Origin of the sequence: Paraburkholderia sp. J10-1 (assembly GCF_905220165.1) — a bacterium.
Taxonomy (GTDB): domain Bacteria; phylum Pseudomonadota; class Gammaproteobacteria; order Burkholderiales; family Burkholderiaceae; genus Paraburkholderia.
The window spans coordinates 1-50422 of sequence record NZ_CAJMYW010000032.1 but is presented as its reverse complement, the minus strand read 5'-3'; the positions used below and the strand labels follow the sequence as shown (position 1 = coordinate 50422).

Annotated in this window: 48 protein-coding genes and 3 pseudogenes; 21 read left to right on the top strand and 30 right to left on the bottom strand. The window is 63.3% G+C overall.

Going from position 1 to position 50422, the window contains the following annotated elements:
- Positions 1 to 117 precede the first annotated feature (117 nt).
- Together U5A65_RS39565 and U5A65_RS39560 are read right to left on the bottom strand one after the other, a co-directional pair.
- The gene (locus U5A65_RS39565; protein ID WP_321939615.1) at positions 118 to 1122 is read right to left on the bottom strand and encodes a 3-hydroxybutyryl-CoA dehydrogenase; all 1005 of its coding nucleotides are present in this window, start codon (positions 1120 to 1122) and stop codon (positions 118 to 120) included.
- The gene (locus tag U5A65_RS39560; protein WP_321939617.1) at positions 1119 to 2222 is read right to left on the bottom strand and encodes an NAD/NADP-dependent octopine/nopaline dehydrogenase family protein; all 1104 of its coding nucleotides are present in this window, start codon (positions 2220 to 2222) and stop codon (positions 1119 to 1121) included. Before U5A65_RS39560 ends, U5A65_RS39565 begins: the two co-directional genes overlap by 4 nt.
- Positions 2223 to 2432: 210 nt before the next feature.
- Here U5A65_RS39560 and U5A65_RS39555 point away from each other — a divergent pair, with 210 nt between their 5' ends.
- Together U5A65_RS39555 and U5A65_RS39550 are read left to right on the top strand one after the other, a co-directional pair.
- Positions 2433 to 3410 carry an AraC family transcriptional regulator gene (locus tag U5A65_RS39555; RefSeq protein ID WP_321949592.1) on the top strand — a complete coding sequence of 326 codons (978 nt, stop codon included), beginning with the start codon at positions 2433 to 2435 and terminating at the stop codon, positions 3408 to 3410.
- An 11-nt stretch (positions 3411 to 3421) separates the two neighbouring features.
- Positions 3422 to 4462 carry a LysR family transcriptional regulator gene (locus U5A65_RS39550; protein WP_321939621.1) on the top strand — a complete coding sequence of 347 codons (1041 nt, stop codon included), beginning with the start codon at positions 3422 to 3424 and terminating at the stop codon, positions 4460 to 4462.
- Here U5A65_RS39550 and U5A65_RS39545 read toward each other — a convergent pair.
- Complete coding sequence (locus tag U5A65_RS39545; RefSeq protein ID WP_321917465.1) at positions 4459 to 5553, bottom strand: porin; 1095 nt, start codon at positions 5551 to 5553, stop codon at positions 4459 to 4461. The two genes, U5A65_RS39550 and U5A65_RS39545, sit on opposite strands and share 4 nt — an antisense overlap.
- 311 nt (positions 5554 to 5864) lie before the next feature.
- Between U5A65_RS39545 and U5A65_RS39540 the strand changes: the two genes are divergently transcribed.
- Together U5A65_RS39540 and U5A65_RS39535 are read left to right on the top strand one after the other, a co-directional pair.
- On the top strand, positions 5865 to 7271 hold the full coding sequence (locus tag U5A65_RS39540; RefSeq protein ID WP_321917466.1) for an MFS transporter: 1407 nt from the start codon (positions 5865 to 5867) through the stop codon (positions 7269 to 7271).
- Positions 7272 to 7453: 182 nt separating this feature from the next.
- Positions 7454 to 8425: a PDR/VanB family oxidoreductase gene (locus tag U5A65_RS39535; protein ID WP_321917467.1), complete on the top strand. Its 972-nt coding sequence runs from the start codon at positions 7454 to 7456 to the stop codon at positions 8423 to 8425.
- A 12-nt stretch (positions 8426 to 8437) separates the two neighbouring features.
- Here the strand turns inward: U5A65_RS39535 and U5A65_RS39530 are convergent, their stop codons facing one another.
- Entirely contained in the window at positions 8438 to 9364 is a 927-nt protein-coding gene (locus U5A65_RS39530) for a LysR family transcriptional regulator (protein ID WP_321917468.1), read from the bottom strand.
- Between the two features lie 153 nt (positions 9365 to 9517).
- Here U5A65_RS39530 and U5A65_RS39525 point away from each other — a divergent pair, with 153 nt between their 5' ends.
- The 3 genes from U5A65_RS39525 to U5A65_RS39515 are packed head-to-tail and all read left to right on the top strand — an operon-like array spanning position 9518 to position 11728.
- Complete coding sequence (locus tag U5A65_RS39525) at positions 9518 to 10795, top strand: aromatic ring-hydroxylating dioxygenase subunit alpha (protein ID WP_321917469.1); 1278 nt, start codon at positions 9518 to 9520, stop codon at positions 10793 to 10795.
- Entirely contained in the window at positions 10792 to 11292 is a 501-nt protein-coding gene (locus U5A65_RS39520) for an aromatic-ring-hydroxylating dioxygenase subunit beta (protein WP_321917470.1), read from the top strand. Before U5A65_RS39525 ends, U5A65_RS39520 begins: the two co-directional genes overlap by 4 nt.
- Positions 11293 to 11341: 49 nt before the next feature.
- A complete protein-coding gene (locus tag U5A65_RS39515) occupies positions 11342 to 11728 on the top strand; it encodes a tautomerase family protein (RefSeq protein ID WP_321949591.1) in 387 nt (128 codons plus the stop codon).
- Here the strand turns inward: U5A65_RS39515 and U5A65_RS39510 are convergent.
- The gene (locus tag U5A65_RS39510) at positions 11725 to 13200 is read right to left on the bottom strand and encodes an ATP-binding protein (RefSeq protein ID WP_321949590.1); all 1476 of its coding nucleotides are present in this window, start codon (positions 13198 to 13200) and stop codon (positions 11725 to 11727) included. The genes U5A65_RS39515 and U5A65_RS39510 overlap by 4 nt on opposite strands.
- 248 nt (positions 13201 to 13448) lie before the next feature.
- Between U5A65_RS39510 and U5A65_RS39505 the strand changes: the two genes are divergently transcribed.
- Genes U5A65_RS39505 through U5A65_RS39485 form a run of 5 tightly spaced genes read left to right on the top strand, consistent with a single transcriptional unit; the run spans position 13449 to position 17495 of the window.
- Positions 13449 to 14645 (top strand): acyl-CoA dehydrogenase family protein, encoded by a 1197-nt coding sequence (locus tag U5A65_RS39505; protein WP_321939625.1) that lies wholly within the window; start codon positions 13449 to 13451, stop codon positions 14643 to 14645.
- 34 nt (positions 14646 to 14679) lie between these two features.
- Entirely contained in the window at positions 14680 to 15054 is a 375-nt protein-coding gene (locus U5A65_RS39500; protein WP_321917475.1) for a hypothetical protein, read from the top strand.
- A 4-nt stretch (positions 15055 to 15058) separates the two neighbouring features.
- Positions 15059 to 15583 carry a nuclear transport factor 2 family protein gene (locus U5A65_RS39495; RefSeq protein WP_321917476.1) on the top strand — a complete coding sequence of 175 codons (525 nt, stop codon included), beginning with the start codon at positions 15059 to 15061 and terminating at the stop codon, positions 15581 to 15583.
- Between the two features lie 21 nt (positions 15584 to 15604).
- Positions 15605 to 16729, top strand: a complete 1125-nt coding sequence (locus tag U5A65_RS39490; protein ID WP_321949589.1) for an amidase — start codon at positions 15605 to 15607, stop codon at positions 16727 to 16729.
- Between the two features lie 22 nt (positions 16730 to 16751).
- Positions 16752 to 17495 carry an SDR family NAD(P)-dependent oxidoreductase gene (locus U5A65_RS39485; protein WP_321917478.1) on the top strand — a complete coding sequence of 248 codons (744 nt, stop codon included), beginning with the start codon at positions 16752 to 16754 and terminating at the stop codon, positions 17493 to 17495.
- A 46-nt stretch (positions 17496 to 17541) separates the two neighbouring features.
- On the opposite strand, the gene U5A65_RS39480 is transcribed toward U5A65_RS39485, so the two are convergent.
- Positions 17542 to 18177: a response regulator transcription factor gene (locus U5A65_RS39480; RefSeq protein WP_321917479.1), complete on the bottom strand. Its 636-nt coding sequence runs from the start codon at positions 18175 to 18177 to the stop codon at positions 17542 to 17544.
- Between the two features lie 323 nt (positions 18178 to 18500).
- On the opposite strand from U5A65_RS39480, the gene hpaC reads away from it, so the two are divergent.
- Complete coding sequence (gene hpaC, locus U5A65_RS39475; protein WP_321917480.1) at positions 18501 to 19031, top strand: 4-hydroxyphenylacetate 3-monooxygenase, reductase component; 531 nt, start codon at positions 18501 to 18503, stop codon at positions 19029 to 19031.
- Between the two features lie 392 nt (positions 19032 to 19423).
- Positions 19424 to 20362: a helix-turn-helix domain-containing protein gene (locus U5A65_RS39470; protein ID WP_321917482.1), complete on the top strand. Its 939-nt coding sequence runs from the start codon at positions 19424 to 19426 to the stop codon at positions 20360 to 20362.
- 30 nt (positions 20363 to 20392) lie between these two features.
- Here the strand turns inward: U5A65_RS39470 and U5A65_RS39465 are convergent, their stop codons facing one another.
- The 16 genes from U5A65_RS39465 to U5A65_RS39390 all read right to left on the bottom strand — a co-directional run bounded on the left by U5A65_RS39465 (position 20393) and on the right by U5A65_RS39390 (position 37146).
- Complete coding sequence (locus U5A65_RS39465; RefSeq protein WP_321939632.1) at positions 20393 to 21415, bottom strand: phosphotransferase enzyme family protein; 1023 nt, start codon at positions 21413 to 21415, stop codon at positions 20393 to 20395.
- Between the two features lie 10 nt (positions 21416 to 21425).
- A complete protein-coding gene (locus U5A65_RS39460; RefSeq protein ID WP_321939634.1) occupies positions 21426 to 22709 on the bottom strand; it encodes an aminotransferase class III-fold pyridoxal phosphate-dependent enzyme in 1284 nt (427 codons plus the stop codon).
- Positions 22702 to 23919, bottom strand: coding sequence for an MFS transporter (locus tag U5A65_RS39455; RefSeq protein WP_321917488.1), 1218 nt, complete (start codon positions 23917 to 23919; stop codon positions 22702 to 22704). Before U5A65_RS39455 ends, U5A65_RS39460 begins: the two co-directional genes overlap by 8 nt.
- A 24-nt stretch (positions 23920 to 23943) precedes the next feature.
- Positions 23944 to 25422 carry a phenylacetaldehyde dehydrogenase StyD gene (gene styD / locus U5A65_RS39450; RefSeq protein ID WP_321917490.1) on the bottom strand — a complete coding sequence of 493 codons (1479 nt, stop codon included), beginning with the start codon at positions 25420 to 25422 and terminating at the stop codon, positions 23944 to 23946.
- 41 nt (positions 25423 to 25463) lie between these two features.
- A complete protein-coding gene (locus U5A65_RS39445; protein ID WP_321917491.1) occupies positions 25464 to 26450 on the bottom strand; it encodes a WD40/YVTN/BNR-like repeat-containing protein in 987 nt (328 codons plus the stop codon).
- 22 nt (positions 26451 to 26472) lie between these two features.
- Positions 26473 to 28836, bottom strand: coding sequence for an efflux RND transporter permease subunit (locus tag U5A65_RS39440; protein ID WP_321949588.1), 2364 nt, complete (start codon positions 28834 to 28836; stop codon positions 26473 to 26475).
- 64 nt (positions 28837 to 28900) lie between these two features.
- Complete coding sequence (locus tag U5A65_RS39435; RefSeq protein ID WP_415766448.1) at positions 28901 to 30724, bottom strand: DUF1302 domain-containing protein; 1824 nt, start codon at positions 30722 to 30724, stop codon at positions 28901 to 28903.
- Between the two features lie 89 nt (positions 30725 to 30813).
- Positions 30814 to 32175 (bottom strand): DUF1329 domain-containing protein, encoded by a 1362-nt coding sequence (locus tag U5A65_RS39430; RefSeq protein ID WP_321917493.1) that lies wholly within the window; start codon positions 32173 to 32175, stop codon positions 30814 to 30816.
- Between the two features lie 65 nt (positions 32176 to 32240).
- Positions 32241 to 32705 carry a cytochrome c gene (locus U5A65_RS39425; RefSeq protein ID WP_321917494.1) on the bottom strand — a complete coding sequence of 155 codons (465 nt, stop codon included), beginning with the start codon at positions 32703 to 32705 and terminating at the stop codon, positions 32241 to 32243.
- Complete coding sequence (locus U5A65_RS39420) at positions 32702 to 33208, bottom strand: cytochrome c (protein WP_321939638.1); 507 nt, start codon at positions 33206 to 33208, stop codon at positions 32702 to 32704. Before U5A65_RS39420 ends, U5A65_RS39425 begins: the two co-directional genes overlap by 4 nt.
- Positions 33205 to 33744 (bottom strand): methylamine dehydrogenase light chain, encoded by a 540-nt coding sequence (locus U5A65_RS39415; RefSeq protein ID WP_233885774.1) that lies wholly within the window; start codon positions 33742 to 33744, stop codon positions 33205 to 33207. The genes U5A65_RS39420 and U5A65_RS39415 overlap by 4 nt, the downstream gene beginning before the upstream one ends.
- A gap of 37 nt (positions 33745 to 33781) precedes the next feature.
- Entirely contained in the window at positions 33782 to 34408 is a 627-nt protein-coding gene (gene mauD, locus U5A65_RS39410) for a methylamine dehydrogenase accessory protein MauD (RefSeq protein WP_321917499.1), read from the bottom strand.
- Positions 34408 to 34974, bottom strand: a complete 567-nt coding sequence (locus U5A65_RS39405) for a MauE/DoxX family redox-associated membrane protein (RefSeq protein WP_321949587.1) — start codon at positions 34972 to 34974, stop codon at positions 34408 to 34410. The genes mauD and U5A65_RS39405 overlap by 1 nt, the downstream gene beginning before the upstream one ends.
- 13 nt (positions 34975 to 34987) lie before the next feature.
- Positions 34988 to 36145 (bottom strand): amine dehydrogenase large subunit, encoded by a 1158-nt coding sequence (locus tag U5A65_RS39400; RefSeq protein ID WP_415766444.1) that lies wholly within the window; start codon positions 36143 to 36145, stop codon positions 34988 to 34990.
- 199 nt (positions 36146 to 36344) lie between these two features.
- On the bottom strand, positions 36345 to 36767 hold the full coding sequence (locus tag U5A65_RS39395; protein ID WP_321917503.1) for a hypothetical protein: 423 nt from the start codon (positions 36765 to 36767) through the stop codon (positions 36345 to 36347).
- A gap of 193 nt (positions 36768 to 36960) precedes the next feature.
- Positions 36961 to 37146, bottom strand: coding sequence for a hypothetical protein (locus tag U5A65_RS39390; RefSeq protein WP_321949586.1), 186 nt, complete (start codon positions 37144 to 37146; stop codon positions 36961 to 36963).
- A 15-nt stretch (positions 37147 to 37161) separates the two neighbouring features.
- Between U5A65_RS39390 and U5A65_RS39385 the strand changes: the two are divergent.
- From U5A65_RS39385 to U5A65_RS39370, 4 genes and pseudogenes are all read left to right on the top strand, one after another.
- A pseudogene (locus U5A65_RS39385) lies at positions 37162 to 37644 on the top strand (IS6 family transposase); the annotation flags it as partial.
- A 62-nt stretch (positions 37645 to 37706) separates the two neighbouring features.
- Positions 37707 to 38149, top strand: a pseudogene (locus tag U5A65_RS39380) (polyhydroxyalkanoate depolymerase); the annotation flags it as partial.
- Between the two features lie 61 nt (positions 38150 to 38210).
- Complete coding sequence (locus tag U5A65_RS39375) at positions 38211 to 38813, top strand: rhomboid family intramembrane serine protease (RefSeq protein ID WP_321917507.1); 603 nt, start codon at positions 38211 to 38213, stop codon at positions 38811 to 38813.
- Positions 38814 to 38998: 185 nt separating this feature from the next.
- Positions 38999 to 39733, top strand: coding sequence for a lytic transglycosylase domain-containing protein (locus tag U5A65_RS39370; RefSeq protein ID WP_321949585.1), 735 nt, complete (start codon positions 38999 to 39001; stop codon positions 39731 to 39733).
- Positions 39734 to 40195: 462 nt separating this feature from the next.
- Here U5A65_RS39370 and U5A65_RS39365 read toward each other — a convergent pair whose 3' ends face one another.
- Positions 40196 to 41281 carry a zinc-binding dehydrogenase gene (locus U5A65_RS39365; protein WP_321949584.1) on the bottom strand — a complete coding sequence of 362 codons (1086 nt, stop codon included), beginning with the start codon at positions 41279 to 41281 and terminating at the stop codon, positions 40196 to 40198.
- Positions 41282 to 41403: 122 nt separating this feature from the next.
- Here U5A65_RS39365 and U5A65_RS39360 point away from each other — a divergent pair, with 122 nt between their 5' ends.
- On the top strand, positions 41404 to 42192 hold the full coding sequence (locus U5A65_RS39360; protein ID WP_321917512.1) for a helix-turn-helix transcriptional regulator: 789 nt from the start codon (positions 41404 to 41406) through the stop codon (positions 42190 to 42192).
- A 1-nt stretch (position 42193) separates the two neighbouring features.
- On the opposite strand, the gene U5A65_RS39355 is transcribed toward U5A65_RS39360, so the two are convergent.
- From U5A65_RS39355 to U5A65_RS39330, 6 genes are all read right to left on the bottom strand, one after another.
- Positions 42194 to 42400 (bottom strand): hypothetical protein, encoded by a 207-nt coding sequence (locus tag U5A65_RS39355; protein ID WP_321939653.1) that lies wholly within the window; start codon positions 42398 to 42400, stop codon positions 42194 to 42196.
- Positions 42364 to 43260, bottom strand: coding sequence for an MBL fold metallo-hydrolase (locus U5A65_RS39350; protein WP_321949583.1), 897 nt, complete (start codon positions 43258 to 43260; stop codon positions 42364 to 42366). The genes U5A65_RS39355 and U5A65_RS39350 overlap by 37 nt, the downstream gene beginning before the upstream one ends.
- A 22-nt stretch (positions 43261 to 43282) precedes the next feature.
- Positions 43283 to 44659, bottom strand: a complete 1377-nt coding sequence (locus U5A65_RS39345; protein ID WP_321949582.1) for an MFS transporter — start codon at positions 44657 to 44659, stop codon at positions 43283 to 43285.
- Positions 44660 to 44721: 62 nt separating this feature from the next.
- Complete coding sequence (locus U5A65_RS39340) at positions 44722 to 45738, bottom strand: succinylglutamate desuccinylase/aspartoacylase family protein (RefSeq protein ID WP_321917518.1); 1017 nt, start codon at positions 45736 to 45738, stop codon at positions 44722 to 44724.
- Positions 45739 to 45891: 153 nt separating this feature from the next.
- Complete coding sequence (locus U5A65_RS39335; RefSeq protein ID WP_321949581.1) at positions 45892 to 46767, bottom strand: LysR family transcriptional regulator; 876 nt, start codon at positions 46765 to 46767, stop codon at positions 45892 to 45894.
- 102 nt (positions 46768 to 46869) lie between these two features.
- Complete coding sequence (locus U5A65_RS39330) at positions 46870 to 47859, bottom strand: NADPH:quinone reductase (protein WP_321949580.1); 990 nt, start codon at positions 47857 to 47859, stop codon at positions 46870 to 46872.
- 143 nt (positions 47860 to 48002) lie between these two features.
- Between U5A65_RS39330 and U5A65_RS39325 the strand changes: the two genes are divergently transcribed.
- A complete protein-coding gene (locus U5A65_RS39325; RefSeq protein ID WP_321917522.1) occupies positions 48003 to 48344 on the top strand; it encodes a helix-turn-helix domain-containing protein in 342 nt (113 codons plus the stop codon).
- Positions 48345 to 48819: 475 nt separating this feature from the next.
- Positions 48820 to 49217 (top strand): annotated as a pseudogene (locus U5A65_RS39315) (winged helix-turn-helix transcriptional regulator).
- A gap of 259 nt (positions 49218 to 49476) precedes the next feature.
- Here U5A65_RS39315 and U5A65_RS39310 read toward each other — a convergent pair.
- On the bottom strand, positions 49477 to 49707 hold the full coding sequence (locus U5A65_RS39310; RefSeq protein ID WP_415766460.1) for an amidase family protein: 231 nt from the start codon (positions 49705 to 49707) through the stop codon (positions 49477 to 49479).
- Between the last annotated feature and the right edge of the window lie 715 nt (positions 49708 to 50422).

The window sequence follows — 50422 nt, the reverse complement described above, 5'->3', positions numbered from 1 at the left end:
TGAAGTCATTAGGATGTCGTATTAACTACCCGTGGGAATGCAGACCAGAAGTTAAAGACCGGTGCCACATCTGTCAAATCAATCATATATGGCGAGTATCATCCATGACATGGATTTTCATGGCGCAATTGCCGAGTTGTAGTGCGGCGCAAGCTCGAGATGCTCGAGCAATCGCCCAAACTCGCCGAGTCGATGCTTCACGTACTCGGGCACTTCAACATCCGTGTAGTCGTAGAAGCCCTTGCCGTCGCGGATGCCGTCGCGCCCTTCTTCCATATGCCGCGTGACGATGGCGGCCGGTTCGAAGCGCTGACCGATCTCCTTCGCGAGGTAATGCGACGCGTAATAAAGTATGTCGCAGCCGCCCCAGTCGATGAACTCGAGCAACCCGAGGATCGAAAAGCGCAGGCCAAAGCCCGTACGCACGGCCATGTCGATGTCGTGCGCGCTGGCCACGCCCTCTTCCACCATGCGCGCCGCCTCGTTCATCACAAGCGCCTGGAGGCGCGGCACGATATAGCCGGCAGACGGCGCACATTCCACAGGCACCTTGCCCACGCGCAGCAGCAGGCCCTTCATCCGCGCGACGACCGCGTCGTGCGTGAGGCTGCTTCGGCTGATCTCGACGAGCGGCATCAGGTGCGCAGGGTTGAGCCAGTGAGCGTTGACGAGCCGCTGCGGTTGCGTGACCACCTTTTGCAGATCGGTGACGAGAAACGTCGATGTCGTGGATGCGATCGTTGCCGCATCATCGACATGCGCGCAGAGCCATGCGAACGCCGCCTCCTTAGCCGCCATCACTTCGGGTACCGCCTCGAACACGACCTCGCAGCCAGCAAGCGTGGCCTCGGCGCCGACGCGATCGAGCACTTCGACACGCGCGAGCGCTTCATCGGCCCCGCTGGCGTCGATACGTCCAGACTCGACCAGCGTCAGCAATTGCCGCGCGATTTCGGCACGCGCGGCCGCCGCAAATGCGGCACGCGATTGTTCGTTGCGCTCCTTGAAATCGATGAGCGTCACGTGCAATCCGGCAAATGCGAACGCGAGCGCGATGCCCTGCCCCATGCGTCCCGCGCCGAGCACGTGGACGCGCTTCACGTCGACGGCACTGTGCGTCATGCGAGCCCCCGCGCCAGCAGGCCGCGCATCGATTCGCGCGAAAGCGAGGCCAGCCCGAGGTTTTCGAGCGTGCGGCCCTCGCTGTACAGGTCGCGTCCCGAAACCGCGCTCGCTATGCTCAGCAATCCCTGGCCGACTGGTGTCGGCACCCCGGCCCAGCGCCCCACCGAAACGATGAACGAGAGGCCGAGCCGCGTGTCTTCCAGCATGTAGCGGTGCGCCTTCAGGTCGATGCGCTCGCGCCAGTCGCCGCTGTCCGTGAGCTTGCCGTGCGCGCCGCGCCCATACATCCATTCGTCGCCCTCGCTCGCATAGTGGTCGGCGAGCGGAAAATGCGGCGCGCCGTATCCGAGCGCTTCGCGCACCGCCATGCGCTCGGCGTCGAGCGCATCCGTCACGCGGCGAATCGACGGCTTCGTGCCTTCATTGTGAATATCCCACGCCTCGAAATGCTCGAGCGGCCCCGCGTTCATCATGATGAGCGGCGGGTGGATCACGGGCCCCGCGTTCATCAGCGCACCGCTTAGCGCGTCCTCGATCGGCTCGACGCTCGGGTAGCCCTCCTTGAGCACGGGGAGCGCCCATTCGGCCGCGTTGGCGGGGAACACGCCGGTCGGCAGGCGTGTGGCGTAGGCGCTGATGACCACGTCGTTTTCGCCGTGGCGCCGCACGAGATACGGCAGCGTGCCCGTTTCCGTGAACGCCACGCGCGCGCGGTTGCCCGCATCGGCCATCGCCTTCGCGAACACGTAGCTGCCGAACGTGCCTGGCGGCAGAAAGACTACCTGATCATCGGCCAGGTGAGGCGCAAGCTGGCTTGCCAGCGATTCGTGCGTGGTGGACGGCAGCGGGATCACGATGAGCCGCGCCTCGCGCACTGCGCTGCCGAGATCGTCGGCAAGGCGTATCGCGCCACGCGCCTCGCCAACGGGTACCCGCCGCTTGCCGCGCCAGTCCTTCACGTTCAGTTCGCCCAGCTCGCGCAAACGCGCGCATGCGGCCGTATCGCGCCGCCACCACGTCACGTCGTGGCCCTTTTCGAGCATGTCGATTGCAGCCGCAAAGCACCCATGCCCGCCACCCAGTACGCTAACCTTCATGTCCTGCCTCCTTGTGCAATCCCTTGCTTCATTGGTCAGTGTCGAGATTAAAGGGGCGGCTCGCGCGCTGCGCGTCAACACGCGCAAACGCTATTCAACTCCGGCAACGGATTCGCGCGACGTATGCGGGTGAATCCGTTCTTGCGCAGACTTATTGACCATCGGATCATAGGCGCAGAGGCTCTGCTGTCACTTCGAGGCCATTAAACGATGGAAATAGCGATTCCCCGCACACACAGCAACCGGCTCGGCGCTTCCCGCGCGCGCGAGGATGTCGAACGCGAAGTGGCGAAGCTGCTTTGCGAGCACCGCATGGAGGTGTCGGGCCGCGAGCCGTTGAACGCGGAACTCTATGGCGTCGCGATGCATCGCGCGAGCCTGCTCGAGTTGTGCTACGGCCGCGAGACGCATATCGACGCGGGCGAACTCGACCATCATTACCTCTTTCGCGCGACGCTTGCGGGCCGTTGCGAGCTGGAATCGGGCAGTGAGCGTGCCTCGCTTTCGGCGGGCAGCCTCAGTGTGTCGTCGCCGTCACGCAAAAGCCGCATCAGCACCGACACCGCATGCCGCAGCCTGCTGCTGCGCGTCGATCGCGCCGCGCTCGAAATCAAGCTCGCGGAGATGCTGCAAAACTCACTGCGACGTCCGCTCGTGTTCGAACTGGACATTAGCCGCACGCACAGCGGCGCCGCCGTGTTTCATTCCACACTGCGGTATTTGTGCACCTTGTGTGAACAGATCGAGCCGAGCGCGCGCGACAGCCTGCTCGGTCCCGAACTCACGCAGTGGCTCGCCACACTGTTGCTCATGCAACTACCTCATTCGTACAGTGAAATGCTCGCGCGCGGCGCGAAGCCGCCGCTGCCCGCGCACGTGAAGCGCGCACGCGAGTATATTGAGGCGCATCTCGGCGAAACGCTTTCCATTGCGACGCTCGCCCAGGTGGCGGGCGTGTCGCCGCGTACGCTGCAAAATGGTTTCAGCCAGTTTCTCGACCAGTCACCCGCCGACTTTATCCGTGAGCGGCGTATCGAAGCCGTGCATCGCGCGCTGAAAGCCGATCCCGAGCGCAGCGTGACCGACGTGTTGCTCGAGCACGGCGTGCACAGTTTCGGCCACTTCGCGAAGGCGTATGCGCGGCGCTACGGTTATCCGCCTTCTGCGACCGCGAAGCGCGGCCAGTAAAGCACACACCCATGCCGAACCCCAGCGACTTCATTGCGCCCCCGGGCGACGAGCCCACCGACGCGCTGCGCGTGCAGGATCTCGACCTGAACCTGCTCAAGACCTTCAATGCGGTCTACGCGGAGAAGCATGTCGGGCGCGCGGCGTTGCGCCTGGGTATCACGCAGCCCTCCGTGAGCCATGCGCTCGGCCGGCTGCGGCTCCTGTTTCATGATGCCCTCTTCGTGCGCACGGGCGGCGGCGTCGAACCCACGCCGCGCGCGCAGCGTCTCGCGGCCTCAATCGACCGCGCGCTCGCCATCCTCCAGGCCGTGCTCGACGAGGGCGCCCAGTTCTCGCCCGCCACGTCGCGCCGCACCTTTCGGCTCCACATGAGCGATTTCGCGGAGACTGCGTTCCTGCCCACCTTGATGCGTGAACTCGACGAGCGCGCGCCCGGCGTCGTCATCGAGACGCTGCATATCGAGGAAAGCCAGTTCAACGTAGCGGTGGAGTCGGGCCGCATCGACTTTGCGATGGGCCACTTCCCCCATGCATTCACGCATTTCCATCGCAGCGAACTGCTGCAGGAGCGCTATGTCCTGATGATGGCCCGCCGTGTGGCCGAGCGTTGCGGACTCGACGAGCATTTCGTGCTTGATACAACCGTGCCGCCTGCATTGCAGTTCATTTCGGTGAGCTCGCACCCGCAGTCGATGGCGCTGCTCGAACAACACGGGCTCACTTCGCGCGTCCGGGTAGCCGTGCCGAACTTCATGGTCGTGCCGGCCATACTCTATCGCTGCGACTACGCGCTCATCCTGCCGCGAACCGTTGCGCGCGCCTTCGCTCCGCTCGGCGAGATGGCCGCGTTCGAGATCGCCAATGCGTCGGTGTGGCCCGTCAACGCATACTGGCATCGTCGCTTCGACGCCGATCCGGGCCACCGCTGGCTGCGCGCGCTATTGATGGAGCTATTTCGCATCGGCACGCGCGAGCCGTACGACAGCTGGCTCGCGATTCCGCCCAGTCTCCGGCCGCCCTCAACGCATGAAGGCGAGCGGCTCGTTTAGAACGACGTGAGAATGCCCGCCACGATCGAGCTTGCGGTGGCGCCCGGCTTGCCCACCGGCACCGCGCCGCCGCCCGCGCCGTTGATCGAGAACGCGGCATGCTCGCCGTTGTGGACCATCGCCGCGCCCGTGTAGAGCACGGTGCGCTTCGAGAGCGGATAGTCGAAGCGCAGGCCATATGAATCGGCATTGCCTTCGCTGTCCGCGATCTTGTGATAGTGACCGTAGCTCACGAGCAGCGACGCGCGGCCGATCGGCACCGTCGCGTTCAATTCGAAAAAGTCGTTGTGCGGGTTCGAATACGCGCTCGCCACCGCCGTCGTCACGTCGGGGCCGCCGCGGTGCCGCAAATAGATGAACGCCGGCTTCACGAAGCCGAAATCGTACGAGATCGCGCCGAGCGCGTAGTTGCCGGTGCCGGTGGGACTCGTCGGCGAGAGCGTCGCGGCCGTTGCCGTGCTGAACTTCTGCTGCATGTAATCGACGTCGATCGAAAGCGGCCCGTTCGCGTAGTTGATTCCGGCGCCATAGGTGTCGCCGAGTGTCGAAGGCACGTTGCTCGCGCCATTCGCGCCGCGCGAAGCCGTGGCGCGCAGTAGCAACCCGCCAAAGCGTGGCGACGTGTAGCGCAGCGTGTTGCTCGTGCGCAGGAACCAGGGCTGGACGAAGTTGTTCGACGCGTTGCCCCATGCGAGACCCGCGCCATATCCCGGCAAACTGTAGGTCACGAACGACGTATGGAGAATCGTATACGTCTCGCCGGCCTGCAGGCCGCCAAAAGGTCCGGTGAGCCCGACCCACGCTTCGCGGCCAAACAGGGAGCCGTTGCCGCTGATCGCGCCCGTCGCCGAATTGAAGCCGTTTTCGAGCTTGAAGATCGTGGCATAGCCGCCGCCGAGATCCTCCACGCCCTTCAAACCCCATTGCGTCGCGAAGAGATTGCCAGTGCCCATGCGCACCACGTGGTTCGGCCCGAAGTTCGCATATTCGATCGACGTGTCGATACGGCCGTAAAGCGTGAGGCTCGATTGCGCGAGCGCGGGCACCGCCGCCATGCCCACGATTGAAATACACCACTTCCAGTTGGTCATTGTTGTCGTCCCGCGAGTCGTGAGGAATCGGGGCGAGTCTAGAAAGGCCAATATCCGGCGTCGATCAAGCGGGCCATATATCACTTATAGATCTCGTTCATGAACGCGGCGGCACGCGCAAAGTACAGCCTCCAGCCCCCGTCAGTACGCGATTTCCCGGGGACGCCCCTGGTGATTTCTTTAGAGCGCTCGGTAGTTGCGAGCAGGCGTTTGGGAAACTTGCGCCTATATCTGCGAAATTTGTTTGCGTACGCTGGTCCACCAGAGTGCATGCACCTGAGACCACACGACCGACACATCGGAGATACGCCATGACCCCCACCCCCGCCAGCGCGCCAGCCGGCGCAAAAAGCGCCAGACGCTACACGTATGAGTGGTACGTAGTGCTGATCTGCATGCTTGCCTATGTCTTTTCCTTCGTCGACCGCCAGGTGCTGGCGCTCATGATCGAGCCGATCAAGCGCGACCTGCACCTCACGGATACGCAGTTCAGCCTCGTGCACGGCTTCGCGTTCTCGCTCTTCTATGCCGTGATGGGCATTCCTCTCGCGTATCTCGCCGACCGTTTCGCGCGGCCTCGCATCATCGCTACCGGCATCGCGCTCTGGAGCGTCGCTACGGCGGCTTGCGGCATCAGCCAGAACTTTCTGCACATGTTTCTTGCGCGCATGAGCGTGGGCGTGGGCGAAGCTTCGCTCTCGCCGGGCACCTACTCCATGCTTGCCGACTACTTCCCCAAGGAGAAACTCGGCCGGGCGGCAGGTGTCTATTCGCTCGGCTCGTTCATTGGCGGCGGCATTGCATTTTTGATTGGCGGCTATGTGATCGCGCTGCTCAAGCAGGCTTCGATGGTCACGCTGCCCTTCGTCGGTTCGGTGCATGGCTGGCAGGTCACGTTCTTTATTGTGGGACTGCCCGGCCTTCTCGTGGGCCTCGTCTTCATCCTCACGGTGCGCGACCCGCAGCGCAAGGGGCTCGTGCAGGACGTGAGCGGCAAAGCGCGGCGCGTTTCGCTTGCCGATTCCGCGCGCTTCATCCGCTCGCATGGCAAAACGTTTTTCTGCCACTACGTCGGCTTCTCGTTTTACGCGATGACGCTGTTCTGCCTCATGAGCTGGACCCCGGCGTTCTACATCCGCCGCTTCGGCATGTCGCCGGTGGAGGCGGGCTATACGCTCGGCACGATCCTGCTCGTGGCCAACACGACCGGCGTGTTCTGCGGCGGCTGGCTCAACGACTGGCTCCTGCGCCGCGGCCGCAGCGACGGCCCCATGCTTGCGGGCTGTATCGGCGCGGCGGCAATGGCCCTGCCCGCCGCCGCTTTTACACAGGTGAACAGCCTTGGCGGCTCGCTGACGCTGCTCGTGATCGCGATGTTCTTCGCCTCGTTCCCGATGCCGACTTCGACCGCCGCGATGCAAACGCTCGCGCCGAACCAGATGCGCGCGCAGATCTCCGCCGTGTTCCTGCTCGTGTCGAACCTGATCGGCCTTGGCATTGGCACGACGCTCGTCGCGTTGTTGACCGACAAGGTGTTCGGTTCGCCGCTTGCAGTTGGGCAATCGATGTCGATCGTGAGCCTTGTCGCGGCGTTGCTCGCGACCGTGCTGCTGGGCTTCGGCTGCCGGCAGTTCCGCCTGAGCCTCGCGCGCGAGGACGCGCACGCGCAGCGCGCAGACGCAGGCATCGAGGCGACGTTGAGCGCCACGCGCGCCTGAGATGAACATGCGCCTCCCGCGCCAGTATTATCAATGGCATTGATGCGGTCGGCCATTTTTTATCGATTTGCCCGATCTTCCGGGCGGCCGTATGCTCGGTTCAACGCCTCGCGCCTCGCGCGCGAATGGTCCATTCAGTCCAGCATCCAGAAACTACCGCTATTTCAGCGATCGGCCTCATCATGCAAGCCACTTCATTCAAGGTTCGCGTCGACGCCTTGTGCGACGAAGCACAAGGCATTCGCTCGTTCAGCATTTCGCGCCTCGACGGCAAGCCGTTCGACGCTTACGAACCGGGCGCGCATATCGACGTCACGGCACCGTCCGGCATCACGCGCCAGTACTCGCTCTGTGGCGACCCGGACCAGCGCGACGTACAGCTCTTCGCAGTGAAGCGCGAGAGTGCATCGCGAGGCGGCTCCAGTTCGTTGCACGACGACGTGGCAGTCGGTAGCGAGCTAGCGGTCGGCGCGCCGCGCAACCTGTTCCAGCTTGCGCCCGGAGCGCAGCGGCACGTGCTGATTGGAGCCGGCATCGGCATCACGCCGCTTTTGTCAATGGCGTATCACCTCATCAAGCAGAATGCGCCCTTTGAATTGCACTACTTCGCGCGCAGTGCGGAACACGCGGCGTTCCTGCCGCTGCTCGCGCGCGCGCCATTTGCGCCCTACGCGAAGCTGCACTACGGCGTGGAGCCCGACGCGCTGGACGGTGCACTCGCGTGGTGTCTCGCTACGGCCGAGACGGGCACGCACGTTTATACGTGCGGGCCTTCCGCGTTCATGGAGCGCGTGGTCGCGGTGGCCGAACAGCGCTTGCCCGACGACGCCATCCATCTCGAACGTTTCGCGGCAGAGCCCGCGTCGCCCGCAAGCGATGCAGCGCTCGATGCATTCGACGTGCAGGTGGCCAGCACGGGACAAACCGTGCGCGTGGAAAAGAACACTTCGATAGTCGATGCGCTCGCAACCATCGGCATCGAGGTCGATACGTCGTGCGGGGAAGGCGTATGCGGCACTTGCATGGTCGACGTCGTGACGGGCGAGCCCGAACATCGCGACCACTGTCTGAGCAAGGCCGAGCGGGCGAGCAACAAGGTCATCTGTTGCTGCATTTCGCGCTCACGCTCGCCGGTTCTCGTGCTCGATCTCTGAGCATCGCCGTGTTCAGCGCTTCTCCTTGTCGAACCGCTGCATGATGGCCTGAATCAGCTCGCGCATCCACGCAATGCCTTCGTCGTCGTGGAAGTGCTCATGCCAGTGCATGGTCACGGCTGCGACCGGCATGGTCACGGGCAGCGCGTAGATCTGGAAGCGTCCGTCCGCGTTGAAGATGTGCGCGAGACGGCGCGGCAGCGTCGCGTACAGGTCGGTCACGGCGAGCACGCCTGGCAGTGCGACGAAGTGCGGCAATTCCAGCGCGATATTTCTGCCCACGCCCTGCGAGCGCAGCGCGTCGTCCAACGCGTGATGGCTGTGCTCGACGGACCTCACCTGCACATGCGAGGCCTCGACGAACTGCGCGAGGCTCAGCGTCTCGCCGCGCGGCAAGCCGCGCCTGCGGCGCGTCATACACACGTAGGTCTCTTCGAATAGCAATTGATGGCGTGTGCGCGAGGTCAGCTCGGGCAGATTGCCGATCGCGAAATCGAGGCGGCTCGAACGTAGGGCGTCCTCGATCTCGTCCACCGGCAGTGGCTCGACGCATACGCGCATCCGCGGTGCCTCGCGATGGAGCGCTTCGCAAATCGGCGGCAAATAAGCCATTTCTCCCGCGTCCGAGAGCGAGAGCCTGAACGTGCGCGTGCTCACCGCCGGATCGAAGCGCTCGGCGTAGCGCAGCGCCTCGCGCACCGTGTCGAGGGCACGGCCGACGATCGCGGCGAGTTCCAGCGCGACCGGCGTTGGCTGCATGCCGGCACGCGTGCGGATGAAGAGCGGATCGTCGAACAGCGAGCGCAGGCGCGAAAGCGAATAGCTGATGGCGGGCTGCGAGAGCGCGAGCCGCTCGCCAGCCTTCGTCAGGCTGCGCTCCTCGACGATGGCCTGAAAGACCCGCAGCAAGTTCAGATCGACGTTGTCGAGTGATGGCATGGTTTTATCAGCCGCGTTTATGTGAGGTTCAATTTTAGATCGATTTGACGCATGAAGCACCAGGCGTGAGACTTCAATCAACGCACAGGCGGCGCACGACCTGCGCTTTAACCTCCTCGCGAGACATCGCGATCACCCCGATACTCCGACATCATGAGCGATAACTGGCAGACCATCGACACGAGTACGCTGCGCGGCCGCGTAGAGACGGACCGCATCGCGCCTTCGCTGTACTACGATCCGGCGCTGTTCGAAGCGGAACTCGAGCGCATTTTCTACAAGACGTGGATCTGGGTTGCGCACGAAAGCGAGCTGCCCAACGCGGGCGACTTCCGCACCACGACCATCGGCCGGCAGCCGGTTATCGTCGTGCGCGACAAGACGGGCACGGTGAACGTGCTGCAAAATCGCTGCCGCCATCGCGGTGCGACCGTGTGCGAAGAACACAAGGGCAACGCCAAGGGCTTCACGTGCCCGTACCATAGCTGGTCGTATGCGCTCGACGGCACGCTGCGCGCACTGCCCTATGGCGACGGCTACGAAGGGGTGTGCGAAAAGGGAGACTTGCCGCTTGAAAAGCTGCGCGTCGGCATCTATCAGGGGCTCATCTTCGCGAGCTTCAACAAGGATATCGAACCCCTCGAAGACTTCCTCGGCGGCGCGAAGCCCTGGATCGACCTCTTCATGAAGCAGGGCGCGGGATACCCCGTGAAAGCCAACGGCGAACACAAGTTCAAGTTCAAGGGCAACTGGAAGATCCAGCTCGAGAACACCACGGACCTCTATCACTTTCCTGTGGTGCACAAGTCGTGGATGAAGTCGATCGACGACGAAACGGCTGCGGCGATCACGAGCTTCATGACGAGCGATCAGGCCTTCTGCCGCTCGCTCGGCAATGGCCACAGCCTGGCCGTGCTCGTGCCCGAACTCGTCGACCTCGACCAGGACGATGGCGCGCCGCTGCCCGAGCGTTTTCAGGAACTGGCCGCGCAACTGGCCGGGCGCCACACGCCCGAAGAAGTGCGCCGCATCGTACGCTCGCTCATGGGTGTGGGCTTCAACCTGAACCTCTTCCCGAACCTCGCGCTCTCGATGGCGTTCTTCCGCGTGCTGCGGCCCATTTCGGCAGAGGAAACGGAAATCCGCCACGTGGCGCTCGCCATGGATGGCGGCCCCGAGGAGGCCAACCGCGTGCGCCTGCGCATTCACGAACACTTCCAGGGCCCGTTCGGCTTTGGCAGCCCCGACGACGCCGAAGCCTGGGAGCGCGTGCAGCGCGGCTCCCACGCCGGCCCCGGCACGCCGATCCTCGTGAATCGCGGCCTGAACCGCGAAACCACGGCACCGAACGGAGAAAAGACCGCGCACGCCACCGACGAAACCGGCATGCGCGAAGCGTATGCACAGTGGCGCGCCATGATGGAGGCATGATGGACGATCGAAACGTACTCAACTCGCAAGAGACCTTTACGCGCGCCGTGCAGTTCATCTGGCGCGAAGCAGAAATGCTGGACCGCCGCGAATACAGCGCCTGGCTCGAACTGTGGGACCCGAAGGGCCATTACGTCGTGCCGATCGACCCGAACACAATCGACTTCGCCGCCACGCTGAACTACGCCTACGACGACCAGCACATGCGCGAAATGCGTGTACAGCGTATGACGTCGGGCTATTCGGCATCGGCGAGCGATGCGGCACGCACGGTGCGCACGGTTTCGCGCTTCACGCTCTCGAGCGATGCGGCCGATACCGTGGAAGTGAAGTCGGCGCAGATCATCGTGGCGTACAAGCGCGGCGCGAATACGATCTTCGCGGCGGACCTCACGCACCGCATCAGCTTCGCGAGCGGCGAGCCGAAGCTTCTGCAAAAGGTGGTCCGCCTGATCGATTCGACCGAAGCGCTGAGCGCGATCGGATTCCTGCTCTAAAAACAGGGGCGCGCGGCTCGGCTTGCGCGCCCTTCTGCCATTCGACTCCATGCCTACACTCGAAGTCTATTTGCCCGCTGGCCACGCGCAAGCACGCAAGGCGCAGTTGATCGCGCGTCTGACCGAAGCCACCGTCGAAGCGATCGGCGCGGCCGCCGAATCCGTGCGCATATTGCTGAGCGAACTGGCTGACACGCACTATGGTATCGGCGGCAAGCGTGCCGCCGATGGCGCGCCACCTTCGCTGCCGGTGATCGTCGCGATCCTGATTGCAGGGCGCACGTTAGAACAGAAAGCCGCGTTGATCGATGCGCTCGCAACGACAAGCGCCGAGGTGCTCGACTCTGCGCTCGATGCCACGCGTGTAATCATCAAGGACATCCCGAATACCGACTTTGGCCTTGGCGGCAAAACGGCCCGTTCGCTCGGGCGCTAACCTGCGGGGATGAGCGGCAGCGCGAAGCAGCATTCGAGCCCGCCGCCCGGCGCGGGCTGCGCCCAGATTGCGCCGTGGTGCCGCGTAACGATGTTCTTGCACAGCGAGAGGCCGATGCCGTTGCCGCCCGCCTTCGACGACGAAAAGCCGTCGAAGAGGCGGCCATGCGCACCGGCGGGCACGCCCGGTCCGTTGTCGATCACGCTCACGAGCGCCCTGCCGTCTTTCTCCTCGCAAGCGAGCGTGAGATCGCGCCGGTCCGCATCGACATCGGCCAGCGCGTCGATCGCGTTGAACGCGAGATTGAGCACGACCTGCCCGATCAACACGCGCTCGCACATCACAGGTAGCGCGGCGATGGGCTGCACGATATGCATCCGCACGCTCGCGTCGCGCGCGCGCAGTTCGATGAAGTAAGCGACCTCGCTGAGAATGTCGCGCAGGTCCGAGCGCGTTTCGGTTGGCTCGCGCTTCACGACGTATTCGCGCACACTCTTGATGATGAGTGCGGCGTGCTCCGCCTGGCGGTCAGCGCTGCGCAGACCCCAAATCGCATCTTCAACGGGCCCCGCCTGTTCGAGCCGCCTTATCGCACCTTCGATGAAATTGCGCACCGCCGCGAGCGGCTGGCTCAACTCGTGCGCAATCGCCGTGGCCATTTCTCCCATCGCGTTGTAACGCCCGGCGTATTCGAGCATGCGTGCTTCGGTGCGGCGTGCGTCTTCGATACTCACCTCGTCGGAGATGTCACGGAAGTGGATCAACAGACCGTCGAGATCGTCTTCGATCACGAGCCGCCGGCAGGTAATGCGCAGCCAGCACGCGCTGCCGTCGCGGCGCGTCATGCGATAGCGCTGGGGCTCGGACGGGCCCTGCAGCGGCGCGTCGTCGAGTTGCTCGGCAAGGCGTTCGCGGTTGCGCTCGCTGCAGTAGTCGAACACGGAACCCGGCGCCTGTTCAGCGGCGAGGCCGAGCACGCGACGCCCGGAGTCGCTAATGAAGTCGACCGTGCCGTCGAGCCTGAGCACCGCCACGCCTTCGCTGAGGTCCTGCATGAATTCGCGCAGCCGCGTTTCGTGGCGCCGCAATGCCTGGCGCATCGCCTCTTCCGCACTGATGTCGCGAAACTGCACCATTACGACCGCGCGCTCCTTGAGCGGCACATACGTCGCAATCGCTTCCGAAAGCATGTCCTGCCCGGTGCGCGAGCGATAGCACCATTCATAGCCCTGCGGCCCTTCGGTGATCGAGCGGTCCATCGCCGCCACGGCGATTTCGCGCGCGTATTTCGGCGCGGGGCGCGTCATGTCGTGCGCCTTCAGCGGCAGCAGTTCTTCGACAGAAAAGCCCAGCGCGATGCAGGCCGCGCGATTGGCCCAGACGATCGCCTTCGTGCTGGCGTCGTGCAGCAGCACGCACAGGGTCAAGGCGTCGAGCAGGCGGCTGAAATCGTCTTCGGTGGGGTACGTCATGATCGTGAACCGGATATGGCGGCACGCCCCGCCTGGTGGTTCCAAACGATAACATCCGCGCGCGGAGCGGGGAACCTGAAGATTTCTTTAGGCGCGCGGGGAACGCTACTTAAAAATGCGTGCGGCGTCCCAATTGATGACCCCTTTTTGCCTTTTTAGACTGAGTTCCAGACTGTGCGCACGCGTTCGCGCTGCGCCCGATACACATGGCCTTCAACCTTGCGGCTCAGGAACTCAGGAGAAACACCATGGCATTAGTTGCGACCGCCGTCGCGTCCCATAGCGACATCAATGCAGAGGCCTGCGCCACGCAGTCGGGCGGCCGCCTCTCGCTCGACGAGGTCATCGACGTCGTGGCCGCGCGCCGCGACGAATTCGACCGGCTTTCGCACGTCCCACGCGACGTCATCGATCTCTTCAAGCGCGCTGGCATCTTTCGCGCGGGCACGCCCAGGCGCTTTGGCGGCGACGCGCGCGCGCCTGGCGAATTCCTGGAGATGATCGAGCGGATTGCAGTTGCCGACGGCTCCGCGGCATGGGTTGCGAGCTTCGGCTCGGCCAATGTCTACCTCGCCGCGCTGCCGCTCGAAACGCAGGCGCACATCTACGCGAGCGGCCCCGACCAGGCCTTCGCGGGCGGCCTCTTTCCCGTGCAGACCGTACAGCCGGTTGAAGGCGGCTGGCGCGTGAACGGTACGTGGAAGTTCGCGAGCGGCTGCAAGGGCGCCGACTGGCTCGGCGTGGGCATCAGCACTGGCAACGGCGCGGGCAACGCCCCGAACAAGCCGCGCACGGCCGTGTTCCGCCCCGAGCAGGTCGAGATCGTCGAAAACTGGAACGTGGTCGGCATGCAGGGCACGGGCAGCCACGACCTGCGCGTGACCGACCAGATCATCACCGACGACTGGACCTTCGTGCGCGGCGGGACGCCTTGCGTGGACGAGCCGCTCTATCGCTATCCGACCGTCGCTTACGCGGCCCAGGTGCTCGCGGTCGTCAACCTCGGTCTCGCGCGCGCGGCGCTCGACGTGGCGAACCATATGTCCGGCGGCCGCCGCACGACGACCGGCGCGCCGCAGCTCGCGGACCGTGCTTACTACCGCATCGAGCTTGCAAAGGCCGAGGCACAGCTGCGCTCGGCACGCGCATTCTTCTACGAGTCGACCGATAGCGTCTGGCGATCCATTCTCGCCGGCAACCCCGTGACCCCCGATCAGGTCAGCCTGCTGCGTCTTTCCGCTACGCAGATCGCGCGCGAAGGCGCCGACGTGGTGCATCGCGCGTATCGCCTTGGCGGCACGATGGCGATCTACAAAACGCACCCGTTGCAGCGTTTGCTGCGCGACGCAATGGTAGTGACGCAGCACGCGTTCCTCGGCGAGGGCAATTTCGACGGCGCGGGCGCCGTGTTCGTCGGCGTGCCGCCGATTCCCGGCTATCTGTAACCGTATCCATCACATATCACAAGGAATCGATCAAATGTCCGAAACTTCCCGCCCCCTTCCGCTGCGCGTCCTGTTCTGCTGCGGCGTGACGCAAAACTTCTTCGACCTGCCGCGCGAGAAGATCGGCGAAGTCTGGCAGGCGTACGGCAAGATGCTCGCCGCGGTAGAAGCGATGGAAGGCGTCAAGGTGCTCGGCATCATGGACGACGACCGCCTCGTGGTCGGCCAGGCCGGCGGCGCGCCGTGGACCTTCTACATCATGGCCGACGTTGCCGACTTCGATACGGCCGTGGCCGTTTGCAATCTTTATCGCACGACGCCGGTGGGCGAATACAACCTGTGGCGCTACGGCAAGATCGAGGCGCGTGTGGGGCGTGCGCTCGCCGTGCCGCCCGCAGCGACCGCTTGATCCTATGGCAACGATCACTGACGCTGCACGCACGATTGCGGCGCTGGAAGCGCGCCTTGCCGCACTCGAAGGCGCTAGCGCCGCACGAAAAACCATGGCGCGCTACATGGCGCTGTGCGACGTGCCGAGCGGCGCGCTCGACGGCGAATCGCTCGCCAGCCTTTTCACGGCCGATGCGGTGTGGGAAGGCATCGGCCCGCAATATACGAGCAAGTTCGGCCGTATCAAAGGCCGCGAGGCCATCGTTGCGATGCTCGCGCGCTATCTGCCACCCGCGCCGTACTTCGCGACCAACGTGCACTTTCTCACGTCCGAGAGCATCGAAATGGTGACGCCCGCGCGCGCGACGGGCCGCTGGATCATGCTGCAGGCTTCGGGCTACGTGGACGAGCGCGCGGAGCTGATCGGCGCGCGGCTCGAAGTGGACTTCGTGCCTGCGCCCGATGCATCTACGTGGCTCATCGCGCACTTTCGCACCGAGCGGCTTTTCGACGCGCCATGGCGCGTGTCGCCGCGTCCGGCTGCCTGACCCCCAAAGGAAATCGAATCGATGAGCGCATTGATCAGTGCCTTCACTCGTGGAGGCGACGGACCCACCATCGTCATCAAGGACACCATCGACATTGCGGGCATGCGCACGACGGGCGCGAGCCGCGCGCTCGCAGAAACCGCGCACGCGCAAAAGCATGCAGACGTGGTGCAGTTTCTGCTCGGCGCGAAGTGGAAAATTGTCGGCAAAGCCAACATGCACGAACTGGCGTTCGGCATGACGGGCATAAACGATTACACGGGCACGCCCGTCAATCCGCAAGACGCGACGCGCATTCCGGGCGGCTCGTCGAGCGGCTCTGCGAGCGCGGTCGGCCAGGGGCTCGCGGAAGCTGCGCTAGGCACCGACACGGGCGGCTCGATTCGCGGTCCCGCCGCATGTTGCGGCGTAGTCGGCCTCAAGCCCACATTCGCGCGCGTTTCACGGCGCGGCGTCGCGCCCGCCGAATCGACGCTCGATTGCGTGGGCCCGTTTGCCCGCGACGTGCGCATGATCGTCGAGGCGATGGGCGTCATCGCGCCCGCATTTGACAAGGCAGCCGCGCGAGAAGAACTCACCGCGTGCAGTATCGGTATTGCGCAAGTCGATGCGCGAGCAGACCTGCTTGCCGCCGTCACGCGCGCGCCGCAGCGTGCGGGGTTTTCGTCTCGGGCCATCGAGCTTGCGGGCCTCGCCGACGCGTTCCATGCGGGCCTTGCGATCATCAACGCGGAAACGTGGGCGGCATTCGGCCATCTCGTGGATAGCGGCAAGCTCGGCGCGGATCTGGAAACACGCCTGCGCGCCGCTGCGTCCACTACGTCCGACCAGGTGAGCGCAGCGGAACGCGTGCGCCGCAGCTTTACCGATGCCGTGGATCGCGCGCTAGACAGCGTCGATGTGATCGTGATGCCGACGCTTCCCGCCCTGCCGATCACGGTCGACGATGCGCGGCGCGGTGTGTCGGTGATCGCGATGTCGTCGCTGATCCGCCCGTTCAATCTCAGCGGTCATCCGGCGCTGAGTCTGCCGCTGCCCATTGAAGGCTCACCGCTGAAGGCCGGCCTGCAGATCATAGGACGCCATGGCGCCGACGAACGGGTTTGCGCCGTTGCTGCAGCGTTCGAAGCAGCGCTCGCCAGCTGAAATTTTCAAGGAATAGAAACCCATGTCCAGCAGAGTCGTCCTCGTTACCGGTGCGGCGCGCGGCCTCGGCGCCGTGATTGCCGCGCGTTTTCATGCGGCGGGCTACCGCGTCGTCCTCGGCGACGTGGCATTCGATGCCGCCGCTGCCACCGCGCGCGCGTTGAGCGCCGATGCGTCGAGCGCATTCGCGTTGAAGCTAGACGTCACGCGCAAAGAGGATTTCGAGAGTGCGCGCGATGCGATCGTCGCGCGCTGGGGCCACGTCGATGCGATCGTGAACAATGCGGGTGCATCGAAGGTCGTGCCTGTCATGGAGATCACGGCCGAACAGTTCGATCAGGTCATCGACGTCAATCTGCGCAGCGTGCTGTTCGGCTGCCAGGTGTTCGGGCAGCACTTCGCGAACCAGGGCGAAGGACGCATTGTGAATATTGCTTCGCTGGCCGGCCAGAATGGCGGTTCGGCAACGGGCGCGCACTATGCGGCGGCCAAGGGCGGCGCCATCACGCTCACCAAAGTGTTCGCGCGTGATCTCGCCGCCTCTGGCGTGACCGTGAATGCCATTTCGCCGGGGCCGCTCGATTTGCCTATCGTGCACGAGAGCGTGCCCGCGGACAAACTCGACAAAGTGATTGCGAGCATTCCCGTGGGGCGCCTGGGCGCCGCCGACTACGTCGCCGACGCCGCCGTGCTGCTCGCCTCGGGCAACGCGTACTTCGCCAACGGAGCGTGCTGGGACATCAACGGCGGTCTTTACATGCGCTAACCAGTGCGCCAATTCTCGCGCCAAAACGCGCGACGCACACGCCGCCTCACGACGTGTGCGTCTGCGCGTCCTGGTCCCATACCGCCATCACATCGCGCACGAGCGTCGCAATGGACGCGGCACCGAGTTTGTCCTTGATGCTCGCGCGATGCACGTCGACCGTCTTTACGCTGATGTCGAGTTCCGACGCGATGCGCTTACTGCCCTTGCCATCGATCACACCGCGTAGCACTTCCCGCTCGCGCCCCGTGAGCGATTCGAGGCGTTTGCGCAGATCGCGCCGCTTCTGGTCGGCGGCATGACGCTGCGTGGCAAGCTTCATCGCACGTTGCACGCGATCGAGCATTTGCTGCGAGTTGTACGGCTTTTCCACGAAATCAATCGCGCCGTTTTGCAGCGCGCGCACGGACATCGGTATGTCGCCGTGTCCGCTCACGAAAATGATAGGTAACGTCGCACCTCGTCGGTTCAATTCCGCCTGTACATCAAAACCGCTGGTCTCTGGCATGCGCACGTCGAGCACCAGACATGCTGGGACGTCCGGATCGAATGCACGCAGAAAATCGGCTGCGTTGGCGAAACCTTCCGATTTCACGCCAACCGATTCCAGCAGCCACGCGAGCGAGGTGCGCATGCCGTTGTCGTCGTCGACGATATAGATGACCGGAGCAGGTAAAGTCATCTGCTCTCTCCGATATTGTTCGTTGCGAAGCGCCGCGAGACGTGCCCTGTGCCGTCCCATTTCATTTGCGCGCTCCCGCAGTTGCATGACCCATCATAACCAGCCAATAAAGCCCTGAAAATGCGCATTACCCCGTAATTCCGGCGCGTAATTTCAAAGCGCACATTCCGGTTTCCGCGATACCTGGTGAAATCTTTAGAAGGATCGGGAGCGACGCCATCACTCAGGCCAATCGTGACAGTATTTTTCGCGCGGTGCTTGCCGTACGCTGTTAATCACAGACTCGAATCACAAGATCAGCAATTGCACGGAAAACACACATCATGTCCGACACATCCAGCACGCTCCCGACGCATGACACCCGCAAGGATTTTCGCCACGCGATGGCCCACTTGTCCGCCGCTGTCAGCGTGATCACCACGGCCGGTCCGTTCGGCCGCTGCGGCATTACCGCGAGCGCCGTGTGCTCCGTCACGGACGCGCCGCCTACGCTGCTCGTCTGCCTGAACCGCTCGAGCGCGATGCACGCCGCCTTCGCGGGCAACGGCCGCGTATGCGTGAATGTGCTGCCCGGCGAGCACGAGCTGCTGGCAAAACACTTCGCGGGTCTCACGCAACTGTCGATGGACGCGCGCTTTAGCCTGCCGTTCTGGGATGAAGGCGAGCATGGCGTGCCCGTGCTGCGCGATGCGCTCGCGAGCCTGCAAGGCGAGATCGTCGAACTCAAGGACGTCGGCTCTCATTCGGTCATGTTCGTGAAGGCGACCCATATTCGCGTGCGCTGCGACGGCGACGGTCTCGTCTACTTCGACCGCAATTTCCACCGCGTGGCTCGCCCTTGCGCCGCGGCGTAAATCGCACCCTGGTAAAACCTTTAGATCGGTGAGGAAACCCACCAGGCGCCCTGCCGCACGCACGCATTTTTTTCTCGCGCGGCGGCGGGTACGCTGCATGCATACCACTAGCCAACCCGCGCCGCCTCACGAAGAAGGTGCGAGCGCATACATCAGACAAAACGATCGGCGAGCACGGGATCGATCGTGGCGCGCCACGACACAGCCGAAGCGAAGAAAGGAGACAAGTCAACCAACGCAAGCCAGGGGCATCCCGGAGAGGGCCATCCCGGACTTGCGAGAAAGCATTCCGCCCGTCATCCTCACACCGGCATTAACCGACCAGGCGGTCAGTGAATGGTGACCAGGATGGCCGCCACCCCGATCGGTACCGCGTTTTATTCGCAATCAGCATGCAGCTCGAGAATCACACCTTTACCGACGCCGGCGAACACGCGGCGCTGCTTTCTGGCTGGGAACAGCAATACTTCCAGCTCGATTGTGGACAATTCCACGGTCGCCTACAGCAAATCGGCAGCGACGGCATACACGTGTTCTACGAGTCCGTGAACCGCCGCATCGTGCAGCAGGGCAGCACGCCCAGCGACATGCTCGTGTTCGGCATCGTGCTCGACGCGAGTTCTCCGGTGACTTTCGCTGACCGCGCCGTTACGGCTGATTCCCTGATCTGCGCGCGGGCGAACCGCGAGTTCGTGCTGCATTTCCCGGGCGAGACCGCCATACTCGGCATTGGCGTGAAGGTGCCGTTCCTGCGCGAGCGCCCGGAGCTGGCCGCACGCCTCGAAAGCCGCTTTTTCACCAAGACTTCCGTCATTCCGCTCGAACCCGGCGTGCGCGAGCAGTTCATCGCCTTGTGGCGTTACGTAACCGACGAGGCATTTGCGCTGAACGCGTTCGCAGAGTCGGAGCTGGCCCAACGCACCGTGACCGCGCAGATCTTCGAGATGCTCGATGCCGTGGTCGAGAGCGGCACTCCGGACGATAAGACCGATATCACCTGGATGTCGCATAGCGACGTAGTCGCACGCGCGCACGACATGATCATTGCGCGCCCGCTGGAACCCGTGACCGTGCACGAGCTTTGCGAATCGCTGCGTATCAGCCGCCGCACGGTGCAGACGAGCTTTCGCCTCGTGACGGGCAAATCGCCCGTGGAATATATGCGCGCGATACGCCTGAATTACGTGCACCAGTTGCTTCGCAAAGCGCCGTCGGCCGAGCTCACCGTGCGCGACGCGGCGCAGCGCTGGGGCTTTTTCCATTCGGGTCATTTCACGCAGGACTATCGCGAGCTTTTCGACGCCATGCCTTCGGACAATCGTCCGAAATAACGCGCGCCGGAGCATGCCCCGGCGCTGCCCTCACCTGCCGCGCAGATATTCCTCGACCGCCGAAGTCGCGTAATCGATCAGTACCGGCGTGAGTGTCCTGGCCGTTTCCGTGTGCTTTTTCTCATGCACCCAGCCGAGGTAGGTCGTGCTGCGCGCCGCCATGAACAGCGGCAATTGCCGCAGCTGCTCATCGACTAGCGGACGATGCGCGCGGTAGCCCGTGACGAAGGCTTCCATCGCGGTATCGAAGTACGGCTCGCCGCGGATGAAGTAGAGCGACGTCGCAACGTCGAACAAATGCCAGCCGAAGCCCGCATCGTCGAAATCGATCACGCGCACGCGCTCGCCGTCCACGAGCACGTTCTCGGGCACGAGATCCGCGTGGATCAGGCCGAACTGCCCGGCATCCTTGCCATAGGCGCTCAGGTCAGCCCAGAGCGCCTCGCGCGCCCGCTCGAAGAACCGCCGTTGCGGCGCACTCAGTTGCTCCAGTTCCCAGAAACGGCCCCAGAGCGGCTCGCTGCCCGCGAGCCCTTCCTCACACCAGCTATGCCGCTTGAAGCCCGCAGGGGCCCGCCACGCGCTCGTATGGTTGTGCATGCGCGCCGCCATGCCGCCAAGCGTGTAATAGCGGCCCGCGACGTCCTCCTCGCCGCCATCGAGACCCGATTCGAGCGCGCCGAGTTGGCGCCCGTCGACCCATTCGAGCACGTCGATCTGGCGGCCTGCCGGCAGTTCATCGCTGTGCACGCGCTCGAACGGGCGCCCCGCGCGCGATTTCACCACGCGCGGCACCTCGACGCCCGCGCTCGCGAGCGCTTGCATCCACTCGAATTCCGAGTGCAGCGCTGCGTCATCGTGATAGCCGAGGCGGTGAATGCGCAGCACCGCGCGCCGACCGTCGCGGCCATCCACACGAAACACAGCGTTCTCGCGGATCTTGATCGGCGCGATCACGCAGTCGCCGAGGTCCCACATCTCAAGCGCCTGGGCGGCAAGATGCTGCAGCGCAAACGCGTTCTCCGACGCGCGCGCGTCTTCTGTATGGGTCATCGCGATCCTCTCAAAGGTCGTTGAGCACGGCGTCGAGTGTGTCGATCAACTGGTCGGCGTGGACCGTCGTGAACGGCATGGGCGGCCGGATCTTGAGGATGTTGTCGTGCACGCCGATACGGCTGATGAGCACGCCACGCTCGCGCATGGCGTTGACGACGCGGCGCGCCACGCTGCCGGCAGGCGACTTGTCCGCGCGGTCTTCGACCATTTCCACGGCGAAGAAGAGTCCGCTGCCGCGCACGTCGCCGATCGCCGCGTGCTTTTGCGCCAGCGCACGCAGACGTTCGAGCACGTATTGCCCCATGGTCTGCGCGTTCTGCTGAAGGCCTTCATCTGCGATCACGTCGAGCACCGCCATGCCCGCGGCGCACGAAACGGGGTTGCCCGCGAACGTGTTGAAGTACATCGGATTGCGCTCGGCGAAGTCTTCGATCAATTCCCGGCGCGCCACCACGCCCGCGAGCGGGTGACCGTTGCCCATGGGCTTGCCCATCGTGACGATGTCCGGCGTGACGCCAAGCTTCTGATGTCCCCAGAAATGCGAGCCGAAACGGCCAAAGCCGCCCTGCACTTCGTCGGAGATATACACGCCGCCCGCGCGCCGCACCTTCTCCACGGCGCGCGCGAGATAACCCGCGGGCACGTCCGGCAAGCCCTCGCACGAGAGGCCTGAGCACATCAGCAGGCCTGCTACACGCACGCCGTCGGCCTCGAACGCGTCGATGGCGGCCTGCACGTCCTCGGCGTAGCGACTCGCGAGTTCGTCTTCGCTCATGCCTGCGCGCTCGCGATACGGGTCGATCACGGGAATCGTGCGCACATAGCGGCCGCGCTGCTGCTGCGTGGAAAGAAACGAGCTGACCTGCACCACCGCCGCCGTATTGCCGTGATACGAGTGCGCGGTGCAGATAATGCCCATGTTGCCGGTGCACTCCCGCGCCATGCGCAGCGCCAGTTCATTGGCCTCGCTGCCTGTGCAGCAGAACATCACCATCGGCAAGGAAGCGTCGAAGGTCGAAACGAGGCGCTCGCCGTACTCCACGATGTTCTCGTGCAGATAGCGCGTGCTCGTGTTCAGCATCGACGCCTGCTTCGCGATGGCCTCGCTCACGCGCGGATGGCAATGGCCTACGTGCGGCACGTTGTTATAGGCGTCGAGATAGCGCTTGCCTTCGGCGTCGTAAAGCCATACGCCTTCCCCGCGCACGATATGCAAAGGCGTGTCGTAGAAGAGCGGCGCGCGCTTGCCGAGCACGCGGTAGCGCCGCTGCAACAGTTCTTGATCAGGCATCGGAAGTCTCCGTATCGGTGGCGGCGCGGCGCAGCATGCGCGCATGCGAGCGCACCGGGTAATAGATGAGGAACCAGCTCGCGACGAACAACGCAACGCCGGACCCGATCACCTGAGAATAAGCGCCGGACGTCATGATCCAGGCGGCGAGCGCGGGACCAGTCGCGAGACCGATCATCTGCATGGCGGTGGCAGCCAGCACCATGCGCCCGCTACGGTCGAACACGGCCATCGACGAGAGCAACGCGGGCTGGGCAACGTTCCAGAAGAAGTTGTAAATGCAAACAACCAGCGCGAAGACGGCGAAGGTCGTGTGCGTGGTGAGAAAGAGCAGACACAGCGAGCCGCCGAGCACGCTCACCGTAAGCGCGCGCGAGCGGCCGATGCGCGTGCCGCACACGCCGAACGCCCACGCACCGAGCACGCCCATGAACTGCGAAAGCGTGAGCGCGTTGGCCACCTGCTGCTCGCTCAGACCGTCAACGGTGCCGATGAGGAACAGATAGGCCCAGACGATGCCCTGCGCCACGAAGTACAGCAGCATGGCGAGCAAGGCGGACGCCTTCGCGGGCCTTGGCAGCTCGATCGCGTTCGCATCGGATTGCGGCGCGCTTTCGCCGCCGCGCGGCAGGTAGCGCACGAATGGCAGCACGACGAGCGGAAACGCGGCGAAGAAGAACAGCAGCAGCTTCATGCCGCCAATGGCGAACGCGCTCGGCACGAGCCACAACCCCAGCGCGCCGTAGATCATCACCCACATGACCATGTAGCCGAAGTTGCGGTCGGGGTTGGCTGTCAACCCGACCGCCGCGAAGCTGAGCGAAATGAGGCCGCCTGCACCAATTCCCACGAGTAGTCTCAGCACAAGAAATACGCTGTGATCGGGCGTGAACGCCGAAGCCGCGTTGCCGAACGCCATCAGCAGAATCGACAGCACGATCACCGTGCGCCAGTTCACGCGCTTCGCGAACAGCGGCAGCAGGATGGAACTCAACGCAATGCCCCACACCTCCACCGAAGCTGCGTAACCCGCCGCGACCGCGTCGAAGCCCAGATACTTCACGAAGCCCTCTACGACCGCGGGCTGAACGATGAACACCTCTGGCCCGACCACACCCGCGAGTATCGCGACCCACAGGCGTGCTCGTGATTTCGCATTCGTCTCTTCGCGCATGGCGAGGCCCTGCAGATCCGCTGGTGACGTATTCATTGTGCCTTGATCCTCGAACGTGGTTCAGTAGGCGAAGCAGACAGATTTCGTCTCGGTGTACGCGTCGATGATCGCGCGGCCATGTTCGCGCCCCACACCGGACGACTTGAACCCGCCGAACGGCAGCGCGGGGTCGACCATGTTGTGCGAGTTGACCCAGACCGTACCCGCCTCCATGCGGTCGACCACGCGCAGTGCCTTGTCGAGCTGGTTTGTCCACACGCTTGCGCCGAGACCGTACTCGCTTGAATTCGCGGCGCTGATCGCCTCTTCGAGATCGTCGTAGGGCATGGCAACCAGCACCGGGCCGAACACTTCTTCATTCACGAGCGAAAGCGGCTTGCGCCCTTCGTTGGCGACCACGGTCGGGCGCACGAAATAGCCCGCGCCGTCATGCGCCGCGCCGCCCGCCATGATTTCGCCGCCCTGCGCACGGCCTTCGGCGATCATGCCGACGACCTTGTCGCGATGGCGCGACGACACGAGCGGACCCATCTGCGTCTTCTCGTCGAAACCCGAACCGAGCACGAGGCTGTTGGCCACTTGCGCGATGCCTTCCACGATCTGCCCGTACATCGAGCGCGGCACATAAAGACGCGAGCCTGCCGTGCACACCTGGCCGTGGTTGAAGAAGATCGCGCCCGCCGCGCCTTCAATGGCCTTGCGCGGATCGCAGTCGTCCAGCACGATCACGGGGCTCTTGCCGCCCAGTTCGAGCGACACGCGGCGGATATCCCGGCCGCACTGCGCGCCGATCAGGCGACCCACTTCGGTCGAGCCCGTGAACGTCACCTTGTCGACATCGGGATGACGCACCAGCGCCGCGCCTGCCGTTTCGCCACGACCGGTCACGACATTGAGCACGCCCGGCGGAAAGCCTGCTTCGAGCGCCAGTTCGGCAAGGCGGATCGCGGTGAGCGGCGTTTCCTCGGCGGGCTTGAGCACCACCGTGCAGCCGCACGCGAGCGCCGGCGCGATTTTCCACACGGCCATCAGAAGCGGGAAGTTCCACGGCACGACGGCCGCGACCACGCCCACCGGCACGCGCTGCGTCGACGCGCGGTACTGTACGCCCGGCGGAAAGCTCAACGACAGATCGACCGTGCTGCCTTCGATCTTGGTCGCCCAGCCTGCCATGTAGCGCAGCCACTGCGCGCTGCCGCCGACTTCGAGCATGCGCGAGAAGCCGAGTAGCTTGCCCTGGTTGAGCGTCTCCAGCGCAGCGAGTTCGTCGCCATGCTGTTCGACGAGATCGGCAAGCTTGAGCAGCAGGTGTTCGCGCGCGGCAGGAGGCATACGGCGCCATTCGTTCGATTCGAACGCGTTCTTCGCCACGGCCACGGCGGCCGCGACGTCATCGGCATCGCCGTCGGGCACCTGGGCGATTTCGCGGCCGCTGGCCGGGTCGTACACGGCGAAGGTCTTGCCACTGCGCGCGGGGACGGTGCGGCCACCCACGATCATCTGGGTGTGGAGGTTTGCAAGCAATTCCTCGATTTGCATCTCAGCTCCTGACTGGTTTGTTTGGCAACTTATTTGGCAACTCATTTGGCAACTAAGCCATCTTTGGAAAACAGGACGGTGGAACCGTCTCGCTTCAATATCAATGCGGTCAGCGCGTCGCGCCCAGGCAATTGCTTCGCCGCGAAATCGTGCGCTCCCGCCGCCTTGACCATCACGTAGCCATCGAGCGCCACGCCCGCGACACTCGTTGCATTCGCAACGAGGCCGGTGATCGAACTGCTCGCACCGGAACTCACGGACTGCCATGTCGCGCCGCCGTCCTGGCTTGCGAACAGATTGCCGCGCAGTCCGCCCACGTAGACCGTGCGGTCAGGTGCGACCACGCCGCTCCAGAGCGTGCCCTTATAGCCCGTGTGCAACGCCTGCCAGCTTGCGCCGTCGTCGCTCGACTTGAATACGGTGCCTTGCTCGGCAGCGATATAAACGTCTTTCTCCTGGCCGGCGAACACGGAAAAGAAGTTCAGCCCGCTCTTGCCTGCGGCCGCGCCCTCGCCTACCGGCTGCGTTTTCCACGTGACGCCGCCGTCGTCGGTCGTGATCAGCAGCGACCACAGGCCCACGGCCCAGCCGTGCATCTCGTCGCGGAACGCGATGGAAAAGAGCGGCTGGTCGACGCTCGTATCCGCGCGTTGCTCGCGCCAGTGCTCGCCGCCGTCGTCGGTGTGCAGCACGACGCCCCAATGTCCCGCCGCCCAGCCGTGCTGCGCGTCGACGAACGAGACCGAGGTGAGCGTTGCGTTGGCGGGCACGGCCTGCGCCTGGCGGAAATGCACGCCGTCGTCGTCGGAGAGCAGGATCACACCGCGCTCCCCGACTGCGACAATGCGGTTGCCGGCGAGTGCCGCGCCGAGCACCATCGAATGCTCCGCGTCGGCACGGTGCTTCGCGGCGACGACCGCGACCGTGCTGTCGGGCGCCGCGCCAGCGAGCGCGGCGTGTGTGTATTGCAGGCCCGCAAGCAGTGCGAGCGCTGCGCAGGCGATCTTCGAACCCTTTGTTCGTTGCATGGCGAATCGTCCTCGTGGCGGGCTAGTGAGTGAAGAAGCTCGAGCTTTTGACCGCCGAGCGGCGCGGGAAGAGCCGTGTGAGCCAGACCGCGAGCGCGGGCAGCGCCGTCATCGCCATCACGAGGTTCACGATGAACATGAACGCGAGCAACTTGCCCATGTCCGCCTGGAACTTCAGTGCGGAGAAGCTCCACGTCGCGACGCCAACAGCGAGCGTGATTGCCGTGAAGATCGTCGCCACGCCAACTTCGAGAATCGACTGTTCGACTGCCTTCACCACGGGCACGTCATGCGAGAGATGCAGTTGCAGCCGGTTGTAGATGTAGAACGCGTAGTCCACACCGATACCCACTGCCAGCACCATGACCGGCAAGGTCGCGACCGTGAGGCCGATCTGTAGTTGCTTCATGAACCAGTAGCCGATGAACGTCGCCACCGTCAAAGGCAGGCAGCAGGCGATCACCGCGCGCAGGTCGCGATACGCGAGCAGCACGAGCACGATGATGGCCGCGTAGACGTAGAGCATCATCGGCAGTTCGCTGCGCGCCACTTCGTCGTTGGTCGCGGCGAGCACGCCTGCGTTGCCGGCAGCAAGGCGGATCGTCACGCCTTCCAGATGGTTCTCCGCGCGGTAAGTCTTCACGGCATCGATCACGCGGTTGATCGTCGCTGCCTTGTGGTCGACCAGGAACAGATGCACTGCGGTCATCTTGCAGTCCTTCGTCATGTAGCCGTGCACCCGGTTGATTTCGGCGCTCAGCGCCGCATAGTTGGTGGGGTCGATCGGCACCACGAACATCTTCGGATTGCCTTCGTTATATCCCTCGTTGTAGGTACGCAGCATCAGCGGATACGAGCTGACCGAGACGACGCCGGGTACCCGGTTCATCGAGCCGGTAAAGTCGTCTTCGAAGATGCCGAGCCGCGGGTCGGTGCAGTCGGCAACGCGCGGAGTCTCGAACACGACCGTGAGCCAGTCGAGGCCGACGTCGTAGCTGGTTGCGATCGCAACGGCATCCTGGTTGAAGCGCGAGTCGGCGCGCAACTCGGGGGCGCCCGGCTGCAGTGTGCCCACCACACGATCGCGGCTTTGCCACACCGCCACGCCGAAAATCATCGCGGTCACGGCAAGCGTGATCGCGGCATTGCGAGGCTCAGCCAGGCGCGCGAGCAGCCTCAGCCAATGCGCGCGCCGCTCGCGCGCCGCCAGAGCGCGGTCCGCGTACTCCTTTGTGAAATGCATACACGACGCAACGACCGGCAGCATCACGAGATTCGTCACGATCTTGTAGCCAACACCGAGCGAAGCCGTGATCGCCAGTTCGCGCACCATCGGAATGGGAATGAGCAGCAGCGTGATGAACGACACGAGCGCGGTAACGAGCGCGAGCGTGCCGGGGATCAAGAGGCCGCTGAAGCTGTGGCGCGCGGCTTCCATCGGGCTGCGTCCATGCGACAGCTCACGCACGATGAAGTTGATCTGCTGAATGCCGTGCGAAACGCCAATGGCGAAGACGAGAAACGGCACCAGCACCGCGAGCGGGTCAAGGCCGAAGCCGAGTATGCGCAGCGTGCCGAACTGCCACACGAGGGACGTGAGCGAGCACGCGATAGGCAGGATCGTGAAACGCAGAGAGCGGCTGTACCAGTACACGGCCGCCGCCGTGAGCACCAGCGCGAGCGCACAGAACACCAGCACGCCCGAAGCGCCGTCGGCAATGTCGCCGATCTGCTTCGCGAAGCCGATGATCTGCACCTGATACGCGCCGTTTTCATAGGGCTTGCGCAGTTTCTCTTCGAGGATGTGGTTGAACGCCACGTAATCGAGGGCCTTGCCGTTCGCGTCGCGCTCGTTCAGCTCCGCCGTCACCATAGCGCTCGTCTGGTCACGCGAGACGAGCACGCCGACGTAGCCGCCCGCCGAGGTGGACTGGCGAATCGAGGCAATCTTCTCGGGCGTGAGACTCTCCGGCGTGATCGTGCCGTCGATCAGCGGGTCGGCGCGAAAGCCGTCTTCGGTGATCTCGTTGACGAACGAGTTAGGTGTCCAGAGCGACTGCACGCCGCCGCGATCGACGTTCGGCAGATAGCCCACGGCCTGCGTGATTTCGTAGAGCCGGGTGAGCCCTTCGCGCGTCCAGATCGTGCCGTTGCGCGCCTTGAGCACAACCGTGATGCGGTTCGCGCCGAGCAGATCGTTCCGGTATTGCTGGAAGGTCTTGACGTACTCGTGTTCGGTCGGAATCTGCTTCTCGAATCCGGCGTCCATGCGCAACTGCAGCGCGAACACGGCCATCACGACCGTGAATAAGGCGATCACGCCCAGCGTGATCGCGCGATGCCCGAACAGGAACCCCTCGAGCTTGCCAACCAGACGATTCAACACATTGCGCCCCTCAAAGTCTGCTGCCGGTTTCGGGCACGCGCCAACAAGGCACGCGCCCGATTGCTTAAAAATTACGTGTCGCGAAGACGCCGACGAAATTGCGGTCGGCGTACGGCTGCCCAACGGTGTCGTGACCGCCGAAGAAAGCCGTGAAGTTGATACCTGCCTGCCAGACCGCCGGGTTCTGATTGAAAAGCAGATAAACGTTGAGCGACTTCGCGCCCTGCATGTAGTTCGCCGTGAAGGTTGGCGTATAGCCGTACAGCGCGTCAGAGAACGTCACGCCAGGCGTAACTTGCCAGCCATGAATGATCGTGCCGTCATAGGTCCAGTTGAAGTCGATCGTCGCGCCGACCGAGCTTGCCGTGCCCTTCGCCGCCGTGATCGGGTAGCCGAGGCCTGAGTCGTTGTTCAGCCAGGTGAAGTAACCCGCCGCCGGCGCCTGCGTCACCTGCTGGCCATCGACCGTGCGCGTCACGCCGTTCGAATTGAGGCCTGGGTAGTAGATCCACGCGAGTTCCATTGTTAGCACCGCCATGTCGGCGTGAAGCAGCTTCAGGAACGGATACTCGCTTTGCGTGAGATTCAACTGACCGTTGATCAGATACTGCAGCTTTTTGCGGTCTTCCCACTGCTGGCAGTTAACACCCGACACGCCATTCGTGTTGAAGTCGAGCGGGCCGCCCGCGCCAAAGCACCCGGACAGCGCGACCGCATCGTGCGGACGGTACGAAAGCTCGGTGCCGATCGCCCAGTCGCCAACGCCAAAGTTCGCACTCGCACCAAACAGCTGCCGGTTCTGGAGGTACTGGAACTGTTCCGTGCCATTCGCCAGCGCCGAGGCAACCGGTGACTTGTCGGTATAGTTTTCGTAATAGAAGCCGAAGTTGACGTCGACGTTCTTCGGCTTATAGTTGAACTTGACGCCGAACTGCGGGCGGTATTTGTTCGGCAACTGCGTCGAGGTCGGAATGCCGATCGAGTTAAACGGAGGGCCCGCATACACACCGTTGACGAGGCCTGAGTTGATGCCCGCGATCGTCTGCGAGTTACCCGCGTTCGGACCCGCGATCGTGCCCGCGTCGGGGCCGTTCACGTTGCCGTTGATCGTGCTGATCGTCAATGGGCCCGCGCCGCGCCCGAAAATGTCGCCCGCAGACCAGTAGGAGCCGACCGGCGGATAGCGGTTGCTTTCCCAGTTGAACTGGTAGTAGGCCTCGGTGCTGAGCCCCGAAGTGATACCTGCCGCGAAGCTGATCATCGGCTCGGGAAGCAGCGCCTGCTTGAGCTGGGTGCCCGGAATCAGCAGCTTTTGAATATCAACGGCGTTGGTCGCATTGATGCCGTTGGTCGCAAAAAAGCTTTCGCCCCAGTTGATGACCTGATTGCCGAGCCGCACGTGCGCCGAGCGGTCGTTGAGCGTGAAATCCTTCTGGACCCAGAGATCGAGCAGATCGACCGGATAGACAATCTGCGCGGCAGCGGTGCTCGACAGCGGCGTTCTGTTCGTATCGTTCGCCAGAAAGTCGTACATGGCGGTGCCGCGGACCATGAACTTGACGCCTTGACTCGGCATCGTGAGCAGCAGCTCGCTCGTCGCGCTGACATACGTGCTGAACGGCTGCCCCTTGCGATAGTTGAGGTTGCCATCGTCGCCCGATGCCCACTGCGCCGTGTTCGCACCCGCGCCGCAGCCATTCGCGTTGGGGTCGCCCGTGAGCGAGCAGCTCGGGTTCTTGACCCGAATGCCGCCGCCCGCCGTGAGGTTCGAGACCCACGATCCGTTGACGGCGCCGTCGTCGAGTGTGAACTCGTATGCCGAGGCCCCCTGTGCCGCCGTTAGCATGACTAATGAAACTGCTGCGCTGATTTTTGTCTTGGATATCACGCTTTTCCCCTGCCCGCTTTCTTCCAGGTCGAATATGAAGGGTGGCGGCGCACGTCCCCGTGCGCGCGCCGCCAATGCTGGACGCTACGTTATCGCTCGCTCACGGCGCGCAGGTTCTCGGACGAATAGAAGTCGTCCTTGAAGCGCGCATCGCTCGAGTCTTCGTACCAGCGGATGTCGGTGTCCGTACCGATGGTCGACTGGTCGGTCACGTAACGGCCGTTGTTGAGGTCGTACTGCACGAACGGCTCGACGTCGCAGGCGCCGTGCAGCTCGTACACCGGAATCGGATACGCCTCCTTGACCTTCCAGAGCTTGCCCTGGGCATCGTAGTCTTCGGCGGCCACCGCAAGGCCGCTGTCTTCGTCGATGTAGAAGACTTTCTTCGTCGCAACGTGGCGCACGCCGGACTTCAGCGTCGCCTCCACGACGTAGACGCGGTGCATTTCGTAGCGGCGCGCTTCGGGGCTGACGGCGTCCGGCTTGAAGACGTCGTCGAACTTCGCCTTGAAGTTGAACATGCCGAAGTCGTCGTACGGAACATAGATTTCCTTCTTGCCGACGAGCTTCCAGTTGAAGCGGTCGAGTTGACCGTTGAAGAGCCACGGTTCATCGACCGTGTACTGGTTCTCGAAGCCGATTTGCGGCGCGTCGTACGAATACGCAGGCATGCGGCGCACGCGGCGCTGACCCGTGAAGTAGTAGAACGTATCGCTCGCCTTGTCGAAGTAGTCGCGCTGCACGAGACCCTGCCCCGCGAGCGCGGCGGGCGTTTCATAGGCGAAGTAGATCGCGTAGAGCATGCCAGCCTGCTGCGGCGTGGCGGTGCCCTTCTTGCCCCACGGGAAGTAAAGCGTCTGCTTCGATTCGGCCTTGATCCAGTCCGTGCTGCCCGGCCGCGGTGACGCCGCCGTCACCGCCTTTTGCCACTCCGCGCCAATGCCGCGATAGCGCGCGAGGTGATCCCACATCGCTTCCGCGCCCGTTTTCGGCGCGGGGAACGGCATGCCGGGCAGGCTTGCGCTTTGCAGCCCCTCGCCCGACGAATCCATCTTCGCCTGGGTCGCGTTCAGCGCCGTGTTGGCCTGCACGAAATCAGGCGCGCCGCATTCGCGGTGCGTCGGATACACGTCCATGCGGTAGCCCTTTTTCTGCTTGATGAGCTGTACCTGGCCGGGCGTGAGGTTGTCCGCGTACTTGTCGACGTTGCTCGCGTCGATCGAGAAGAGCGGCTTCTCGCCCTTGTGCTTCCAGTAATCGCCGCGCACCTTGCCATACGACCAGTCGGCCGGCGCGGCTTGCGGACCCGCATAGGCCGGAATCCGGCCATCGGCGCTCGCGCCTTTCTCCATGCCGGCCGTATCCGCCAGCGCCCCACCCGCGAGCGTGCCCAGTACGGCTGCCAGTACGGCTGCCGAACACATCGCTCCCATCTGCGTCTTGCCTTTCATCGTCTCGATCTCCAATACCTGTTGAATCGCACGGCCACCGCGTTGCGGCCCGCTCTTGCCTTTCGTTAGTACTGTTCAGCTACGGCTGTATCGCCGCTTTTGTGCATACGCTCGACCAGCGCCGCCCGATGCTTCGCGACGTCGGTAAGCGCCGGCCTGCGCCGTGCTGCGATTTCCTGCGCGGTATAAGGCCTGAAATCTGCTGGCCGCGTGTCCGCGTTCTTCGTGTCGATCAGCCAGTTCAAAACGTTTGCGAGCTCCGCGTCGCTCAGCGAGGAATTCGACGCACCTGGCACGCGCATCACGAATTCGCGCCCTTCAGGTAAGCGCACGAAATGCCCTAGCTCGCTGGAGAGCGGCGGCACCTTGCCCGGAATGGCATGCGCGTCGCCCGTATGGCAGCCCATGCAGTTGAGCGTCCACGCATTGCGCGCAGAGGCTGCGTCGTAGCCGCGCTCCTGCGCATGCGCGCTCGCGCCGAGCGCAAATGCACATGCGGCAAGCCACACACGCGCATGCCCCGCCTTCATAGCCCGAGGCTCTTGAGCGTGGCTTCGCGATGCTCACGCACCTGCGCACCGTCCATCTGCGTCACGCGCAGCGCCTTCACTTCAGCCGCCGTGAACGGCTTCGCACCCGCATGCTTCGCATTCGCGTCGAACACGAGGTAGTTGAGCACGCTCGCGAGATCCTCGTCGGATTCGGTCCGGAAGCTCGGCATCTTGAAGTTGTAGGTTTTGTCCTTGATCGCGATCTGGCCGAACATGCCGTTGAGCACCGTGAGGCCGAGTTGTTTGCGCCCTTCGCCATTCGCGGCGTAGCGGCCCGGCAGTTCGGTGAGCGGCGGCGCGAGACCATCCTGCCCCCTGCCGCCCGCCTGGTGGCACACGGCGCACTTCGTGTCGAAGAACGCCTTGCCCGGCGCAAACTGCACGTTCTGCGCAAACGCGTCGCCCGCCATCAGCGCGGCGCTCGCCGCGCACAACGTCATGACCCACTTTGCGAGGCGCTGGTTGGAAATCGTTGATGTCATTGCTGCGCCACTCCAAGCAAGGCGGATACAGAGCAGTGATAGTTCGCGTTTCCGCTTGCCATGCACCAGTTGATGTCGTTGTCCAGCGAGAGCTTGTAGAGCGGCTTCTCACGCTCGTTGCGGTTGCAGAAGCAGCGCCCGCACGACGTTTTGCCGCAGCAGTCGTTGTACGACACGATGTAGTCGGTGTTGTCGTGCGGATTTCGGCAGGTGCCGATCCACGTGATCGGCGAAGGCGTCGTGCCGGGCGGGCAGCTGCTCGACGTGCCACCGCAGCAACTGCACAGCCAGCCGTCGATCGCGCAGTAGCGCCAGTAATCGCAGCTATACGGATCGTCGTTTTTGCCCGCGGCCGGCGCGCTTGCGCCGCTTGCAGCGGCCGCGTTCTCCGCCGCGAAGGTGCGGTCAACCGGCAAGAGCGGCACGAGCGCCGAGCCGACCAGCGCGCGGCCAAGCGTCGCCATGGCGCTGCGCCGCGAGCTGCGCTGCGCGACGGTGCGCGCTCTCAGCTCGAAGAAGTTGTCGAACCATTTCATGCTTATCGTCCTGTCGTTCTGTTCTTTGATGACGTGCTCAGGCGTGCTGCTCCGCGTGATTCGTATGACCCGCGTGATCCCCGTGGACGTACTCCTGCAGCGACGCCACGCCGCGCTCTTTCGCTTCAAAGAGGCTTTCGAGGTGTTCACGCGAATTCACGAGGCCCTTCGCGCGGATCTTGCCCGACTCGTCGATCAGGAGTGCATAGGGCAGCTTGCCGATCTGGTAGGCCATGCCCAGCTCCTGTGAGAGCACATAGGGGAACTGGCTCAGGCCGAGCTTCTTGTAGAAGGCCGCGTGTTCCGTGGTGTCGCCATCGCTTGCGAGCACGATGTCGGTAGCCGTTTCGCGCGCCTGGATCGACGGCAGCAGCGGCAGCAGCTTCTTGCACACCGGGCAGCTCGGCGAGAGGAAAAATACGAGCGTGCTGCGGCCCGCGGCCGAGATTCCGCCCACCTTGACTTGACGGCCATCGAGCGCGCCCAGCTCGAACGACGGGCCCACAGTGCCGACCGCCGGGCCCTTGTCGATCATCAGTGCGCCGACGGGCATCATCCTTTCGTACAGAATGCCGATCTGGCGCACCAGTGCGAGCGAGATGGCGCAGAGCGCGAGCACACCGGCCCACAGCAGAGCATTAGAGATCAACAGTGCGTTTTCCATTACGAGTTCCTCAGGTGATTCAGCTTCGGACGGTTGGCGAGCAGCACGTCCAGGGTAAAAAATGCGGCAACGGCGAAGAGCGTCGCGCCCAGCACGCTCAGGTAGTCGAACCAGACGACCGCGCGCACGCTTTGCGGCATGCCTGCGAGCACGGCCAGTGTGGCCAGCAGCAACACCCGCGCCACGTGCGCCCATCCGATCGAGTGAGCGGCGGGACCGCCCGTCTGGCGAAAGCCATTGCAGCCACAGTCGATATTGGTACGCCCTCGCGCCACGTTGATGCCGAGCGCGAACGCAAACAGCACGAAGAGCGCGGCGAGCGCCGCGGCGCCCAGGCTGCGCGTGGCGGGCACGAGGCACGCAAGCGTGGCGGCCACTTCGGCGATCGGCAAGGCGAGTGCGAACGGCGCGACGAGCACGTGCGGCAGCAACTGGAAGCCCGCTACGGCTTGTCGTAAATCGGACTGGCGCATCACCTTCGGAATCGCGAGCGCCAAAGTGATAATCGATGTGGTTGCGAGCGCAACAGTCGAAACGACCGGATCGATAACGAGACTTGAGATCATGATTCGCGCCTCGTTACGGATTGACCAGCAGCGACGACGTCGCGCCGACCTGCTTGTGAACGTGCTTGAGCTTGCCCGTTGCCGCGTCGGCAACGACCACGTCGGAGGTCGTCGTGATGCCGTAAAAGAGCGGATGCGCGTCTTCGCTCACCTGGATCGAAAGCAGCGGATCGATCTTCTGGTCCGCGAGTCTCCAGCGCGCAATGCGCTTGTGCGTCTTCAGGTCGAACACCCAGACTTCGCTTGCCGGGTCTTTGTGCGAGCCCTCTGCACCTTGGTGCATCGCCACGAAAAGACGCTGCGTCGGCACGTGCAGCGCGGTTTGCTGCAGGCCGCCGGGACGCCAGCCGGCCTTCGCCTCATCGGGCGTCACGAGCGCCCACGGCGTGCCGAACACGGGTGCCGGGCCGCTGAAATCGGCAGTGCGCACGTTGCCATTGAACGTCGCGAACCAGTACGTATTGCCGCTGCGCGACGCGTTCACGAATGCCGGATCTTTCGCGACATCGATGAACGGGTCTGACAATTTGCGGCTCTTTTCCTTGCCGTTCGCACCGAGGACGACGGTCAACGCCTTGCCGCTTTCGCACAGTGACGTGAAGCGGTCGCTCCCCGACGGATAGGCGAGCACGCAGCCGTCCGTATCGATTTCCGAGGCGACCTGGTGCGTGGCCGTGTTGACCACGGTGACCGATGTGGCGGGCGTGATGTTCGCGACGTAAAGCCACTTGCCGTCTTTCGAAAGCGACGTGTTGTACGGCGACGGTACGCTTTGCGCGTGCTTCGGCGGGATCACGACTTCGCCCGTGATTTGCAGCGTCGCGTTGTCCGTCATTTCAACGACATCGGTACGTGCGCCGTGCGAGCCGCGCGCAAAGTACGTGGTGGCGACGTAGCTCGTCTTGTGATCGGGACTGATCGCGAAGCCCGGCGCGAAACCGGCGTCGATCTGCCCAAGGAAGCGGTTGGCGTCGCCGTCGAGGACATTCGTGCGCGCGTCCGTCATCGAGCTGAAGTTGACGTCCACCACGTACACCTGATGCGGGCTGTACGCCGGCATCTTCGCGATCGTCAGGTCCTCGGCCTTCTCGGTTGCGAGGACATGGGCCGCGTGGGCGGCTATCGCGGCGCCGCCCGCCATCAGCAGCGCCCGTCTCCAATTTCGTAGCATTTTTTCTCCGCAAGAACATTCGTTTTGGCCTTGCGGAAAATTAGCTTTAGTCAGTTTTTGAAACAGCTCCCAAATCGGCAAACGTTCCGTAGAATTATTACGTATGCCTTGCGATGCCAATAACGGGCTTACAAAACGGCGCGATGCATCTTCCCGCTGCGCTGGCTAGCAGGGATCACCCGTAGGCCCGCGCCGTGGCTCAGACGCCTTGGCCAGCTGCTTCGACGAGGGTCGCTTCAACACCTGGCACACAGCCTTCGAACGGCTCGCGCGCACCGTAAATGCGCGTGGGCAAGAGCACGGCTTCCGCTGCGTTCATCAACAGCAGCGCGACGTTCAGGCGCTGGTCGGTGTGGCGGACGACCGCGAAGTGATGATCGGGGAGCGCGCCGTTGAAGCGCGGGTCAGCATCGGCAATGTCCTCGTCATCGTGCAACCCTTCGAGCCTGGCGCCGGGGACGACGCACCAGCATTCGGGCAGACGCATGAGCACGTCGGGAACGTCCCCGAAGTCGGAAATGACCGCTGCGTGCGAGTTGGGCGCCCGGCGAAACCACAGCGGCTCGCCGGTCGCTTCAACGTGAAGCGCCGCGACCGGGAAGAGTAGAAGGCCATTTTCCATGGGTAGTGAATAGCGTGAGATCCCGCAGCCTGGAGGGCCGGATGATCCCGCAAAAACGGGCGCGCCGCTATATCACGGCGAACGGTTTGCCGATATTGGAGGTACGTTTTGCGTCGATCGTCAGGAGAATGGCCGATGAGCAATCCTGAATGCTGAAAACCCGCGGCAAAACAGATGCACTTCTTGTGCGTCCTTACGATTTTCCGCCGCACGAGACGCTGAGATAACGCGGAGCGATCGACAACCCCATGTCCTCGAATGCCAAAAGCGCACTCATGACCGAATCGTTCTCCGCAAGCAGCAGGATTTCGGTAATTTCGAATTCCAGCCACTGGGGCCGGCACCCTGTTTCCTCGAGGATTTCTTTGACGACCAGCACCAGGTCGCGCGACTGAAACTTCCGGGCAGCAAGAGCTGGCGCATGGACGAGACGTACATCCGTGTCAAGGGCGATTGGCGATATCTTTATCGGGCCGTCGACAAGGACGGCAACACCATCGACTTTCTACTACGCGCTCATCGGGACAAGACTGCAGCCCGGCGTTACTTTGAGATGTCGATCGCTCAGAATGGCGCGCCCGAGACGGTGACCATCGACAAAAGCGGCGCCAATCTCGCCGCGCTCGAAGCGAGCAACGCCGATCGTGAGGTGCCCATCAAGATCCGTCGGTCCAAATATCTCAACAACCTCGTCGAACAGGACCACTGGGCGATCAAGCGGCGCACCCGGCCCATGCTGGGCTTCAAGTATTTTCGCTGTGCCCGGATCCTTCTGGCCGGCATTGAACTTATGCATACGATCGCGAAAGGACAGATGAAGTGCGCCCGCGGAACCCATCCGTCAACGGCTGATCAATTCTACAATCTAGTTATATAAGCAGTACTTTGCATATCGATCTCGTTTGCTCATCGAGCCTTACTACGACAAAACCTATGCAGTCGCACTACGACTACTACCTGAATCTGGTACGCGGCGATGAGGAGAGCGCCGAGTCGCATCGCCGCTTCTACGATGAATACAACGCGGTGCTCGACATGAAACGATCCAGACCGTATTTCAGAAATTCCGCCTGGCGCAAGGCACCTGGACGGTCCGCGGCGAACCGGTGCTGCCGCAGGCAATCAGCACGACGGCGCTCATGACGGTTGAAGGAGAACTCGACGACATCAGCGGCGACGGCCAGACGCGCGCCGCGCACGACCTCTGCACGGGTATCGCCGCACATGACAGGCGCCACTTCACGGCCGAGAAGTGCGGACACTATGGGATTTTCTCGGGCAAGCGCTGGCATTCCGTCGTGTACCCGCAGGTCCGCAGCTTCATTCTGGCGCATCATGGGGCGGCGCAGAACACGGATTTCGAAGAAGCGCTTGTCGCGTAACCCATTACAGGGTACCTGTAGCCTTTGCGGCGTGCCATGCGGGCGCTCCGACAACCAGACCATGCCGAACACAGCGAAAAATCGAAGCTTCGCCGCGCAGATCGAGAGCCGGATCGTGGTGCTCGCACTCTTTATCGGCTCGATGTGGGCGGTCTTCTTTCTGTCCGCCGCCTTCCCGTCGCTGCGCCTCACACACCACGGCGTCGTCCCGCGCACCGTCTCCGGCCTCCAGGGGATCCTGTTCGCGCCGTGGCTTCACGCTAGCCTCGGCCACATCATGGCGAACACAGGCGGCCTCGTGGTGCTCGGGTGGCTCGCAATGTGGCCTCGCATCGGGAATTTTGTCGTGGCGACCGCGGGGGGCATGCTTGGCGCGGGGTGCTGCGCCTGGCTGCTTGGCGCCCCATATAGCGTCCATATCGGCGCGAGCGGACTCGTTTTCGGCTACGCGGGCTATCTGGTCGCACGCGGCATCTACACACGTCACTTCCTCGCCATGCTGGTCGCGCTCTTCGTCGTGGTCGCCTATGGCATCAGCCTGCTGTCCGGCGTGCTGCCTGTCTATCCCGGCATCTCATGGCAAAGCCATCTCGGCGGCGCGATCGGCGGCGTCCTCGCAGCGCGCCTGACATTCCAGCCGAGAGTGCGCCTCACCCGGCCCTGATTGCACATTGACCCGGGAGCGCCATCGCGCGCTGTTTCCGCCGGCCAATTGCGCGCTCTTCAAAATAGAGGGAAAACTCACTGGCGACACCGGGACACATGTCCAGGCAACCGGCACGGCGCACACTCCAAGCTGCGTCAACAATCCGCCTGTTGCTCTCTGTGCGGCTTTATTGCGGAGGCAACATGTCCCTCCTTCCGAGCAGCCCTACCCGAATTCCAGATCCTCATCCGCATCTGGGTCGCCTCACCACACTGCTGCGGCGCGGCGCCGGTGCGCTGACGATGATACTTCTGAGTCCCGTTCTGGCGGGAGTCGCGTTGCTCGCGTACAGCGAGGACTACCTCAGTGGCGAACAGGAGCGTTCGAGGCGAGTCATCTTCGTCGGACAGGTGGCGGGCTGGAAGCCACCGCCCGATGCGCAAAGTTTGGCGAGCGCGACTGAAGTCGCCGTGCAGTCTCGCCGGCCCGGCAGGCTCAACGCCGCCGTTCAAGTCTGGGCTTCAAAGCTGAACTTTGCTGCCACGGAACAGAGATTCGGACTGCCAACTGGATTACTCGGGGCACTTGCCCAGCAGGAATCATCGGGCAACGCCCACGCGGTCAGTTACGCCGGCGCCCGGGGCTTGTTCCAGCTAATGCCGACGACGGCAAGGGAATATCACGTCGACCCGATGAACCCTTCGCAATCCGCGTGGGCGGCCGCACGAAAGCTTTCCGGGCTGATTCGCCACTATGGGGGAGATCTCACGTCAGCGTTACGCGCCTACAACTGGGGAGAAGGCAACCTCGACCGCAAAGGTCTCAGCCTGGCTCCGATGCAAACGCTGTCCTACGCGCCGTCGGTGATGTCACGCATGGGTGACTACAGTGGTGGCGGCATCTCGGCTCAACTCGCAGCCTACCAGCCCGGGGCGTGACTTATCAACATGGTCACGACCACCAACGAGCGCCGCCTCCGTCGGCTACGGAAGTTCGTCTGCCAAGGCGATCCGCTGCGCATCTTCTTCTGACGGACTTCCGGGCTCGGCCATGAAGCGACGCTCGGGATGTGTGTTCGAATGGCTGCAGTTCAGCGCATTACCGCCTGTCCAAAGCGTTCATAGCAGCGCGTAGTATCGGCTGCGAGGTTTCGTTGCGAGCAGTCCTATCCCAAGGGTACCTGGACCGGTCGACTGCTTCGCGCCCCTGCGATACAAGGATGACGAATCTCAGGCGTAGATGGCCGCAACATGACGCCGGGAACGAATTCCTTTTGTCGTCAGCGGACATTTCCTGAATGAACTTGAGGACGGGGTCGTGGACTTGAGCACAGGACAAGCGTTTGTCAGGCACAAAGGCAGGTCGCCCATTGTGTGATTGTCTGCGAAGAACCACACTCGTCAACGCGCCGTGCTGATCACCGTCATCCGGAATGGGCCGCCGTTCGCCGCTGCATGAGCGACTGCCTCGTTCGCATCGTCGAGCGCGAACGTTGTCACATCGAAATGGCCCAGATGCAGCAGCCCACCTCGAATCAAACCTGTCATCAACGTCACGGCTTGCGTTGGATACATCCACTTGCCGCGCAACGTAATGTCGTTGCGCATGATCCACGGATAGGGAAGCTCGAGGCCCGCGCCGCCCAGCATGCCAACACCGCCCATCAGGACCACGCGCCCATACGGGCGGACCGCCATCACCGCGGCACGCACCGTCGTCGCCGGAACAGACGGCGGCATCAGGTCCATCACGCAGTCGATCGGTCCCGGCGCCGCCCGTTGCATGCGTTCGCTATCCGTTGCTTCGTCGCCGGACAGTAAAATGGTTCGCACGCGATCGCCGAATCTGCGCTCCAGGTCTTCGAGTGCCTGCGCGTTGCGGCCGGGTGCGACGACGCAGCGCGCGCCCATTGCGAGCGCGACCGCGACACACGCGCTGCCGAAGTTGCCAGTCGCTCCGCTGACGAGCAGGATCTCACCGGCCCGCAGATCAGACGCGAGCAGCCCGCCGTATGGTACGAGCAACGTATTGAGCGCGCACCAACGCGCGGCGTCAGCCGGATCGATCTCGCCGATGCGCACCGCGTTTTCTGTCGGCAACCGTAGCTGCTCGGCAAACGGGCCGTCGTGAAAATACCGCTGCAACCGCCTGCCGCCCTCGCCTCGCGCGCTCCAGCCCTGCAGCACGATATCAGGCATGAGCGCATCGTCGCGAGAGCGCACGGTCGGATCGCAGAACACCCAGTCGCCCAGTTTCAGATGCGTCGCATCGGGACCGATTGTGCGGACCCGACCGATCGCGCCGCAGCCCGGCACGATAGGCAACTCGATTGGATAGCGGCGTTCACCGCTGAACACTTCCTGCGCATAGGACAACACCGGCGCCGCAACGACGTCTACGATAACTTCGCCGGTGCCTGCAGAAGGATCCGGTATCTGTTCGATCGTGAGCGGCGCGTTGAGCGCCTTCAGGACGGCAGCTTTCATGACTCTTCCAGAAAGGGGGGATGGGCCGATTCTGGCAGGCTTAGAATAGGCAACAAGGCCCGCTGCGATCCCAGGATTGCGCAGTCCCACCCTGCCGTCCTACCCGATATGAAGCGAACACGATGACCGCCACGACGCGAACCCCATTCGGCGACTTTCTGCGCTCCCGGCGCAAGAAGCTGAGACCCGGCGACGTCGGCCTCAACGATGGCCGGCGCCGCCGCACGCCCGGCCTCCGGCGTGAGGAAGTCGCGGAACTCGCGGGCATCGGCGTGGACTGGTATATCCGCCTCGAGCAAGGGCGCGCGGTCAGCCCTTCGGATGCGACGCTGGATGCGCTTGCGCGGGCATTGCAGCTCGACAATGCCGAAGTGGCCCATTTGCGCACGCTCGCGCAGCGCAGTGAACCGCGCGCCTTCGCCCGCGAGAATGTGCCGCCCGCCGTCGCGCGGGTGGTAGCCAGTCTCGCTCTTCCGGCTTACGTGACTGGTCGGCGCTGGGACATCCTTGCGTGCAACCAGGCCGCCACCGAACTGCTCGGCTTCGATCGTCTCGCTGCGCAAGACCGCAACATCATGATTTACATGTTCCTCGAACCCGAAGCACGGCGGCTCTTTGGCGCGAGCTGGTCGAATGAAGCCCGGCGCATGATCGCGCTGTTTCGTACAAGCCACGACCTCCATGCGGGCGATCCTGCGTTCGTCGAACTGGTAGGACGCCTTGGTTCGAGCAGCGAGGAGTTCGCGAAATGGTGGAGTGCACACGACGTGCGCAGCGGCGCGTCGGGTCAGAAGGTCTTTGCGCACGCGAGGCACGGTGTACAGCGCTACGAGTACGCAACGTTTCAGGCGAACGACGATCCGGCGCTTAAGCTCGCAATCTACACGCCGGTCGACGCGGACGTCGTTTAGCTCAGGCGGCAACAGGCGGTGGTGTTCCCGCTTGCCGGCGTGATGCCCGTTCGAGCGACGCGCCGGCCGGGAAGCGGGACCCCGAGTGCTTGAGTCGATCGATGTCGTCGTTGTCGACGCTCCCCGTGTCTCTCAACGACTGCGCGCTGTCGAGCACGACCATCGCCGACATCAGCCTGGTGAGCGAGGCGCCCTCAAGTAGCGCCATTCGAATCCGTGCGGACCTTCATGCACCGTACCGGCTGATGTTTCCGGAAAGTGCGCGGGGAATACGATCGCCCCCGTTTTCGCCGCGCGTTCGAGCAACGATTGTCTCGATGCTCGCGCCTGTGGCTGATCGAGGCAGAACGTCGAATTCCAATGAGGACGATAGATTTGCAACGGACTGTGCATCACGTCCCCGGAGAACAATGCTGTCTGTCCCTGTGAGCGAATTTCGATAGCCATATGCCCGATGCTGTGGCCCGGCGTCGGCAGAAAGCGAATGCCGTCGACAATCTCCGCCCCTTCATCCGGCACGATGCGGGCCTGTTGGGCCTCAATGACCGGCAGTACGCTGTCCTCGAATACCATGCGCCGCGGCTCTCCTTCCGGCTTTGCGAAATAGTCGCACTCGCGCTGGCCGAATACATAGGTGGCGTTCGGAAAGACGGGCATCCAGCGGTCGTTTTGCCAATGCGTGTTCCATCCGACATGATCGACGTGCAAATGTGTGAGCAGCACATAGTCGACGCGCTCGCGCAGGAAGCCTGCCGCCTCGAAGCGCTCAAGCACGGGGTTGTCGAGTTGGTCGAACAGTGCACTGAACGGCCGCGTTTTCCCATTGCCGATTCCCGTGTCGACGACAATAGTCAGTCCGCGGAATTCAACGACCCACAAATGCGTTCTCATCGATACGCGTCGATTCGTCAGGTCGAGGCTGGCGGTCGAACAGTGTTCTTCCAGAACACGACCGCTAGCGGGATCCCAGTCCGGGAACAAGACATCGGGAGCGAGTGCGAAGGCCGTTTCATCCACCCGAGTGATGGTTGCATCGCCCACGAGATGAGTATTGGAAGCGTTTTTCATAGCAACGTTGGTTCGTAGTAAGTCATGGAGTTCCTCGCTCTACGGCAGGCGCATGCGCGACCGGCACGCGCCGCATGGCCAGTATGTAGAGCGCGGCGCCAATCAGTGAGGACAACCCACCGGTCAAGGCCAGCGCGACGCCCAGACTGTTGCCCATGTGCCCGAGGTGCTCGTTCAGGTAACCGACGGCCAGCGGCCCAACGCCTCCGCTGATCGCGTTGGTCATGAAGACGAGCAAAGCGAGCGAACGACCACGCATGCGGTTCGGCACCGCGATTTGCAGCGGTACGGGCGCGAGGCCCATCGCGATGCTCGCGGTGAACGCACAGCTGCCATACAGCAGAACCGCGACGGTGCTGTCGGCGACGAGCGGCATCGCAATCGCGGCTGGCACCAGTGTAGCAACCGCGCCGGCGGAGAAGCCCAGCACCCTGCGCAACGTGTTTTCGTCAGTGATTCGCGTCGCAAGCATGCCCGCGCACGCGATACCAAGTGTCCCACCGATCACGTAAGCGGGTGCGGCCATCTGGCCCACCGCCTTCGGCGCGAGATGAAAATGGCGCATCAGCAAAGTCGGGAACCACGCGGCGTGCGAGTAGAACAACGTGATCAACGCGACGTAGGCCGCGAAGTACGGCAGGCAGAAGCGATTGCGCACGAACAGTTCGACCACGACTTCGCGCAGCGATGGCATGGCGTCTCCTGCTTGCGTAGCACGAGCGAAGGTCTCCTGGCGGACCGGTTCGCGAACCGTGAATGCCACCAGCGCGGCCAACACGAGCCCGGGCAGCCCGACCGCGACGAACACCATTTGCCACGGCTCGAAGCCATGCGCCGCAAGTAGCGCGCTGCTGTCGCCATGCGCGACAGACAACAACATGCCGCCGCCGAACAACGCAACGCCGCCCCCCACGTATGGCCCAAGCATGAAGACACTGCTCGCGCGCGCCACGCGACGCGGCGTGAAGATGTCGCTAAAGATCGACAATGCAGCGGGGCTCAGCGCGGCCTCTGCGATCGCGGTCCCTGCACGAGCGATGAGCAGTTCGGAAAAGTTCGATGCGAATCCGCAAGCCATCGTCGAGATTGCCCAGACCGCAATGCAAGCGGCGATCAGCTTCACCCGGTTGGCTCGATCGACGAGCCGCGCGACGAAAACGCCCGCCGTTGCGTAGCACATCGTGAACGATAGACCCTGCAGCAGGCCGATTTGAGTATCGGTGAGCGCGAGCGACTGCTTGATCGGCTGCACGAGTACGCTGACGATCTGCCGATCCAGATACGAGAACGCGAAGCAGATGAAGAACAGCAGCACGATGTAGACCGGGTGTCGAACATCGCTGGATGACGGCCGGCCGACGTGCTCAGTCGCCTGAATCGAAGGGGGATAAGCGCTCATGCACGATCTCCGGAGGATGAGTAGGTGAGTCGTCCGTCACACTCGTTCTTGTTGTTCCGTGTTCAGTCCACAACGGTATCCGCGGCCAGCAATGCAATGCAGTCGCCGGGTTCCACGCGCGCGAAAGTACGGATGCACATCACCGTGGCGTCGGCGCGGAAGCGAATCTCCAGCGGCGCTTGCCAGGGCCGGTGCGGATCGAAGAGACGTCCCGCGATCTGACCTTCGCGAACGCGATCGCCGAGTGCGAAAGCGGGCTCGAACACGCCCGCAATCGGCGAATACACATAGTGGCGTGCGCCTTCCACACGAAGAAATTGCGTCTCACCCGCCGGCGAGGGATCAGCCTCCGGCGTCATGCCGAGTCGGTGCAGGACGCGAAGCAGGCCGCTCTCGACGATCGCGAGGTTGGCCGCGTCACACCCTGCGTGGCCGCCGAATTCGCCGCACAGGAATAGCTTCCCGTGGCGTTCGGCGGCCGCCGCGAAAGTGCGATCTTCGCCGAGCAGATCCATGATCATCGTGTTTGGTGCTCCAAACGCGCGAACGAGGTCCAGATAGAGCGCACGCCGCTCGCCTTCGGCGGGTGGCGACGCGAGAAGCGTGGGAGCATGTTCGAAAGATGCACCGCCGGCGTGAAGATCGATGACGACGTCGGCGCGTGGAAGCAATACCGTTTCGACGTAGTGCGCGATCATCTCCGTCGGCTGCCCGTTGCGTGCGCCCGGAAAAAGCCGGTTCAGATTGCCGTGGTCAATCGGGGAAGTGCGGGAGCCGTTGATGAAGGCCGGGAAGTTCAGCGCTGGAATCACGATGATGCGGCCACGGATCGCCATCGACGGCAGCCGCTGGAGCAGCTTGAACAATGCGACTGGGCCTTCGTATTCGTCGCCGTGGTTGCCGCCTGTGAGTAGAACGGTCGGCCCTGTCCCCGCTCCGGCGTTGAGCACGGCGAGCGGGATGGGAATGTGCCCGTAAGCCGAGCGATCGTGCGACCAGGGCAGCCTGAGCGTGCCGGTCTGGAAACCGGTGCGCTCGAAGTCCACGTCAGTGGCGATAAGCGAAGGAAGATGGGACATGGTGCGATCCGTAAGCAGCGAGGCGACGCCCCGGTTGTCTTACTATCGCCGAAGACAAAGTGCCTGACCAATGCCGTTTTCTGCAGCCGGTGATGCTTTGAAGGCATCACCGGCTACGCGTTCCTCCACCGTCGCGCCGCAGCCACGCGCCGCCTACTTCAGCTGGTCGACGAATCGAGCCAATGCCATGTTTGCGCCGTTTGTTACGTAGCAGAATTCGAGTGGCAACGGCACCGACAAATCCTGAAGATCGACGAAACGCACGCGTGCCGGTGGACGATCGCGATTCGCCGCGTTCACGATCGCGGCCCCCATGCCCGCGGACACGAGCGAAAGGATGGCCGTTTCGGTGCTGGCCTCCTGTCGGATGTCGAGCGTCAGGCCGCACTCGGCGCACGCGGACAGGAGGCGGTCGTAGTACGCCGGGTAGACGCGTCGAGGAAAGGCGATAAATGGGGTTTCCCGAAGGTCTGCCGTCGAAACGGCCCCCGCTTTGCCGAGCGGCCACGCTTCAGGCACGGCCAACAGGACGTTCTGTTCGAGCATCGGCACGCTCGCGATGCCTTCGGGGAGCACACCGACTCGATAGCAGAAACCGCCGTCGAGCCGTCCCGCTGCAATCGCTTCAAGTTGCTCCGGAGTGTTCATCGGCTGCAGTTCGAGCGCGACTTCCGGCACTGCCTGTTCGAATTCGCGCAACGCGCTGGAGACAATGCCACTCCATGCCGCGTTTTCGACAAACCCGACGCGCAAATGACCGCGCAAACCGGAGGCGATCTGGCGGGCGAGGCGATTGGCGGCGTCTACGCGGACCAGAATCTCTCGCGCCTCGGACAAGTAGGCCTCGCCCGCAGCCGTGAGCAGCAGACCTCGTGGCGTACGTTCGAACAAAGCCGCGCCGATGGCCTGTTCGAGATCCTGGATTTGCCGGGAAATCGCCGGCTGCGTCACGTGCAGTTGTTCGGAAGCCGAGCGCACACTGCGCAATTCTGCGACAGCGATGAAATAGCGAAGATGCCGGAGTTCCATGGCGGTATGGGAACAGGACGTTGGAGCGTCATCGTAAACCACTGCACGCGTTGAATGGCAGCCTTGAGGAAATCGTATAAGTCAGGCGTGTGGGGCTCGTGCTTATGAATTCGGCTTCACGATGATCTTGCCGATAACCCGGCCCGTTTCTTGAGCTTCGTGTGCTTCGACGATAGCGTCGAGTGATACTTGCATCCCTATCGTGGGCGCATACGCTCCGTGCACGAGGCATTGGCTGATCGCTGAGACCGCTGCGGACTTTGCGGCCGCCGGGACAGTGTAGATGTAGATGAACCGGAACGTGCAGCCTGCGATCATCGCCTTTAGCAGCGGAAGGGCCAGGTGGTCGGCAGCGGACTCCACAGCATAGGCGCTGATGATGCCGCCGTCGGCCAGACAGCTCATATCGGTTTCGAGGTTGTCTTGCAGACTGACATCCACGATCCGGCCGACCCCTCGCTGCCCAGTAGCCGAATTCACGATCGCCGACACATCTTGCGACAGTCGATTGATGACAAGGTCTGCACCCGCACGTCGCGCAGCGTCCGCCTGTTCAGGCGTTGAGACGGTCGTCGCGACCCACGCGCCCGCCCATTTTGCAAGCAGGATTGCTGCGGTTCCGACTGCCCCCGCGCCCCCATGGACGAGTATGCTATGCCCGTTGATAACGCCGTCTGCGAAGAGGCAGCGATGAGCCGTGAGTGCTGGAATGCCCAAACAGGCTCCGACCTCAAACGAAACGTTGTCGGGTAAAAAAACGGCTTGTGATGCCAGCACGACTGCGCAGTCCGCAGCCGTGCCGAATGGGCGACGATATTGCGCTTCGAACAGCCAAACCCGTTCGCCGATGCGTGTCGGCGCAACGCCGACCCCGACCGCGTCGATCACTCCGGCGCCATCTTGATGCGGAATGACCATGGGGAAAGCGGCAGGACCGGAGAAACCGGTGCGCGCCTTGATATCGCTCGGATTCAGACCGGACGCATGGATTCGCACGCGAACTTCGCCGGGACCTGGTTGCGGAACCGGAAAATCACCAAGCCTCAGTACTTCCGAAGCTCTGCCTTGCCTTTCGTAGTATGCGGCCTTCATCAATCTCCCTCCTTGAATAACACGGTCGTCCGCTGAGCGTTGGTCAGCGCAATAGAGCGGAGACTATCGGCGGTCGACTGTTTTTGTACAAGAAGGCACATCTTTGATATATAGGGATAGAAAGTATCCTATTGGGAGTCTGCATGGCCTCTTCGGTTACTACGTATCAGTGCTCCGTTGCTGCAACGGTCGACGTCGCCGGCGGAAAATGGAAACCGCTGATCGTCCACTATCTGATGAACGGCACGAAACGGTTCGGCGAATTGCGACGCTTGATCGGAACAGTCACGCAGCGCTCTTTGACGCTGCAGCTTCGTGAACTTGAATTGAACGGGATCGTGACACGTAAGGTTTTCGCGGAGGTTCCGCCGCGTGTCGAATACTCGTTGACCGAGTTCGGAAAAACGCTCGCGCCCGTGCTTGAGGCAATGAAGCAATGGGGCGACGCTTACATCGAACGACTGGAGCAATTGGAGTCCTGCTAACCGCGCTCGTCGACGTCCGCTTATGGGCCCTGAGAACGGCGCTTGGGGGTCGACGACTATGGGCCACTGCATCGGGCTATAGTCCGCCAGCAAGCGCCGTGTACTTTCGCTGTTACGGAGTCGTTGGAACGACCGCTTCGCTTTGATACCGGCCCTTTGCACGCGGAGGGTCGTCTATGGCAACAGCTCGGGCGGCGGCAGTGGCGGCGCCCTGATGTCCAGTCGACGGTCATTAGCGTAGCGCGATCGTCGTGTCCTTCGCGTTGAGCGCTGCTTCGAACAGAGACTTGCCCGGGCCCGCCAACCACGCGTCGAAGCTCAGCAGTGGCCCGAACGTGCTCGTCAATGACGCGATATCCGCATTACCGGCCAGCCGGCCATCGTCAAACAGATCGGCGAGGCGTCCGAGGAAAGCATTTTCTCGCAGCAGACTGTCGGGGAAGCGTTGATAGGTAATGGACTTGCCTCCTCGACCATGCCCGCGTTATCCCAGGAAGCGCTTGAACTGAACCGCCTCGTGCTCGAGGAGATAACGAGCAAGTGGACACTGCTCGTGCTAGGACATTTGTGCGGAGGCCCGATGCGCTTCAACGCTTTACGGCGCGCCAACGACGGCATCACACAAGGGCCTTGACACAATGCCTGCGTCGCCTCGAAGCCAGTGGATTCGTCAAGCGATCGGTGGTCTGCACCGCGCCCGTCGCGGTGATGTACGAGATTTCGCCGCTGGGTCGTTCCTTGGAACCGCATTTGCGGGCGCTGTTGCAATGGGTGGACGAGAATCGTGATGCGATCAAGGCGTCGCAGTGCGCGTTCGCCACACAAGGCCCGGGAGACGCGCTCAATCAGACACCGGGAGCTGTGTCGCGATAACGATGAGGGAACGAGCGGACAATCACATTGCACAGGACTGCTTGTCACGCCGGGCACGGCGCAGAAGATCGACTTTGCTGCCAGCCTTCAGAGGCACGGCCCAAGTCTTTCCATCGACCAAACGAGCGTCGACGCGTGGAACCGCGTCGACGCAGATGTAGCTGCTCGCGACGGCGCTGCCGCAGCAGCACCAACTTTTGCGTGATACGCGCGGCCCTCTGTCATCTAGATGGCCACGCTCGCACGCCCCGAGTCGTTGTCACTTCGACTGGCATCCCGCCCACAATATCGGGCGGCGATCGACCCACGGCCGGGCCCGCTCGAGTTGCCCGGCAAGTTGCAGCAACGTGTCTTCCCGGCCGAATCCTGCCGCGAACTGCGTGCCAATCGGCAAGCCGGTTTCCGGGTGCGTTTCAAGCGGTACGGACATGGCAGGGAGCCCGAAGACGTTGAAAGGTGGCGTGAATGGGGAATGTCGAAAGACCCGAATGGGTCGGTCCGCAACAGGATCTCAACGCCCTGTTTCCGAGGGAGCGCGTGCCGTCCCCGAAGCTGCAAGCGTTCCTGCGCTACTTGAAGACTCAGTTGCGCTTTACGCATACGACTTGACTGGACGAAAGTACACCACCCGCGCGCTCTATGGTTCACCGGGCAAATGGCATCGGGCATCAGCAATCGGATTCACGTCGTACCTCGACAGGCTGAAGTTGGAGCAGCTTATGGCGTCGGCACTTATTCGGCTATCCTGCATCCGCGATCTCGCCGCAGATTCAGCCCGCCGGCATTAGCGCAGATATGAATGGATCGGAGCGTTGGGCGCACGGATGTCGAATGGCTGATATCGGGCGAGCAGCAGTCACTTGAGCTACTTAGGTCGAGCGGCTGCTCAGGGTCAACAAGCGCCCTCCGGATGGCAGGAAATGCCACACTCACTTCCTCAAAGCCGTTCCGTTGTGCGATTTGCCCGCCCCGCCACGCGGCCTCCCCTCGCTGGTTTTCGCACCAACCGGATCCGGCTGACACAGGAAGCTCGCACCCGATGGGCGGATGCGCAATTGCAATAAATCGCCTCGGCGCAGGCAATATCGACGCGAGTGTGGTGCTTAGACGTGAAGGCTGGCAACGCAGCCGCGCGCCATCGGCGAGACCGACGCTCGTGGGCATCTGTGGGCGCCGCCGGCCGCTGGGATAGCCGCGATAATGGG

What these genes read in the sequence shown, in the direction of transcription:
- U5A65_RS39535 (WP_321917467.1), top strand. Translation starts at nt 7,454, where the DNA reads ATGCAAGCCACTTCATTCAAGGTTCGCGTCGACGCCTTGTGCGACGAA.
- U5A65_RS39480 (WP_321917479.1), bottom strand. Translation starts at nt 18,177, where the DNA reads ATGACTTTACCTGCTCCGGTCATCTATATCGTCGACGACGACAACGGC.
- U5A65_RS39405 (WP_321949587.1), bottom strand. Translation starts at nt 34,974, where the DNA reads ATGATCTCAAGTCTCGTTATCGATCCGGTCGTTTCGACTGTTGCGCTC.
- U5A65_RS39375 (WP_321917507.1), top strand. Translation starts at nt 38,211, where the DNA reads ATGCCGAACACAGCGAAAAATCGAAGCTTCGCCGCGCAGATCGAGAGC.
- U5A65_RS39470 (WP_321917482.1), top strand. Translation starts at nt 19,424, where the DNA reads ATGCAGCTCGAGAATCACACCTTTACCGACGCCGGCGAACACGCGGCG.
- U5A65_RS39485 (WP_321917478.1), top strand. Translation starts at nt 16,752, where the DNA reads ATGTCCAGCAGAGTCGTCCTCGTTACCGGTGCGGCGCGCGGCCTCGGC.
- U5A65_RS39495 (WP_321917476.1), top strand. Translation starts at nt 15,059, where the DNA reads ATGGCAACGATCACTGACGCTGCACGCACGATTGCGGCGCTGGAAGCG.
- mauD (WP_321917499.1), bottom strand. Translation starts at nt 34,408, where the DNA reads ATGGAAAACGCACTGTTGATCTCTAATGCTCTGCTGTGGGCCGGTGTG.
- U5A65_RS39465 (WP_321939632.1), bottom strand. Translation starts at nt 21,415, where the DNA reads ATGACCCATACAGAAGACGCGCGCGCGTCGGAGAACGCGTTTGCGCTG.
- hpaC (WP_321917480.1), top strand. Translation starts at nt 18,501, where the DNA reads ATGTCCGACACATCCAGCACGCTCCCGACGCATGACACCCGCAAGGAT.
- U5A65_RS39515 (WP_321949591.1), top strand. Translation starts at nt 11,342, where the DNA reads ATGCCTACACTCGAAGTCTATTTGCCCGCTGGCCACGCGCAAGCACGC.
- U5A65_RS39545 (WP_321917465.1), bottom strand. Translation starts at nt 5,553, where the DNA reads ATGACCAACTGGAAGTGGTGTATTTCAATCGTGGGCATGGCGGCGGTG.
- U5A65_RS39420 (WP_321939638.1), bottom strand. Translation starts at nt 33,208, where the DNA reads ATGACATCAACGATTTCCAACCAGCGCCTCGCAAAGTGGGTCATGACG.
- U5A65_RS39330 (WP_321949580.1), bottom strand. Translation starts at nt 47,859, where the DNA reads ATGAAGGCCGCATACTACGAAAGGCAAGGCAGAGCTTCGGAAGTACTG.
- U5A65_RS39510 (WP_321949590.1), bottom strand. Translation starts at nt 13,200, where the DNA reads ATGACGTACCCCACCGAAGACGATTTCAGCCGCCTGCTCGACGCCTTG.
- U5A65_RS39370 (WP_321949585.1), top strand. Translation starts at nt 38,999, where the DNA reads ATGTCCCTCCTTCCGAGCAGCCCTACCCGAATTCCAGATCCTCATCCG.
- U5A65_RS39350 (WP_321949583.1), bottom strand. Translation starts at nt 43,260, where the DNA reads ATGAAAAACGCTTCCAATACTCATCTCGTGGGCGATGCAACCATCACT.
- U5A65_RS39360 (WP_321917512.1), top strand. Translation starts at nt 41,404, where the DNA reads ATGACCGCCACGACGCGAACCCCATTCGGCGACTTTCTGCGCTCCCGG.
- U5A65_RS39395 (WP_321917503.1), bottom strand. Translation starts at nt 36,767, where the DNA reads ATGGAAAATGGCCTTCTACTCTTCCCGGTCGCGGCGCTTCACGTTGAA.
- U5A65_RS39400 (WP_415766444.1), bottom strand. Translation starts at nt 36,145, where the DNA reads ATGCTACGAAATTGGAGACGGGCGCTGCTGATGGCGGGCGGCGCCGCG.
- U5A65_RS39530 (WP_321917468.1), bottom strand. Translation starts at nt 9,364, where the DNA reads ATGCCATCACTCGACAACGTCGATCTGAACTTGCTGCGGGTCTTTCAG.
- U5A65_RS39335 (WP_321949581.1), bottom strand. Translation starts at nt 46,767, where the DNA reads ATGGAACTCCGGCATCTTCGCTATTTCATCGCTGTCGCAGAATTGCGC.
- U5A65_RS39415 (WP_233885774.1), bottom strand. Translation starts at nt 33,744, where the DNA reads ATGAAATGGTTCGACAACTTCTTCGAGCTGAGAGCGCGCACCGTCGCG.
- U5A65_RS39430 (WP_321917493.1), bottom strand. Translation starts at nt 32,175, where the DNA reads ATGAAAGGCAAGACGCAGATGGGAGCGATGTGTTCGGCAGCCGTACTG.
- U5A65_RS39425 (WP_321917494.1), bottom strand. Translation starts at nt 32,705, where the DNA reads ATGAAGGCGGGGCATGCGCGTGTGTGGCTTGCCGCATGTGCATTTGCG.
- U5A65_RS39505 (WP_321939625.1), top strand. Translation starts at nt 13,449, where the DNA reads ATGGCATTAGTTGCGACCGCCGTCGCGTCCCATAGCGACATCAATGCA.
- U5A65_RS39460 (WP_321939634.1), bottom strand. Translation starts at nt 22,709, where the DNA reads ATGCCTGATCAAGAACTGTTGCAGCGGCGCTACCGCGTGCTCGGCAAG.
- U5A65_RS39455 (WP_321917488.1), bottom strand. Translation starts at nt 23,919, where the DNA reads ATGAATACGTCACCAGCGGATCTGCAGGGCCTCGCCATGCGCGAAGAG.
- U5A65_RS39325 (WP_321917522.1), top strand. Translation starts at nt 48,003, where the DNA reads ATGGCCTCTTCGGTTACTACGTATCAGTGCTCCGTTGCTGCAACGGTC.
- U5A65_RS39540 (WP_321917466.1), top strand. Translation starts at nt 5,865, where the DNA reads ATGACCCCCACCCCCGCCAGCGCGCCAGCCGGCGCAAAAAGCGCCAGA.
- U5A65_RS39355 (WP_321939653.1), bottom strand. Translation starts at nt 42,400, where the DNA reads ATGGCGCTACTTGAGGGCGCCTCGCTCACCAGGCTGATGTCGGCGATG.
- U5A65_RS39560 (WP_321939617.1), bottom strand. Translation starts at nt 2,222, where the DNA reads ATGAAGGTTAGCGTACTGGGTGGCGGGCATGGGTGCTTTGCGGCTGCA.
- U5A65_RS39525 (WP_321917469.1), top strand. Translation starts at nt 9,518, where the DNA reads ATGAGCGATAACTGGCAGACCATCGACACGAGTACGCTGCGCGGCCGC.
- styD (WP_321917490.1), bottom strand. Translation starts at nt 25,422, where the DNA reads ATGCAAATCGAGGAATTGCTTGCAAACCTCCACACCCAGATGATCGTG.
- U5A65_RS39565 (WP_321939615.1), bottom strand. Translation starts at nt 1,122, where the DNA reads ATGACGCACAGTGCCGTCGACGTGAAGCGCGTCCACGTGCTCGGCGCG.
- U5A65_RS39365 (WP_321949584.1), bottom strand. Translation starts at nt 41,281, where the DNA reads ATGAAAGCTGCCGTCCTGAAGGCGCTCAACGCGCCGCTCACGATCGAA.
- U5A65_RS39345 (WP_321949582.1), bottom strand. Translation starts at nt 44,659, where the DNA reads ATGAGCGCTTATCCCCCTTCGATTCAGGCGACTGAGCACGTCGGCCGG.
- U5A65_RS39500 (WP_321917475.1), top strand. Translation starts at nt 14,680, where the DNA reads ATGTCCGAAACTTCCCGCCCCCTTCCGCTGCGCGTCCTGTTCTGCTGC.
- U5A65_RS39445 (WP_321917491.1), bottom strand. Translation starts at nt 26,450, where the DNA reads ATGCAACGAACAAAGGGTTCGAAGATCGCCTGCGCAGCGCTCGCACTG.
- U5A65_RS39520 (WP_321917470.1), top strand. Translation starts at nt 10,792, where the DNA reads ATGATGGACGATCGAAACGTACTCAACTCGCAAGAGACCTTTACGCGC.
- U5A65_RS39550 (WP_321939621.1), top strand. Translation starts at nt 3,422, where the DNA reads ATGCCGAACCCCAGCGACTTCATTGCGCCCCCGGGCGACGAGCCCACC.
- U5A65_RS39340 (WP_321917518.1), bottom strand. Translation starts at nt 45,738, where the DNA reads ATGTCCCATCTTCCTTCGCTTATCGCCACTGACGTGGACTTCGAGCGC.
- U5A65_RS39490 (WP_321949589.1), top strand. Translation starts at nt 15,605, where the DNA reads ATGAGCGCATTGATCAGTGCCTTCACTCGTGGAGGCGACGGACCCACC.
- U5A65_RS39555 (WP_321949592.1), top strand. Translation starts at nt 2,433, where the DNA reads ATGGAAATAGCGATTCCCCGCACACACAGCAACCGGCTCGGCGCTTCC.